The organism is Acinetobacter sp. 5862 (genome assembly GCF_024494585.1).
Lineage (GTDB): Bacteria > Pseudomonadota > Gammaproteobacteria > Pseudomonadales > Moraxellaceae > Acinetobacter.
Genome location: NZ_JANHGP010000022.1, coordinates 1 through 57,671, shown reverse-complemented (window position 1 = coordinate 57,671; position 57,671 = coordinate 1). Strand labels below are relative to the sequence as shown.

Sequence of the window (57,671 nt, the reverse complement as noted above, 5' to 3'; positions counted from 1 at the left end):
TAGAAAATATGTACACACATATGTACACAAACATACTGACTAGACTTGAAATCTATTGAATGGGGTTGAAAGATATATCAGATAAAGAATAGCAATATTTTTATATTTTTACAGTACTTACAATGATTTTATTATTATATTTGAAATAGGTTGAATGGGCTTGAATAGATATCAAATATTTGGGTGGGAAATGATCGCAAAGGTACGTCGTTGGGCAACCTGTGCCGCTAATTCGTCTTTAAAACTCATGAGAAAAATCTTCAATATGTACACAGTTACGTACACATGACTCGATATGTACCATAACTGAAAAGTGAGAATTCGAAATTGGCGCAATTGTAGCAGATTTAGTGAACTTGTTTATTGATTGTTGATAAGTACCAAGTTATCCACACAAAGCTTTATTTGTTAACAACCGAATTGAAATTGAACTATAAACAGACTTATGACACCAAGCAATGCCGTCAGGCCATTGCAGATCGGCAAGCACATGCGGTGATTCCAACTAGAAAAAATGCGAAACCATGGAAAGATATAAAGACCAGCTCGCTAAAGCGAAACGAATGACTTCGAACAGTTAAACATTTAGGCAGGACACTATGGAAAAAATGATCAAACTATCATCGCCGAAGTTTGCTAGAAACCAAGATGCACTGCATCAAACTATTGGGTGATAGGCTTAGTGCAAGGCATTTTCATAACCAAGTCAATGAGATTCATGCACGTGTGGCAGTATTAAATAAATTTACGGAGTTGGGGCGACCTCACACCCAAGTAGTCACTTAAATTTGGATAACTTGGGACAAGTTTAGTCTTTGAATGTTTGTGCAACAAAGCCCCTATCCGACAAATAGTTCAGTTATAAATTGAAATTATGATTAAGAATCATTATTATTCTCAAAATTTTTCTCATATCTGTGTGAACGATTATGTCTTTTATCAAATCACGTAAGAAATTAGTATCTTCCGCAATCGCATCTTCACTCTCAGTGATTGCAGTACCAGCCATCGCTCAAGATCAGCCAGTACAACTCCCAACAATTCATACCCAAGCAGAACAAGAACAAGGTCTTAAAGTAGACCAATCCTCAAATAGCAAATTTGTCGTTCCTCTTTTAGATACACCAAAATCTGTTTCTGTTATTTCAAAGCAGCTTATTGCAGATACTCAAGTTACAAGTCTTTCTGATGCTTTACGTACGATTCCTGGTATTACTTTAGGTGCTGGTGAAGGTGGTAATCCAAACGGCGACCGCCCTTTCATTCGTGGCTATAACTCAGAAAGCTCAATGTATGTAGATGGCATTCGTAACTCAACATCACAAAACCGTGAGATATTTGCAGTTGAACAAGTTGAAGTTACAAAGGGTTCTGCCTCTGCTTTAGGTGGTGCAGGTACTTCTGGCGGTAGCATTAACATGATTTCTAAAGTAGCTAAAAAAGGTGATGCTTTAGAAGGCTCGATCTCAGGAGGTACAGATAATTATGCACGTATTACCTTAGACGGAAACAAAGATTTTAATAATGGTGTCGCAGCTCGTGTGGTGGTCATGGGTCATCAAAACGAAAAAGCGGGACAACATGATGGTGCTGAATATAAACGTGCAGGTATTGCACCAAGTATTACCTTTGGTTTAGATACAGCAACTCGCGGTACCTTGAGTTATTACTACCTTAAAACCGATGATATTCCAGATTCTGGTATTCCATATAACAATCCATTTGCTACAACAAATGCAAATGCTAAATTTAATGGCAATGGTAAGCCTATCGATGTTCAACAAGGCAGTTACTATGGTTGGAAAGATCGTGATTTCCAAAAACAAGAAAATCAGTTTGGTACATTCAAATTAGAGCATGATTTAACCGACAACCTAACGCTGAGTAATACAGCTGTTTACACAAAATCTAAGAATGATTATCTGTGGACTAATCCAGATGATTCTAAGGGTAATTTCTATAACAAGACTACGGGTGCTTTAGATGGCTCAGTCTGGAGACGTACGAACTCTCGTGTTGCAGATACGGACGGCTTTACAGATCAACTTGCTCTAACAGGTAAGTTTGATACAGGTACATTTAAACACCGTTTTAATACAGGTGTTGAGTATAGCGATCAAAAAACTGATCGTACTCAATATATTTTAAACGGCTTAGATTCAACAGGAAGCGCAAATAATACGTGTAACGCTACTGCAATTGCTTCTGGTTGGTGCACGTCAGTGCAGAATCCAAGTAATGTTCCGTGGACAGGTCGTATAAGTACTGATGGTGCTGATCGTTACAATATTCGTAGCAAAAACCAATCTGTTTATTTCCTAGATAATATTGAGTTAAGCCCACAATGGCTTTTGGACTTGGGTGTTCGTTGGGATAAATTTGAAACCAAACAAACCATGACTTATGGTGCTCGCAATAATGCCGTGACAGGTCTAAATAATACAAAAATCACAGCTAAAGCTGGTGATCAAGTTACGGTTGAGAACAACAAAGATTTCTTTAACTACCAAGCTGGCTTAACCTTTAAACCAGTGGAAAACGGTTCTATCTATGTCAGCTATGCAACTTCAGCAAACCCTGTGGGTGTCGATGGTGGTGATGGTTCAGAAGGGATTACTGCTGCGATTCAAAATCTAAAACCTGAAGAAGTTAAAACATATGAATTAGGAACTAAGTGGGATGTTCTTAATGATAAATTAAACCTCACAGCAGCAATTTTCCGTACTGAAAAAACCAATACTCGTGCTACAGCTGAAGATGGCACCACTCAAAATATCGGCGAAACACGCGTTGATGGTATTGAGCTTGGCGTAAACGGAAATATTACTGAAAAATGGGCTGTTTCTGCGGGTTACACCTATTTAGACAGCGAACTTGTAGATGGTGGTTACACCAATGTAGGTAGTACTGCAGCCCCTGTTTACCAAGCAAATCCAAGTAATGGTAACCAAGTACAAAACGTTGCAAAAAATAGCGCTACGCTTTGGACGACATACCAAGTCTTACCGGATTTAACATTGGGTGCTGGTGCTGTCGCAATGGATAAAGTCTATGGTAATGCCACGAATACCAAGTGGGTTCCAGGTTATGTTCGCTATGATGCAATGGCACGTTATAACGTGAATAAAAATGTTGATTTACAGCTTAATGTAAACAACTTATCTGATAAGCGTTATTTCACTAAAGCATATTCATCACACTATGCAACTGAAGCGGAAGGTCGCAGTGCGGTATTGTCTGTGAACTTCAAATACTAAAACCTGAAAGTCCATTGTTAAACGATGGGCTTTTCATAAAAAACAGCCTCGTCACGAGGCTGTTTTTTATTGTCTTAAGGAAAAGCGATAAACACTATAGATTACGTTGATTGACGCGCTTTGACAGTTCTTCAGCGGACTCTTTCCGTTCAGAATAACGGTCTGTTAAATACTTGCTCTGCCCTCGCGTCAACAGTGTGAATTTATATAATTCTTCCATCACATCTACGATACGATCATAGTAAGACGATGCTTTCATACGACCATCTTCTTCGAACTCTAAAAATGCTTTTGGAATTGAAGACTGATTTGGGATGGTAATCATGCGCATCCAACGTCCTAAAATACGCATTTGATTGACACTATTAAAAGACTGCGAGCCACCACTAACTTGCATCAATGCCAAAGTCTTACCCTGGGTTGCACGAATCGCACCACCTGCCAGTGGAATCCAATCAATTTGCGATTTAAAGATGGAACTCATCGAACCATGGCGTTCAGGCGAACACCACACCATGCCCTCTGACCACGCCAACAATTCATGTAATTCTTTAGCTTTTGGGTGTTCCATATCCGCATCTTCAGGTAAGGGCAAACCTTTAGGATGAAAGATTTTTACTTCAGCACCAAACTGCTCCAAGATGCGCCCTGCTTCCATCACGGCTAAACGACTATAGGAACGTTCACGATTCGAACCGTACAACAATAAAATACGTGGTACATGATCCAAGGCATGCGCCTGCACTTTTTCTAAAGTGGGTTGATCAAGTAAATTCATATCTATATTTGGAAGAGTCATCACAATTACACCGATTTAAAATACTTTTTTCTGAGCCATAAAGACACACTAACCAAAGCAATCAGCACAGGCACTTCAACCAATGGACCAATCACTGTGGTAAATGCCACAGGTGAAGCTAAACCAAAGGTTGCAATAGCGACCGCTAATGCCAATTCAAAGTTATTCCCAGCAGCAGTAAAGGAAATTGCAGTGGTTTTCGGATAGTCATTGCCCATCCACTTGCTCATAAAAAAGCTCATGAAGAACATCACAACAAAGTAAATCGTCAGTGGAATCGCTATACGAATCACATCGAAAGGCAAGCTCACGACATCAGCACCTTTAAGGCTAAACATCGCCACAATGGTGAACAGCAACGCCAACAAACTTAAAGGACTGATCTTCGGCAAAAAGACATTTTGATACCACGCAAGACCTTTGGCTTTCACTAAAATCAATCGTGTCATGAAACCAAGAAAAAAAGGAATACCCAAGTAAACCAACACCGCATGGGTAATCGTCCAAAAATCTACATGAATGACTTGTCCTGCAATACCAAAATAAGGTGGCAAGAAAGTCAGGAATAACCAAGCATAGGTACTGAAGAATAGAATTTGGAAGATACTGTTAAATGCCACCAATGCTGCAACATATTGATTATCACCACAGGCTAAACCATTCCAGACCAAAACCATCGCAATACAACGTGCTAAGCCAATCAAAATTAAGCCCGTCATATATTCTGGATAGCTGTGTAGAAAAATAATCGCTAATCCGAACATCAGAACAGGCGCAATAATCCAGTTCTGAACCAAAGATAAAGTTAAGGTTTTTTTATCTTTAAATACTTCAGGCAATGCCGCGTAATCAACCTTTGCTAAGGGAGGATACATCATCAAAATCAGACCAATCGCAATTGGGATATTGACGGAATCCACACTCATTTTGTCTAAAGCGACAGAAGCCTGAGGTAAGAAAACACCGATCGCAATTCCCAACCCCATGGCAATAAAAATCCATAGGGTTAAGTTACGATCTAGAAATGACAATCTTTGCTGAGCCATGATGTTCTCATTCAATATCTGAGATGTGATTGATTGCAGCAATCAATTCACGACGGGACATATTTGCGCTATCTAATGCAAATAGAGCATCTAAACGGCGGTTGATATGATCTACAGTCACTTGGAATGCTTGTAATTTTTCTGATTTAGGCAAATCTAAATGTGAAGGATCAGCCAAGCCCCAATGTGCTTTAATTGCACCGCCTAAATACAGTGGGCAAGCTTCCTGAGCTGCAGAATCACAGACCGTAATCACCACATCCGCTTGATATTGTTCGCAGTCATCAATGGTTTTACTCCACAAACCATCAGTTGAAAGGCCTAAGTTTTCAAGCGTTTCAATCGTCAGTGGATGAACCTGTCCAGAAGGCTTACTGCCTGCGCTATATGCTTTCCAATTTTCAGGTGCACGACTGTTAAAAAGTACTTCGGACAAAATGCTGCGACAACTATTTCCAGTACATAGGAAAATAAATTTCATGCGGTATTACTCACAATAACTTTTAATTTGGAGAGACTGAGATTGGTTACTTGCGGAAGTTTGTTCACGTACCAAGAGATTGAGTAATTCATGACACCAAGCAGGCAACTCTGGATGAATGCTGTAATACACCCACTGACTTTGTCTTCGATCTTGTAGTAAGCCAGATGACCTTAATAAGGCTAAATGTCTCGAAATTTTTGGTTGGCTCAAGTTTAATTTTTCAGTCAAATCACAAACACATAGTTCTTTATTTTCCGCCACTAAAGTGACAATACTGAGACGTGTTTCATCAGACAAACACTTAAAGAAATTCACTCGATCCATTTCCAACCTCAAATACTAAATTATTATTTAATTAACACGCTGACCATTTTCATCAATCACCTGTTCACCATCCTCTTTGGAAAAAGCACCTTGTTGTGCAACTGGTAAAATATCCAGCACCAACTCCGATGGTCTGCATAAACGGGTACCCTGACTCGTCACAACAAAAGGACGATTAATTAAAATAGGATGTTCAAGCATAAATTCGATTAATTGATGATCTGTCCAAGTCTCACGATCCAAATCAAGTTCACGATAAGGGTCAACATTCGTACGGATCGCAGCCCTTACAGACAAACCAGCATCACTAATCAATTGAATAAGTTCAGATTTTGAAGGAGGGTTAAGTAAATATTCAATCACGATAGGTTCAATACCCGTATTGCGAATTAATCCGAGTGTATTTCGAGATGTCCCACATGCAGGGTTGTGATAAATCGTAATTTGTTGCTGAGTAGACATAATGAGTAAAAACATTTTGAATTAATGATAGTGACTTTATATATGAATATTCATATATGCGCAATACCATATATTAGGGTTGATAAGCTCACTTACGTATACGCCCCAACTGCCTAAATAAGTATTTTTGAGCAATTTACGACCATGCAATATTCTAAATTGATCATTTTCAAAAATAAGTTAAGCAGATGAGTCAGTGAGCAAATGCTTTTTTTCTTCTAATATGCGGCTACACAGTTGTAACCATAGAGTTCTTGGACGATGACTCAATTGCCTAAATTAAAAAATACCTTTGTTAACGCTAAAACAGCCCAATCCATCTTAAAAACGCGTGCGGGTAAGCAAGCTGCACAAGTATTTTCAAATGCGGCAGATCGTTTCTTGAGGGGACATCAACTGGCATTGTCAGGAAAGACACCTTTTGAAGTCGTTTATGAACGTGAAATTATTAGCTTACGGTTTTACAAGTCAGACGTAGAATCGGGTGAAAATAAACACCGTGTGCCACTGGTTATTATTCCCCCATTAGCAGCGAACACCTTAGTGTTCGATTTGTTTCCTGATCGTAGTCTCATTCGTTACTTTCAAAGTCAAGGTTTTGATGTGTATATGATTGATTGGGGCACACCAAGCCTTAAACAAGCTAAATATAATTTCGGTACATATATCAAAATCTTTATGCCCGACTTTATCAGCAAAATTCGTGAACATAGCGGACAACAACAACTATCACTGTATGGTTGGAGTCTCGGTGGAGCTATCTCCCTTTGCTATACCTCATTATTTAAAGATAAAAATATTAAGAATCTAATGATTTTGGCATCACCAATTAACACTCATCAATCAGGTTATATTGGCAAGCTTTATCAAAAGTTAAACACGCCAGCACAATGGGTACGGACCAATACTAATTTCCGAATCCGTCAAATTCCGAGCCGCTATTTCCATATTCATGGTTGGCAAAATACGCTCGGATTTAAGCTCACAGACCCAGTGGGTAATTTTAAAAATTATTGGCAATTACTGAAAAATTTGAACGATCGGCAGTTTGTCATTAATCACGCAACATCAAGTTCGTTTGTTGACAATATGCTTGCATATCCTGGTGGTGTAATGCGCGATATTATTTTACGCTTCTGGATTGATAATGAACTTTCGACAGGTCTCGTTAAATTCGGAGATCAAACGGCTGATTTTAAAGATATTGAATGTTCAGTACTTGCGATTGGTGGGGATACTGACATTATTGTGACTACAGAAGCTGTACGACCATTAATGGATTTGATCAGTAGCCAAGATAAAACCTTTGAAATTGTCTCTGGTGGTCATATGGGTTTGGTTTCAGGTAGCCAAGCACCACAAGCAGTTTGGCCTGTCGTTAGCGCATGGTTGCAACAGCGCTCAAATTAAGTGCTTATAATTGCTAAAATAGTCAAGGCTGTGAATCTGTTTTACTTGAAAAGATATGAGCAGCCTTTTTCGTGAATAGATGATATAGAAATCGTTAGGTCCAAATAAACTAAGCAAAGTTGTGATGATTCAACACTAAATTTTCAACATTTACAGGCATACCCAATAAATAACCTTGTAATTGATTACATCCTAAATTAGTTAAAATATCAGCTTGTTGCTGTGTTTCTACACCTTCAGCTGTGACGATTAAGCCTAACCTAGCGGCAAGGTGAATGATACTTTCTAGAATTGCCTCTTCTTTCGAGTTTGGTTGTAAATCTATGAGAAAACCGCGATCAATTTTAAGTTCATCAACAGGCAGATCTTTTAAATATAAAAAGCTTGAATAGCCAGTTCCAAAATCATCAATCGCAATCCGAATACCCAACTTACGCAAGCGTTCTAAAGTGCGAATACTTGAATCAATATGATGCATTGCTGTTGATTCAGTGATTTCTAAAATAAGATTGTGGGGCTGAATTTGATATTGTTCTAAGAGCTGTTCTAATACGTTAAAAAGTTTTTTATTTTCAAATTGTAATGCAGATAAGTTGACGGCAATTGGATAAAAAGGACTATTACTTCGTTCCCATTTTTGAATCTGCTGACAAGCTTGCTCCAATGCCCAATATCCCATCGGAATAATCAAACCTGTTTTTTCTGCTCCCTCAATAAACATTTGAGGAGTCAACAAACCTAAGCTTGGATGGTTCCAACGAATGAGCGCTTCAATACCACAAACTTTATAATTCGCAGTAAATTTAGGCTGATAAAATAAAACAAATTGCTGCTCATCTACAGCTTTATACAAATCATTAATTAATTTGGATTGGCTACGAACATCTTGCTGATCTGTTGTAGAGTGGAAAACAGTAAAGGTATTTCTACCCTGCTCTTTAGATGCCAACATTGCTACATCTGCATTAATTAATAAATCCTGAAGATTCGTACCGTGCTCAGGATACATCGCAATTCCCAAACTTGCAGAAATATTAATTTCTTTTGTCGCAATCAGATATGCCTCTTGAATAAAATGCAGAACTTCTTCTGCCAGCAACATCGCTTGATTAACATCAGTATTTTCAGAGATCAATACAAACTCGTCACCACCAATACGAAATAGCTTATGGCTTGAACTTAATTTTTCATGTAACCGATTGGCCATTTGAATTAAAAGTTGATCACCAATATGGTGTCCAAAAGCATCATTTACCGATTTAAAGCGATCTAAATCAATATATAAAAATGCAGCTTTTTGTTCTTTTAAACGATGATGACTAAAAATTACTTCAGCATAATCTGTTAAGGATAAGCGATTTGGCAGTTTAGTTAAGGAATCATGTGAAGATTGGTTGGCTAACTCGCGATTAATTTTTGTTAATTGTTGGTTGCGCTCCTCTAGTCTCGCTTCTAAAACTGCAACGGCGAAACCAGCAACAAATACCAAACTGGTAATAAAAATAATGCTAAACAATAAAACGGCTTGCTCGGTATGTGCTGAGCCAAGTGCTTCCGCAAATCCTGTATCAAAATAAGTGGCTGCCATACCCGTGTAATGCATACCTACAATACTAAAAGCCATCAATATTGCAACGACAGCCTTTAGTGCAGTTTTATATTTAACCGCGGTTTTATATTTAAAAACGAATAAACAGCTCAAACCAGAACCACATACAGCAATGAGTACTGAACAAATCACGAGTAATGGATCATATCTCAATTGATGGTGTTCAACTGAAAGCGCCAACATCCCCGTGTAATGCATTCCAGATATCCCTAGCCCTAAGAATAATGCACCTAAGATCAGACGTGGCATAGGTAAAGTAGGTCTAGTGGTTAGCCAAACAGCAAATACCGAAGCAGTTGCGCCTATCAAATATGAAAGCACAGTCAAACTAATATCAAAATGATAGCCTTCAGGCAAATGGCTCGCGAGCATTCCAATAAAATGCATTGCCCATATTGCCAAGCCTAAAGTCAACCCACTCGTTACTAAAATGCTTTTCTCCAACTTTTTATAAGCAGCTTTAAAAACGAGTTCTTCCATTGAAACTGCAGCATAACAAGTCGCTACTGCAACCAAAATGGAAGCGATGACCCATGTGCTATCGTAATCAACGTGAACCATAAAGGACTTCCATGATTATTCAGTACTTTTTTTTATTTATTGAGCGAATTGCTCAAAATCAGAACGATCATTAACACTCAAAAAAGATACAAATTGTGTATTCATAAACTTTCCTTAACAATAACATCATCTAGTATAAGGTCAAGTCTTTTTCATTTTATAAATCAATAGAATAAAAACACATATTCATTTCAAACCAATGAAAATTCTTGTTTTTTACTGCAATTTTAAAAGCAATCAACAATTATAAAAGATGCACTACCTTTAATAAATGCTCTAAACATGTATATAGTATGCCTTTTTATCATGCTGTTTGCTATAACTCTGTTATTAAAAAAGACTAAGAATATGAAGTTTTTTATATTGAAAGCAAATAAGTGACTACACTCCTTATCAGGTAATTTATTTTTTATACTCTCAATAACATCTTAAAAATTCTGCTTACATCCATACGAGCCGCGAGAATTAACTTAACAACCTAAACAGCAAGATTAGGCTATCATCACGAGGTACAGCACTTTAAGTGATGCAATAAAAAAGCCCTTGTATAAACAAGGGCTTTTAAAGATCAAACTAAAACTTAGTTCTTCTCTTTGTCTACGATTTTGTTAGCTTGAATCCTGAGTAGGGGTTATTAAAGCACTGCTTTCTCACTACACAAGGAGCAGAGATTAGCTATGACTCATCTGCTCGAGCGCAAAAGCTATACTTCACACATAGTTGATTACCTATAATGTTATTTAATAGTTATAGAAAATTTTATGTCCTTTCTACAATTAAAATCATAGGTTTATCTTCTAATTTTAATTTTTCATGTATCTTAAACTCTAACTCCTCATTAGCAGCAAGCTCTGCTTTTAAGATAAAAAGTGCATCATGAGCAGTATCATTAAGCTCTGCTTCTAACTCCTTAGATCCAACCAATCCTTTCATGGAGTCAAAGACACTACTTTTCTTTTGTGCTTTTTCAGATGAATCTCTCAAAAACTCAAGTTGTAGACTATATGGCAAATAACCATAATCAACTTTTTTGCCATCAATACCAACAGTCTTATTAAATTTTTCCTTATGACCTGTTTTGTCTTTTTCTTCAAATGATTTAACTTTTCCATTATTCAAAATAGAATCATAAAAAACATTTAACTCTTCTATAGTTCTTGATAAACAAGTCAACTGATGTAATAGATATCCAGGAAATCTTATATCTTTGTTCTTTTTCAAATGCTGGCAAACAGCATCTATATCATATTGTAAAGCATAAGAAATTCCGCGATCTAAGCCTGTACGGGTTTGATGACTATCTAAAAAATATTGAATAGAATTTGACAAAAATAAAATCTCATTTTGACCTTTAATAATATCTAAATCATTCGAGATTTTGTGTGAGATTCGGCTTACTGATAAATTTTCCTGATAACTCAAAGGTAAACTTAATCCATTATTAACTATATTTAAACTTTTATTGAGTTTAATATTACTCTGATGTAGTGTATCGGTACTTGTTGAACGAATTTTAATTGCTATTCCAGAAGCCGAGGCTTGTAATTTTGGTAGAGCCACTTCTATTAGAAAATTTTTTCCTTGTTGAATTACTTTTTGCCCTGCTTCAGTTTGACTAAATTCATAAAACATCATAAGTAATTTTGCTTGATTCATATCTTTCTCTTATTCCATCATTCTTAAATCAATTAATCATTTATTTTATATAAAAAAACCCTTGCCGAAACAAGGGTTTTTTAAGATCAAACTAAAGATTAGTTCTTCTCTTTATCAACGATTTTGTTTGCTTGAATCCAAGGCATCATCGCACGTAACTTGTTACCTGTTACTTCGATACCATGCGCAGCATTTTGACGACGACGAGCAGTCATAGATGGGTAGTTTAATGCACCTTCTTGAATGAACATTTTCGCATATTCACCAGATTGGATACGTTTCAATGCATTACGCATTGCTTCACGAGATTGTTCGTTGATTACTTCAGTACCAGTCACATATTCACCGTACTCAGCATTGTTAGAAACTGAGTAGTTCATGTCTGCGATACCGCCTTCGAACATCAAGTCAACGATTAACTTAAGTTCATGTAAGCATTCGAAGTAAGCCATTTCTGGAGCATAACCCGCTTCAACCAAAGTTTCGAAGCCCATTTTAACTAATTCAACAGCACCACCACAAAGAACTGCTTGCTCACCGAATAAGTCAGTTTCAGTTTCTTCACGGAAAGAAGTTTCGATGATACCTGTACGACCACCACCTACACCTGAAGCGTAAGAAAGCGCTACGTTACGTGCATTACCAGAAGCATCTTGGTGAATTGCGATTAAGTCAGGAACACCTGAACCACGTTGATATTCAGAACGTACAGTATGACCTGGTGCTTTTGGAGCAACCATGATTACGTCTAAATCTTTACGTGGAACAACTTGGTTATAAAGAATAGAGAAACCATGAGCAAATGCTAAAGTCGCGCCTTCTTTGATATTTGGCTCAATTACATCACGATAAAGTTGAGATTGGAACTCATCTGGAGTCAAAATCATCACTAAGTCAGCTTGAGCAACAGCTGCTGGAACTTCAGATACTTTAAGACCTGAATTTTCAGCTTTTTTCCAAGATGCTGAACCAGCACGTAAACCAACAGTTACGTCAACGCCAGAATCTTTCAAGTTAAGTGCATGAGCATGACCTTGTGAACCATAACCAATGATTGCAACTTTTTTGCCTTGGATGATTGATAAGTCACAGTCTTTATCGTAAAAAATTTGCATCTGTTTTCTCCGCTAAAATTTTTGTCATTTCCCTTGTCATACAAGGATAGATTCTTTGAAACTTCCCAATTCTTGCATTTCTATATGAAGAATTGGGGAAGCGATTAAATACTTAAAACTTTTTCACCACGTGCGATACCAGACACACCAGAACGTACAACTTCTAGAATGGTATTTTCAGCAAGTGCATCAATAAAACCATCAATCTTTTCAGTTGTACCTGCGATCTGAATCGTATAAGTGGTTGGTGTTACATCAACGATTTGGGCACGGAAAATATCAGCTGTACGCTTAATTTCCGCACGAGCAGCACCTAAAGCTTTCACTTTAATCAACATAAGCTCGCGCTCAATATGCGCACCTTCTGACAAATCAACCACCTTAACCACTTCAACTAATTTATTCAGTTGTTTTGTGATCTGCTCGATTTTGTGATCATCACCATAAGTTGTCAGCGTCAAACGAGATAAAGTTTCATCTTCAGTTGGCGCAACGTTTAAAGTCTCAATGTTGTAACCACGTTGAGAGAATAAACCGACCAAACGAGAAAGCGCGCCTGCTTCATTTTCTACAAGTACAGAGATAATGTGTCTCATGCCGTGCGCTCCCCTTTACCTAACCACATATCTTTCATCGACTGACCTGCAATCAACATTGGATAAACATGTTCTGTACGATCAACCATGACATTAATGAATACACATTTATCATTAATCGCCATTGCTTCAGCCAGTTTAGATTCCAATTCATCTGCATGATTGATTTGAATACCTACGTGACCATAAGCTTCCATCAATTTTGCAAAATCAGGTAAAGAATCTACATAAGAGCTTGAATGACGCCCTTCATAGTTCATGTCTTGCCACTGCTTCACCATGCCTAAAGCTTGGTTATTCAAGCAAAGAATTTTCACATTTAAGCCATATTGCTTACATGTTGATAATTCTTGGATACACATCTGAATCGATGCTTCACCTGTAATACACACGACTTGTTGATCTGGGAATGCAAGCTTCGCTGCCATTGCATACGGTAAACCAACACCCATCGTACCTAGACCACCAGAGTTAATCCATTGGCGTGGACGTTTGTATTTGTAGTACAAGGCACCAAACATTTGGTGCTGACCTACGTCAGACGTAATGATCGCTTCACCATTGGTCACACGATCAAGCGCTTCCACCACTTGTTGTGGTTTCATTTCACCATTTTGAGCCGCTTCATAGCGTAAGCCATGAACTTTACGCCACTCATTAATCTGAGACCACCATTCAGCAATTGCTTCAGAATTTGGCTTAGACACATTCATCTGTTTAAGCTGAGCTAACATTTCCTGAAGAACTGGCTCAACCGCACCCACAATTGGAATATGCGCCATGATCGTTTTAGAAATGGTCGCTGGGTCAATGTCAATATGAATGACTTTGGCATTTTGACAGAACTTGGCTGGATTGTTGGTGACACGGTCATCAAAACGTGCGCCAATCGCCAAAATCACATCGGCATTATGCATTGCCATATTGGCTTCATAAGTACCATGCATCCCTAACATACCCACAAATTGTGGATCATTACCTGGGAAAGCACCTAAGCCCATCAAGGTATTGGTCACTGGATAACCCAATAGATGTGCAAGTTCAGTCAATAGTGCAGAAGCATTACCTTGAACAACACCACCACCTGTATAAATCATTGGGCGTTTAGCAGTGATCAGCTCATCAATTGCTTTGCGAATTTGACCTGAATGTCCACGTGAAGGCGGTTGATATGAACGCATCTTCACTTTTTCAGGATATTCGTAGGCGAATTTTTCCGCAGGATTGGTTGCATCTTTCGGAATATCCACCACAACTGGACCTGGACGACCAGAAGAGGCAATATAAAATGCTTTCTTAATAATGGCAGGAATTTCGCTGGCGTGACGCACTTGGAAACTGTGCTTTACGATTGGACGAGAAATACCAACCATATCTGTTTCTTGGAATGCATCTTCACCAATTAAATGTGTCGCAACCTGTCCAGACAAAATCACCATTGGGATTGAGTCCATATAGGCAGTTGCAATAGGAGTCACAGTATTTGTTGCGCCTGGACCAGAAGTTACAAGAACAACACCTGTTTTACCAGTTACACGCGAGTATGCATCTGCCATATGACCAGCAGCTTGCTCATGACGTACAAGGTAATGATTAATTTTGTCTTGTTGAAAAAGCGCATCATAAATATGTAAAACTGCGCCGCCTGGATAACCAAAAACATGCTCTACGCCTTCGTCCGCAAGCGCACGAACGAGCATTTCACCACCAGATAAAAGTTCCAACGTGATTCACCCTAGTGTTAGTACAATTTATGGGAGACATAAATTATATTTTCATTCATTAACTTATGCACTTTTCTAAGTGTGCGTATTCTACTCGTTTTTGCTGCAATAGGAAAAATTTTCTGACTCATCAGCCGTATAAGCTGTTATTACATCTCGAATCAAAACATGTTGGGATAAACATATTTCAAAAAATCATTCTCTCGGCTAGAAAGAATGTCCATTGCAAACCATGACATTTATTCGAAGGGTGATCAAATAAGCGCATATAAAACTAAGCAAGCATTTTTGTTGCTTTCATACACAAAGTCAAGAATAAAGAAAAGGTTTTTTTAGAATAATTTTTAGCTGTTGTTTTTTTAATCTCTCAGCTCAAGGTAATTTATCGATTCAAATGCCCATTTATCAAAAAACTATTTTCTTTTTATACAAAAATAGGCATTGTGATTGGCTAATTCAAACATTTTGATCGAATATAGACGGAATTCTTTTGGGGAGATCAAATTATGAAACCATCATATTTTAAAACAAGCCTATACGCTGTCGCAACTACGACTCTGCTTCTTTGTTCTAGCCAAAATTATGCTCAGCAGTACTACAAATGGATGGATGCTAATGGTTCAACCCATTACACCACGACTCCTCCACCAAAAGGAGCAAAACGATTAGATAGAATTTCCACTTATGGGACTAGCACTCAAAATCCAAACCCGCCGAAAGCACAGCAACCTCAAAATGAAAGTCAACCGTCTTCTGAAACACAATCACCTCAAAGCTTTGGTCAACCTTCAACGAATGTAGCTTCTCAAACTCCAGCTACTACTGCACCTGTTCAAACTCAAACTACAGCACCAGTTAGAGTAAAACCAAATCTTTAGATTCTTTTAATATAATTGAATAAAATGGTGACTCTAATATCACCACTTTATTCAATTTTTTAAAATACGAATATTTATGACAAAAACTCTTTTCCAACAACATTCTGTAATCACATTAATATTATCTATTTATCCAGCTACAACCTATCTTCAAGATTTTTATAAATGGGTCGATGCGAATGGCTCAACTCATTACTCAGTCACACCGCCGCCCTCCAATGCGAAAAAACTAGGCTCAGTATCCACCTATCAAAACAAAACAGAACAGTCCTCAAAAACGTTAAATTCACCGCAACCTATAAAAAACCCATACCAGTATTCATTTCCAGTAACTCCAAAAGATAAATTCACAGCAAAAGAACGGGCTAAAATTGAAGCAAAAGTACGAAAAGGAATGCAAGATTACTCTAAGGAGAAACGCACCAATCCTTATATAGACATGTTCGGCTCACTGACGGAACAAGATCTTAGATCCTCTTTAGAATCAGAATATCTCCAGAAAAAAGAGAAGTTAGCAAATTCAAGAGTATCAAATCGATAAAAGTATCTAATTTATAACTACACTGATACTCAAAATCAGAAGATAAAATCTTGCTCTAAAAACTGACATCCCCCCCTATTTTGCGCTATGCTGTGCGGTAATCTTAACTTTAATTTTTGTTGTATCGCATATCCCTATGACGACTTCTCACATTGACTCCGAATATCAAGCAAGTGCCATTGAGCCTCAAGTTCAACAAGACTGGGACAATCGCAAAGTTTTTAAAGTTGCAGACACTGTAGAGGGCAAACATCGCTATATCCTGTCGATGTTCCCTTACCCAAGTGGCAAACTGCATATGGGGCATGTGCGTAACTACACCATTGGTGACGTGATCAGCCGTTTTTATCGTTTAAAAGGCGAAACGGTATTACAACCAATGGGTTGGGATGCGTTTGGTTTACCTGCTGAAAATGCAGCGATCGCTCATCAAGTTGCACCAGCAAAATGGACATTTGAAAATATCGCGTATATGCGTGACCAATTAAAGAAACTGGGCTTATCCGTCGATTGGGATCGTGAGTTTGCGACCTGTACACCAGAGTACTACCACTGGGAACAATGGTTATTCGTACAACTTTATAAGAAAGGCTTGATCTATCGTAAGCTTTCAACCGTGAACTGGGACCCAGTAGACCAAACAGTGTTAGCCAACGAGCAAGTTGAAAATGGTCGTGGCTGGCGCTCTGGTGCATTGGTTGAAAAACGTGATATTCCAATGTACTACTTCCGCATCACCGACTATGCACAAGAATTATTAGACGATTTAGACACCTTAAAAGATGGTTGGCCACAACAGGTTTTGACCATGCAACGTAACTGGATCGGCCGTTCGACAGGGATGGAAATCACTTTCCCTTCTGCAAATACTGAAGTCTATGCAGATGGCCTAACCGTTTATACAACGCGTGCGGATACCTTAATGGGTGTGACTTATGTTGCGGTTGCAGCAGAACACCCTCTTGCGCTTAAAGCAGCGGAAAACAATTCTGAATTAGCTGCATTTATCGAAGAATGTCGTATGGGATCAGTGGCTGAAGCTGATTTAGCGACTGCCGAAAAGAAAGGCATGGCAACAGGTTTATTCGTAAAACATCCTGTAACTGGTGATGAGCTTCCTGTCTGGATCGCAAACTACGTATTAATGTCATACGGTTCAGGTGCTGTGATGGCTGTGCCAGCACACGACGAACGTGATTTTGAATTTGCCAACAAGTTTAATTTGCCTATCAAACAAGTGATCGATGCCAAAGGTACTGATGATGCAGATTACTCTGCAACTGAATGGCAAGAATGGTATGGCTCTAAAGAAGGTAAACTCGTAAATTCAGGCGAATTCGACGGTTTAGATTTCCAAGCCGCGTTTGATGCCTTCCTTGCAAAATTAGAACCACAAGCTTTGGCAAATTCTAAGGTTCTATTCCGTTTACGTGACTGGGGTGTATCTCGTCAACGTTACTGGGGTTGTCCAATTCCAATGATTAACTGTAACACTTGTGGTCAAGTCCCAGTGCCAGAAGATCAATTGCCAGTGGTATTACCAACAGATGTAGTTCCAGATGGTTCAGGCAACCCATTGAACAAGATGCCTGAGTTTTATGAAACTAAGTGTCCTTGCTGTGGTGGCGATGCACGTCGTGAAACAGACACCTTGGACACCTTTGTAGAATCCTCTTGGTATTATGCTCGCTATGCATCTCCAGATTTTACTGGCGGTATGGTAAAACCTGAAGCGGCTCAAAGCTGGCTTCCTGTGAACCAGTATATCGGTGGTGTAGAGCACGCAATCCTGCACTTACTTTATGCACGTTTCTTCCATAAATTGATGCGTGATGAAGGCGTAGTACAAGGCAATGAACCATTTACTAACTTGCTCACCCAAGGCATGGTGTTGGCAGACACCTTCTACCGTGAAGCAGAGAGTGGCAAGAAAACTTGGTTTAACCCTGCTGACATCGAATTAGAGCGTGATGAGAAAGGTCGCATTCTATCTGCGAAATATTCGGGTGATGGTCAGGAAGTTGTGATCGGCGGACAAGAAAAAATGTCTAAGTCGAAAAACAATGGTATTGATCCACAGGCCATTATTGACCAGTACGGCGCAGATACCGCACGTGTCTTTATGATGTTCGCTGCACCACCTGATCAATCTTTAGAATGGTCAGATGCAGGTGTTGAAGGGGCTAACCGCTTCTTGAAACGTGTATGGCGTTTGGCTGCTGGTTTCTTGGAAAAAGACAATCAAGCGACTGCAATTGATACAGCAAACCTCTCGAAAGACGCGCAAGATTTACGTCGCAAAACCCATGAAACCATCCAGAAAGTGGGTGATGACATTGAACGCCGTCATGCGTTCAATACTTCTATTGCGGCATTAATGGAGTTATTGAATGCGACCAATAAGTTTGAAGCAAAAGATGACAATGATGTAGCTGTTGCACGTGAAGCAATTACAACTTTATTGACTTTACTTGCCCCATTTGCACCACATTTAAGTCAAACACTTTTAGCACAGTTTAGTATTGATATTAATACGACACTGTTCCCACAAGTGGATGAATCAGCGTTAACCCGTAATACGCAAACGATTGTTGTACAAGTGAATGGTAAACTTCGTGGTAAGTTAGACGTCGCAGTCGATATCTCTAAAGATGAGTTATTGGCTTTGGCAAAAGCACTGCCAGAAGTTCAGCAATTCTTAACTGGTCCAACCAAGAAAGAAATTGTAGTGCCAAATAAACTTGTTAATTTAGTTGTTTAATAATTCTTTCTAACCTCTCTTAAATATAAGAGAGGTTTTAATCCTCTACCAAAGAGGAATTAGAATAGATTTGATTAGAGGAATAAATATGCACTTAGCACAACGTTTAGCTGCTATCGTTTTAACTTTAGGTCTAAGTGCAGGCTTAGTTGGCTGTGGCTTTCATTTAAAGGGAAGCTATCCAACGGCAACACCATTGGTTTATAACAAACTAACTTTGGTTTTACCTGACAATACCGATGAACTCGAGAATCGTCTCAGCATCTATCTCAGTGCTACGGGCGTACAACTCAGTAATGCCAATGATGCCTATGTACTTCGTATGTTAGATTATACCCCTCGTCGCCAGTTATTGAATGGTAAATTGACTGAAGTACTATTGCGTTTAACCGTGACTTTCCAAATTGAAGATCGTCAAGGCAATAAAATCACAGAACCACGTACACTCACTGCATCTCGCACGTACCAATATGATGTGGCAACTGTAAATACAGATAACCAACAAGAAGCGTATCTGAACCGTATCATTATTGATGATATTGCCCAGCAAATTACGCGTCAAATTGCAGCGAATCGTTTACCCAAAGCTCAACCATAATTACTTTTTATGAAGTTAGATTATGTTCAAGCATTAAAACGCATTACAGAAGCCCGTGGTGCATGGATCATTCATGGGCAAGAACCTTTGCTTGAGCAAAACTTACTCGATGGATTTCGTAAAAGTTGGCAGCAGCATGAAGTTGAACGTCAGCGTTATGACATCAGTAGCGTCAATGATTGGAAAAATGTTTTTAATGCGCTGAATAGCTTATCGCTGTTTTCTCAGCAACTCGCCATTGAAGTACATGGCAATATCAAGCCTGATGCCAATGGCTTAAGACTGCTGAAAAACTATATTCAACAGAATGAACATAACTTATTGCTCATCGTTTTACCTAAACAAGACAGCAGCAGTTTAAAGTCTGCCTTTTTCCAAGTCGTGGAGGCCAATGGTGTTGTGGTTTCTTTGACCGCAACTTACCCACAAGACCGACAAAAAATCTTAAATTTAGAAGCAGAAAAACTAGGCATTCAACTAGATCATGATGCTTGGCAATGGCTGATGGAGCACCATGAACATAATCTATTGGCTGCGAAAAACAGCCTAATGCGTGTTGCAGATACCTTTCCCGATATCAAACAAATCCAGATTGATCAACTCTATGAGTGTTTACAAGATCAATCACGCTATACCACCTATGATTTAAGTGATGCATTATTAACAGGAAATTTAGCTCAATCCGTTAAAATCTATCAGTATCTTCTTGCTGCTGGCGAACCAGATAGTTTGATCTTATGGACACTCAGCAAAGAAATGCGTCTACTCATGCAACTTTTTGAGCAGCCACAGAATGCATTGCAATTAGGGATTTGGAAAACTAAAGTTTCGCTTTATCAGCAAGCATTACGCCGCTTAAACCCTCGTCAGTTTTTAAAATGGCCTGAACTTTTATTAGCAATTGATGCTGCAATTAAAGGAATGTCTAAAGAAAACTCAGAACATCTGATGCTTCAAGCAATCAGTGAACTGTGTGGTACAACTTTATTTCCAAGCTTTTCTTAAAGATAAATAAAAAAGGATGACTTTATGTCATTGGATTTAACCACAATCCAGAAAGAACAAATCAAAGATATACTTTCGCGTGCTGATGCTCTTATTATCAGCGCAGGTGCTGGCATGGGTGTTGACTCAGGTCTGCCCGACTTTCGAGGCAATCAAGGCATGTGGCGAGCTTATCCAGAACTCGGTAAACAACGTATCGACTTTACCGAAATAGCCAATCCAGCAGCATTTAAATTTCAGCCAAATTTAGCATGGGGTTTTTATGGACATCGTTTGGCACTATATCGTCAAACCTTGCCGCATCAAGGCTTTCATTTACTCAAACAACTCGCTGAAAAATTAGCACTCCCCTACTTTGTATTTACTTCGAATGTTGATGGGCAATTTCAAAAAGCAGGTTTTGATCCAAACCAAATTTATGAGTGTCATGGCTCGATCCACCATCTTCAATGCTCAGAACCTTGCCAACTCACAACATGGTCAGCAAATGAATTAACGCCTGAGATTGATCATCAAAATTGTCAATGGTTAGGACAACTCCCACTATGCCCACATTGTGGCAAGTTATCCCGTCCAAATATTTTGATGTTTAATGATTATGCTTGGGTCAGCCAAAGACACACGCAACAAGCGAGACGCTTAGAAAATTTTTTAGAAGCCCACAATCAATCTATTGTCATTGAAATAGGTGCAGGCACAACCATTCCAACCGTTCGTTATTTCAGTGAACGCTTCGCACCACAACTCATACGCATCAATCCTCGTGAAGCAATACTTCCATCCAAGGGTGGAGTTTCAATCGCAGAAAATGCAGTCATTGGTATTCAAAATATTTATCAGATTCTAGTCGAGTAATTTCAATAAAATTTGATAATAATTATCATTATAGATTAAAAATATCCACGTTTTATCCTTATTTCGCTTTTATACTGGTTTGAGTTTCCAAATCTCGATCTGTTGCCATGCCAAAAACAAGTTCTAAAAAAATACCATTCAGTAAAATAATAATGATCGCTATCGGTGTCGCGATTATTGCAGCCGTTGCATGGTTTTTCTTTAAACCTAAAGATCAAGCACCACAATATATTAGTGCTGAAGTTTCCAAAGGTGATATTGAGGATTCTGTACTCGCAACGGGTGTACTTGAAGCAACCAAGATGGTCAGTGTGGGTGCTCAGGTTTCAGGTCAAGTGAAAAAAATGTATGTTCAGTTAGGCGATCAAGTCAAACAAGGTCAACTGATTGCACAAATTGACTCGATTCGCCAAGAAAACGAATTAAAAACAGCCAAAGCGAATATTCAAAATCAACAGGCTCAATTGGCGGTACAACAAGCCAATTTAGCAAAAGTTGAAGCTGAATATAAACGCCAACAGGCTATGTTTAGCCAAGATGCAACTTCACGTGCAGAACTTGAAACAGCCTTAGCAAACTTTAAAACAGCACAAGCTCAAATTGCAGCAATCAATGCGCAAATTGAACAATCTCGTTTAACACTCGCAACTGCACAAGAGAATTTAGGTTATACCAGTATTGTTGCACCAATGGATGGGACAGTGGTTGCCATTGTGACCGAAGAAGGTCAAACGGTGAATGCTAACCAAACCGCGCCAACAATTGTGAAATTAGCGAAATTAGATACGATGACAGTTAAGGCTCAAATTTCTGAAGCCGATGTCATGAAAGTTGAAAAAGGTCAAACCGTTTACTTCACTACATTAGGCAATAGTGACAAAAAACATTACGCACAGCTACGTCAAGTTGAGCCAGCACCAAACTCTATCAATACCGAAACAACCAATACCAGTTCATCGTCATCAAGCACAGCCGTGTACTACAACGCTTTGTTTGATGTTCCAAATGAAGACGGTAAGTTACGTATTGATATGACTGCACAGGTCTATATTGTTTTAGCTGAAGCGAAAAATGTACTAACAATCCCTGCCGCTGCCATCCAAACTAAACGTTCAAACAAAAAAGAAAATGGCAATAATTCGGTTGCAACAGATAAAGCAAAAAATACAGATACTCAGAAAGCGCAGCATCCTAAACGCCTAGATTTGACTGAAGCTGAAAAAGCCTTAGTTGCTCAAGGTAAAGCATCCACAGGTATGGTTCGTGTGTTACAAGCGGATGGAACTGCTCAACCTCAACCTGTGTTAATCAGCCTTAATAATCGTGTCACTGCACAAGTGCTTAGAGGTTTAAAACAAGGTGATCAAGTGGTGATTGCAGATGCAACTGATAGTTCAAACGAATCAGCAAAACGTAGCAATCAACGTGCAATGAGAATGTAATATGACTCAAGATCAAACGCATTCTTCACAGCCATTACTTGAGGTTAGTGACCTCACCCGTGAGTTCCCTGCGGGTGAAGGTACAGTACAAATTCTCAAAGGCATTGATTTAAAAATTTATGCAGGTGAGTTGGTTGCCATTGTTGGACAATCAGGCTCAGGTAAATCGACCCTGATGAACATCTTGGGTTGTCTGGATAAGCCCAGCGCAGGAAGTTACAAGGTCAATGGTCGAGAAACACGCCAACTAGAACCAGATGAACTGGCACAACTGCGCCGTGAATATTTTGGTTTTATTTTCCAGCGTTATCACTTACTGGGTGATCTGAGTGCTTCTGGTAATGTTGAAGTCCCTGCCATTTACGCAGGCGTAGACAGCCAACTTCGCCAACAACGTTCGGCTGAGCTACTCTCAGAACTCGGACTTGAAGAACGCTTACATCATCGACCAAGCCAGTTATCTGGTGGTCAGCAACAACGTGTTTCGATTGCCCGTGCATTGATGAATGGCGGTGATGTGATTCTTGCCGATGAGCCAACAGGTGCATTGGATAAGAATAGTGGTGTTGAAGTGATGCGTATTTTGCGTGAGCTGAATGCCAAAGGTCATACCATTATTCTGGTCACCCACGATCTTAATGTTGCCAAGAATGCGACCCGTATTATCGAGATCAGTGACGGTAATATTATTTCAGACCGTGCCAACGTGCCTGAAAATGCAGATTCACATTTAGAACATCAAACCCTACAACGTACACCACAAAAGAAAACCTCGGCTTGGCGTTCTTTTTTTGACCGTCTCGGTGAAGCATTCCGCATGGCATTGCTTGCCATGAATGCCCACCGTATGCGGACTTTCTTGACCATGCTTGGGATTATTATCGGGATCGCATCCGTGGTCTCGGTGGTTGCACTTGGGAATGGCTCACAGAAGCAAATTCTAGAAAATATCAGTAGCCTCGGCACCAACACCATTACCGTGTATCAGGGGCGTGGTTTTGGTGATAACTCGCGTGCTTCACAAGTCAAAACACTGGTGCCTGCCGATGCCGATGCACTGGCGGAACAACCCTATGTGGATGGAGTCAGTCCCTCTGCCAACACCAGCGTCACCTTGCGTTATAAGGATACCGAAGCATCGGCAACTGTAAATGGTGTCAGTGCAGATTTCTTCTATGTCCGTGGTATGACCTTTAAATCAGGACAGCCTTTTGACAAAAACAGTGTTACTCAGCGTGCCCAAGATGTGGTGATTGATACCAATACGGAGAAAACCTTCTTTGCAGATGGCACCAATCCTGTCGGTCAAGTACTGCTATTAGGCAGTGTACCCAGTCGAATTATTGGCGTGATTGATGCTCAACAAGGTTTTATGGGCAACTCTGACAGTTTGAATGTTTACTTGCCTTATTCGACAGTCATGAGCCGTATGTTAGGTCAGTCTAATGTGCGTAGCATTATTGTTCGTATTAAAGATGAATATCCAAGTAGTGCCGCTGAAAATGCCATTTTGACTCTACTCGAACAACGTCACGGTGCACAAGACGTGTTTACCCAAAACTCCGACAGTATTCGTGAAACCATTCAGCAAACCACTGCAACCATGACTCTGTTAATTTCAGCGATTGCGGTGATTTCCCTTGTGGTCGGTGGTATTGGGGTGATGAACATTATGTTGGTTTCTGTGACCGAGCGGACTCAAGAAATCGGGGTACGTATGGCGGTTGGTGCTCGACAGAGTGACATTTTGCAGCAATTCCTGATTGAAGCAATTCTGGTCTGTTTATTGGGCGGTATACTCGGTGTACTACTCTCTTTAGGGATTGGACAAATCATCGGACACTTTGCCAAAGGCATCATTGAAATGAGTTATTCGACCACCTCGATTGTAGCGGCCTTTGTCTGCTCAAGCATGATTGGTATTGTATTTGGCTTCTTACCAGCAAGAAATGCGGCACAACTCGATCCAGTTGCTGCTTTAGCGAGAGAATAAGGAATTTGAGTATGTCTTTTCAATTCACAAAATTAGGACTCGCACTGGTACTCACTGGCTCCTTGGCTGGCTGTTCTGCTGTGGTGAAAACCCCCTATAACGCCCCAACAGTCCAAGTGCCGCAACAGTTCCAGTACGATGCACAAAAAAGTAAAAGCATCAATTTAACTGATCAATGGTGGACTTTATTTAATGATGCCCAACTGAATCAGTTGGTCGATCAGGTTCTCGCTAAAAATAGCGATTTAACTGTTGCCGGAATCACCCTTAAACAGGCTCGTTTACAGGCAAGTTTGGCTGAAAATAAACAAGGGATTCGCACCAGTTCCAGTATATCAACAGGTCATAACTATGACCTACGCTCAGGTGATGGTTCTGACCGTGGGTTATCGACCAGTGTCGGTGTTAGCTATGAACTCGATTTATTTGGCAAGCTCGCCAATCAAACTGAAGCAAGTCGTTGGGAAGCTCTAGCCACTGAACAAGATTTGCAAGCCACAGCACAAAGTCTGGTTGGAACCACAGCGAAACTGTACTGGCAATTGGGCTATTTAAACGAACGTTACCAAACCATTCAGCAAAATTTAGCCTCAACACAGAAAATTTATGAATTAGTGCAATCACAATACAAAGCAGGTGCGGTTTCAGGTTTAGATTTAACTCAAGCAGAACAATCGGTTCAAAGCCAAAAAGCCAGTTTGAGTCAGATTGAACAACAACGTGTAGAAACACGTACAGCCATTGCTGTATTGCTACATGAACCTGTTCAACAACTGAATATTCAAGAGCCTACACAACTACCTCGCAATGCTCTGCCGAATATCGCGGTCGGACTCCCTGCCGATATTTTATCGCGTCGTCCAGACTTACAAGCTTCTGAATTACGCCTACGCAAAACCTTAGCCAATAAAGATGCAACCAAAGCCAGCTATTATCCATCGATCAATCTCACAGGTAATCTAGGTTCTTCTAGCACCTCTTTAACACAACTGTTAAAGAACCCTGCTTTAACTTTAGGTGCAAGCCTGAGCCTACCTTTTCTTCAATATAATGATATGAAGAAAGATATTGCGATTAGTGACCTTGAGTATGAAAAAGCGATTATTCAATATCGACAAACCTTATACCAAGCTTTTGCTGATGTCGAAAATGCATTATCAAATCGCACTCAACTGAATCAGCAAGTACAACTGCAACAACGCAATGTCGAACTTGCGAATAAGACCGAGCGACTAACCGAAGTTCGTTATCGTAACGGTGCAATCGCATTAAAGAACTTACTAGATGCGCAAGCGACTACACGTAATGCACGACTCAGCTTAGTTGAAACCAAGCAAAGTCAATACAATGCCTATGTAACTTTAATGCAAGCGCTTGGCGGAAGTCCTGTGAAAGAATTATCTAAACAATAGCACTCTGAGTACTATTGTTTACTCACTTACAGTTTTTGGCTCATTTTTAATGAGCTGAGAACTCTTAATGTGATCTTGATCATCAAAAACAACCTCATAAGAAAGTTGTTCTCCATTAAAGTAAACCTCAGTCGGCGAACCAATGATTTCCCACAGACCAATCGTGGCAATATCCGCAGTCGTATGCCATAGCGTACGGCTGACTCTGGCTGCTTTTGAGTAACCTTGTTGGAAAGTATAAATCTCTTTACGTTCTCCATTTACGGTTTCTGATGTGACTGGTGCACCCAATTCAGAAATCAATAATTACGATGTTTTCCAATCTCTAAAACCGTCAAATTCTTTTTACTTGGTTGCTTACTTGCCATGACCGCGGCACAACCTTACAGTGAAAGTAAAATCACTAAGCCAAAAACAACCGCTATTTTCTTCACGCTTTAACCTATCCTGAAAGCTAAAAATAATATGTTTATCGACATTCTCTTTAGAATTTTCGATTCAACAAAAACCCGCATTAATTAGCATATAAAGGATGGGATGACAAATAGATAATTATACTTATTGATATATTTTCAATAGATCACTCATTGTTCGATTAAATATACGATCAAAGTTTATAAAGTGATGTTGTTCATAGCTTTTGTGTTGACGCAAATATTGCTGTTGCATATGCTGATCAAAACAAGATAGAAAATCCGATTAATTATATTTACAAAATAGAGTTCAAAAGATGAGTTACGAAGCTAAAGTATTCAATGTGATGATAGCCTCTCCTGGAGATGTTGCATCTGAAAGGACAATCATTCGTGACGTAATATATGAGTGGAATGCTGTGCACTCAAAATCACGGAATATTGTTTTATTGCCTGTTGGATGGGAATCTCACTCATCTCCTGAAATGGGTGCATCCCCTCAGGAAATCATAAATAATCAAGTTTTAGATAAATGTGACTTTCTTGTTGGTGTTTTTTGGACTCGCATTGGAACACCTACTACAGAATATGCTAGCGGTACAGTTGAGGAAATCGAAAAACATATAGCCACAGGTAAACCAGCTATGCTTTATTTTTCCAGTCAGCCTGTTGTAATGGATACTGTTGACCCAAATCAATATACTGAATTAAGTAAGTTTAAAAAAAATTGTCAAACTCGGGGGTTATATGAAGGTTATGATAGCCAGTCTGACTTCAAAGATAAATTTTATCGCCATCTCCAGCTTAAAATTAATGAACATTCTTTATTTCAATTCGAAGTAAGCGACTCATTACCACATCAAATTGAAGTGGTAAAATCTAAAACTTCACTTCCGACTTTATCAAATGAGGCCCGTATATTACTTAAAGAAGCAAGTCTCGATAGCAACGGTACTATTATTTCCCTAAGATATATAGGGGGTGAGGACATTCAAACTAATGGTAAAAATTTGATTTCATCACAAAATCCAAGAGAGGTTGCCCGTTGGAAATCAGCTATTCAGGAACTTAAATATGAAAGTTTAATTGAAGATCCCAGCCACAAAGGTGAAATATTTAGAATCACTAATCTCGGTTATCAAATCGCAGATATGATCGAATTGTAAATATAATCAGTATTAGCTGACTTGTAGTAATTTTAAACATCAAAGCAATCGATAAATGTCGGGAGAAATTGTTCAAAATTGATTAAAATAAGATTTTCATCCGACTAAAATTGCTAAATATATTCCCAAAATGATGTTGGACTTTGTTTTGTACTGTAGAAATTCTTTTTCGGAACAGAACTAATATTCAGAAATTTGGAGATAATAAAAACAAAGCCGCTATCAAAGCGGCTTTATTCAATAATCTAGAGCAATCTAATTATTCATCATCCATCATTGACTGGCTCATACCTACAGTATTGAAACCACCATCAACATAAAGGATTTCACCCGTAATACCTGAAGCCCACGGTGAACAAAGGAATAATGCTGCATTCCCCACTTCTTCAATGGTTACATTACGTTGTAATGGAGCAATTTTTTCATTGGCATCCAACATTTTACGGAATGATTTGATACCAGATGCAGCCAATGTACGGATTGGACCCGCAGAGATCGCATTCACACGAATCCCCTCTTTACCCAAGCTTAGCGCTAAATAACGAACACCCGCTTCTAAAGATGCTTTAGCCATCCCCATCACGTTATAGTTTGGCATCACACGCTCAGAACCTTGATAAGTCAAAGTCAATAAACAACCCTGACGTGCTTGTAATAAAGGTTTTGCAGCACGCGCCATCGCAACAAAGCTATACGCGCTAATGTCATGTGCGATTTTGAAACCATCACGATCTGTCACGTCTGTGAAGTCACCATCTAATGTATGTGCTGGTGCAAAACTGATTGAATGCACAACACCATCTAAACCGTCCCAATGTTTTGCTAACTCAGCAAATGCACCATCAATTTCTGCATCAACAGCTACATCACAAGGGAAAACTAAGCTCGAACCAAACTGTGCTGCAAAATCATCAACACGTTTTTTCAACTTTTCATTTGGATAAGTAAACGCAAGCTCCGCACCTTCACGATGTAATGCAGCAGCGATACCGTATGCAATTGATAATTTGCTTGCAATACCAGCGATTAAAAAACGTTTACCAGCTAAAAGTCCTTGTGACATCTTATTCTCACTCGAAAAATTTTCACCACATCATGCCAACATTCCTTATTTTTCGGAATTGCATAATCCATCTTTTTTACAAACTTGCATAAAAAAATCGCCCTCAGATGAAGGCGATTTTCTTTTTTAAGATAACAATTCGTTAGTCATCACCTTGGATCAGACTCAACAAACGCATAAATGAGTAATACATCCATACCAAAGTTGCTAACAGTGCAATTGCACATAACCATTCAAATGCTTTCGGAGCACGTTGTGCTGCTGCACTTTCAATTAAATCAAAATCTAAAATTAAGTTCAGTGAAGCAATTACCGCAACAAAAGCTGCAAAACCGATTCCTAACCAGTTACTTTCAAAGATATAAGGAATACTTGAGCTAAATGCCAAACTCATGATGATCTGAACGACAAATACCAAAGCAATCGCAATAGAAGCTGAAATTACAATTGCCTTAAATTTTTCAGTCGCACGAATAATTTGGAATTTATATAACGCAAATAAAACCAAGGTTGTAACAAAGGTCGCAAGCAAAGCTTGTAACGGAACACCTGGAAATTTCAGTTGGAAAATAAAAGAAATACCACCTAAAAATGCACCTTCAAATAACGCATAAGGAATTGCTAAAGCTGGTGCAGTATTTGATTTGAAAGTGGTAATCAAAGCTAAAATTAAGCTCCCAATAATTCCAACAATTGTTGCAGCATAGGCAATTGAAAGATTAGCAGTGATTGCACAATAGAAAAATAGCGCCATTCCCAATACAGCTGCAATCACTGTCAATAATACTGACTTCTGAATAGCACCTTGAATGGTCATTGGCTCAGTTATATCAGTATAGGTTTCCACCCGAGTTAAAATTGGATTATTACTTTGCATGTAAGCTCTCTTTTTATAGTAAGCAAATAAAAATTGAGTTTATGATATTTTTTATTCAATCCCAATATTTTTTACATTTAATAAAGCTTTAATTTTTTGCAATTTATTGATAGCTAATCCATTAAAAATATATGAAACAAAAGTATTTGATTGCAAAATTAAAGCACATTTTATGGCTATAACTTTCATTTCGTAGCGAGAACCATAAGCTTTTATTTACAGTCTACATCTCTTTATACCAACTGAATTAATTGTAATAAAATCTGTACTCATCTAAGTAACATAAGCAATAAAAAAAGGAGTCGCATTTTAGGACTCCTTTTTAAATCATTTTTTAGATTAGAGTGAAATATTACAGTTCTTTTAGCTAAAGTGCTGTGGTTGCTCATCAATAACTTCTGCTTGTAACTGATTCATCTGTTTTTCCAACAAACCAAATAAAGCGGCTTGGATCATATGCTGTGCAACGGTTGGTGTCTGATCACCCAAAATCTTTTTAACATCTTCACTAAATTGAATTTTAACCAAAGGCTCTGCTTCCGAACCTGCATTACGCAAGGCAAGCTCTCCGCCTTCAAGTTGAACTAACTCGAGAACGGCTTCTTGGCTACCAAATAACTCTTTTAACTGTTGCATTGACATACATTACTCCATGTTTCTACATGGTGGCAAAGCGCTACTGCACTTTGCAATCTCACGTCTTATTTATATAAGTGCTATTCACTCATATTTCAAGTCTATGTTGTACTCGAATTAAAACTCAACCATTTCATTGCGAAAACCATCAATCAAATGGCTTAACTCTCTAAGCCATTCTCGTAATATTTTCGCATCGGGTAACCATGCTTGAGGACTTTGAGTCACCTTAATAATCAAATTCGATGAGGTCTCATTTTCAGGCTCTGGTGCTGTTGGCTCGGGTGCGTACTGACATAAACGATACGCACGTTTGAGTTCTGCAATAAAACCATCTTTAGCAAGTTGCTGTAATACTGAAACTTCTGGTGAGACTTGTCCTTTAACTGCCATCTGTTCTTCAATCGACTTAAACGTCGGTTGCAAATCATTTAAACGATAATAGCGCACCAATTCTTGTAAAAACGCTAAAATTGCCCCGTGTAAATGAAATACTGCTGCCTCACGATATGCCTGCGCTTGTTGAATATGTTCAGTTTGCTCAGCTTGTTGACATGCAAGTCGGGCAAAATACAATTTTTGATTGGTACGATCAGCATGGTAGCGAGCAACACGAGACATAATAAATCCCTTTTTCAGTTCATTTAAATCAAGACTGATTGTAAAGCGAATTGATGCTGAAACAAATAGCACTCACAACATCAATTCAATACGATAAAGTTTTCGCTTGGCAATGACTTGAATCGGTGGATCAATCGGACGAATATTGCGATTGCCCCAAGCCAAATAGCCTTCAGCCCAATACGTTGCACAAGCTGCATCAACTTCATCAGATTGCCATGGATGCACTGATTCAATATCCACCAATGCAACGGCAAAACCAACGTCTTCATCCCCATCATTCAAAAGAAAGTGTTGATTCTCTACAATCATCAAATCTTTCAGTGGCAACATTCGAGGTTGCTATGAGCGAACCTCAAGCGTTTTAATTTTCTTGGCTATTCGTTCAGCATTTGGTGCAACCATTGATAAAGCAGTATATTGCTTTAACATTGATAATTAAGCTTTATCATCCGCAGCTTTGACACGAATGCCTTGGCTTTTTACTTTCAAGGTGTTTAAACCTTTAATTGCTTTAATCGCTTCACGTGGATTTGGCATTTCAACAAAACCGAAACCTTTCGATTTACCCGTTGCTTCGTCTTTGACCACGACACAAGACTCAACTTTTCCATATGCTTTAAATAAGTCGAGAATTTCCGCATCAGTCACATTACGGTCTAAATTACGAACTAAAATTTTCATGCTAAAACCTAAAAGATGATTCATTGTAGAATCAAAAGAATTTGAATCTGCCTAGTTTAATCGAAATCAATCCCAAAACCTAAATTGATTGTAGTCGTACGAGAATGATTGCTTTGGCCGTAGGCACGTGGAATATCCCGATGAATCTGAACATCGACTAAATGTTGAGGTAAATCATTGAGGAAGTAACTTTCTATTTTTCTTCCTAACTCATCATATTGATCTTGTGACCATAAATTTAAATTCTGTTTGGTCAAAATCAATTCATCTTCTGCACGTGTTAACGCAACATATAGCACACGACGCTCCTCCTCCACATCATCAAAATCGCCTTGCGCGCGCGCATGAGGATATTGATTCGGAGAAACATGTGGGACATAACAGACTTTTTGTTCAGCACCCTTAGCTGAATGGATGGTAATCAGTGTCACTAAGTCTTGGTCAGGTGTTTTATCAATTTCTGAAACAGAAATTGGATCAAGCACATATTCTTCTAAAAATTCACCAAGTGAATGATGCTTACGTGCTAATTGTTTCACCAAATCAAAATCTTTGACTCGGCGTGACCAATCTTTGGTTTTATAATTATTTTCCAGCTGTTCATTTAGCGCATCCAGTGCAAGGCCTATACAAGCTTCAACATGCTGCTGCAATACATCGAGCTGCATCAAAATTAAAATCGCTTGTTGCGGTACTTTGCCATGTCGCTCTAAACGTTGGCAACGGGCTTCGATATCAGGCAATTGAATTAAGGCCTGTGCCAACTTACTGGCACCCACATCGCCCACGCCATCCCAAAGCGTCAGGAAACGCATCCAGGCTAAATCATCTTGAGGATTAACACTAACCCGTAACAAACTTAAAACATCTTTGACATGAGCAGATTCAAGCAACTTGACACCACCGATAAATCGATAAGGAATATTCGCCGCAATCAAAGCCCCTTCCAAATACCGCCCGCTAAAACCTGAACGTAATAAAATCATATGTTCTGCCCAAGCCGCACCTTGCATATGACGACAATTCAAATCCTGAATAATCCAATTGGCTTCTTCAAACTCATTACTCAAGATATGCAGTTGTGGCTTTAAGCCTTTACCTCGATAGGCCTGTAGATGCTTGTCATATTCAATTTGGCTCTGCTCCAGCAGCCAATTGGATAAATCTAAAATGCCTTGGGTCGAACGATAATTCATTTCCAGATGAAGCACATGTGCATCAGGCACACGTTCTTTAAAATGATGAATATTTTCAAAATCTGCGCCACGAAAGCCATAAATGGATTGTGCATCATCCCCGACACAAAACAGTTTCACCTTGCCAACTAAAGGCTGAAGCAAAGCCCATTGCAGTGGATTAGTATCCTGCATTTCATCGACCAATAAGGCGGAACAAAAACCAGTGACCCATTGCACTAGCTCTGGTGAACTTTGCAGATGTACGGCAACAATAGATAGGATGTCATCATAATCCAGAAAATTACGTTCTTGCTTGCGTTGCTCATAGGCTTTCATCAATTCAGCAATTTGGGCTTTATACTCAAGCGCTTGGGGTAGCTGCTTAACTAAAGCATCCGATAGTTTGGTTTTGGTATTACGAGCATAGGAATAGAGATCACACAATTCGGCCGCTTTAGGTAAGACATTGCCCTTATCATTGCCTCGTAGTAAACGAAACATCAGCAACTGATCATCCCGATCAATAATACTAAACTGTGTGAGACCAAACGCATGTGGATTCCGACGTAGTAAATACATACAAAAAGTATGAAAGGTTGATGCGCGTAAGCCTTTCGCCTGTGCGCCCATATGCTGCTCAACCCGCGTCACAATTTCACTGGCAGCTCGGCGTGTAAAGGTCAAGATTTGAATTTGTGATGCAGGCAAACCTTGATCAATCAGGTAAGCAGCTCGTGCCACAATAGTTTTGGTTTTGCCACAGCCTGCCCCCGCAAGGACCAAACAGTTTTGCGCTGTCGTTGTGGCTGCTTGTTTTTGTTGTGGATTCAGTTCATCAATTAGCTTGGCAAGCGTCATACAATTGGTCAATTAAAAGCGAAATGCTATTTTAGCAGACTCAAGCCATTGAAATGTTTCTCGCTACAAAAACAAAAAGAGCATGTAAAGACATGCTCTCTCACTCTCAGCCTGACCCGTTAGACGGTAGTTGAACTATGTGGTAACTGTTTAATCGCCCCTGCAAAGGTTAGATAGTTAATTCCCTGAAATAAAATATCAATCGCAAGGAACATCCCCAACACCCAAAACGGTGAATCAGGTGATGACAAGATCAGAATCCCGGTTAATAGGGTTAATATGCCTGAAAACAGCACCCATCCCCAACCTGAAATTGGTCGTAAAATAAAAGCATTTACGCTACGAATAATCCCCGCAATAATTAATGCAATCGACAAGAAACTGGTGAGCATCACTGCAGTAATCACAGGTGTGGTAAATGCAAAGTAACCAGCAGCTAGATATAGCACACCAAACAAAGCCCACAACCAGCGTGTACTGCCCTTAAACACCGTAAATGCGGCAACAAAATGCAAAATACCACCCAACATCATCAACACACCAAACAACAAGACGGCAGATAATGTTGCAAATGGTAACGCTGCTAAAAGCATGAGGCCAAAAATAACCAATAACACACCCAATAACAGATACCATTTACGATCAGCGTGTAGCTGATTGCGAACCAGATCATTACCCACCGTTTTCATCATGATTTACTCTTTTATCATCAATGTGCTATGTATATATTGAGCGTGTTTTAGACCTAACTCTGTATAAGGCATGTTGACAATTCATGACAAAATGTTGAAAAACCAGTGTTTTATTCCATAATTTTTAATTTAGTCTGTTCTTTTTGGGGCTATGAATAAATCGGAACTTATCCACAATTTACTTGATCCAGCCAATTTCCTGTGCGGTCAGCACACTAATCACGGTTTGTTCCAAGTCATTTGGCATTTTACTTTTATGCTCTGAAAGTGGGATACGCCCTCCCATGATTTCCGCCTCAGTTTGTGGATACAAAGGTTGCTTATCCGCCTGTGCATAACCAATCGGGAAAATAGGTTCACCATTGTTCAAATTATATTTATCGGTCGCGCCAAAACCGTGCAATAACTCATGCACTAACACTACATTATTTTGCTGTGTCTGTTTAGCTGAGGCAAACAGATTGACTGAACCAATTCGTCCACGTTCCAGCGCAGTTGAGTGCTTGAGTTCCCGATTTTGCTTCGGATCATAGAAATTCAGATATAGAGTTAAACTTGGTGAACCATCAATCGATTGATACTGCTTCCATGCATAAAAGCGAAACTTTAGGCTCCATAGAATATTATCCAGAACACTTGGCTGCTCAGACATCTTCGGTGGTGCTTGTTGCAATTCCCTTCCGATTTGAACCATAAAGTAGCTGCTTTGCCCTCGATATTGCTGGCTATTTTTTTCTAGATACTGCTTCACCTCAGCAAAATCATCTTGCTGCAATGTTTGAATATACTGCTGTGTTGTAGGCAACCCATCGGCATTAATCGGATGCAACAATACATTAGTCGGCTGATTCCAATCCTGATTTTGATCACGATAAGCATTGACTGCAACAATCAACAACACCAGTAGTAAGCAAGCGACTCGAATATTTTTCCACATGCATTTCACCCCAATCAAAATTAATTTTTCTTTTTATTTGTTCAATAAAAAATGCCAGCAATCGCCAGCATTTTTTAAACTTTAATGTTTAAGCTTCTACCCATTTCCCATCTTGGAACACCAGACTCCACTTGGTCTGCTTGCCCTCAGCAGTTTCAGAACCCACATATTGTGCCTGATTCTTACGGCTGAATTTCACCACCGTTGGATTGCCTTCAGGATCAACATCTGGTGCTTCTAACAAGAACTGATACTTCGGATCAAGCTGCTCAGCCACACTACGTAATTCAGCCACTTTCGGTGCACGTGTTTCACGAATTTTCGGAAATTTGCTGGCTGCTAAGAACAAACCTGCCGCACCATCACGTAATACAAAGAAGTCATCGTGTTTGGCTGAACGCAGATGTTCCATTTTGATTGGATCAACACGCGGTGGCGCAGGCTGACCGTTCTTTAATACTTTACGGGTATTGTCACAGCTTGAGCAGGCAAAGTAAGGACCAAAACGACCTGTCTTTAACTGCATTTCACCATCACATTTATCACATGGAATGGTTGGACCGTCATAGCCCTTAATCTTGAATTCGCCTTCCTCGACTTCGTAACCATCACAATCTGGGTTATTACCACAGACATGCAATTTACGACCACCATCGACTACATAACTGTCCATTGCTGTACCGCATTTAGGACAACGGTGTTTCGACATCAAATCAGCAGTTTCAGCACCATCATCATCCGACAATGCCGCCAAAGACTCGACTGGTGTTAAGTTGAGTGTGCCTTTACAACGCTCTTTCGGTGGCAGGTTATAACCTGAACATCCTAAGAATACACCTGTTGTTCCAGTACGAACTTGCATTGGACGCGAACATTCAGGACAAGATACATCCGCCACTTCGACTGGCTGATTACGGCGCATGCCGCTTTCACCCTGCGCATTGGTTAAACGTTTCTTAAAATCACCGTAGAAGGTATCTAGTAGCTCTTTCCAGTTACGCTCACCCATTGCAACACGGTCTAATTGACCTTCTAAATCAGCGGTAAAAGCATAATTCATCAGATTATTAAAACTTTCATCCAAACGGTCTGTAACGATCTCCCCCATTTTCTCTGCAAAGAGACGACGGTTTTCCAGTTTTACATAACCACGTTCTTGAATCGTTGAAATAATTGCAGCGTAAGTCGATGGACGACCAATCCCTTTTTTCTCTAATTCTTTCACCAAAGATGCTTCAGTAAAGCGTGCAGGTGGCTTGGTAAAATGCTGACTCGGATCAAGTTTTTCTAACTTAAGGACTTCACCAACTTTTACCGCAGGCAATAAAATATCATCATCAGATTTATTGGCACCACGAACACGGGTAAAACCATCAAATACTAGTGTACGGCCTTTCGCCTTTAACTCAACATTTGATGCTTCAACAGTCAAGGTTGAAGATAAATATTCTGCTGGTGTCATTTGACAAGCAACAAACTGTCGCCAAATCAGGTCATACAGACGCTGGGCATCACGTTCCACACCTGCAAGTTTGTCACCCGTCAATCCGACATCTGATGGACGAATCGCTTCATGCGCTTCTTGCGCGCCTGCTTTATTGCCATAACGATTTGGCTTGGCAGGAACGTATTTTTCACCAAAATTTTGCTGAATATGATTACGCACCATATTCACCGCGTCATCGCTCAAGAAAGTTGAGTCGGTACGCATATAGGTAATAAAACCACCTTCATACAAACGCTGTGCCAGCATCATGGTTTTCTTCACAGAGAAACCTAAACGCGTACTCGCTGCTTGTTGTAAAGTTGAAGTGATATACGGGGCACTTGGATTAACTTTGGTGGGTTTGTCTTCACGCAACGCCACTTTATATTCAGCATCTTTTAATACACTGAGTAGGGCATCAGTTTCAGCTTTATTTTTGAGTTTAAGCGTCTTACCTGCCTGTTTCACCGCTTCCAGACGAATGTCATCTTTCTTCGACAAGGTATCTGCAAATACTTGCCAGTATTCTTCTGGAATAAATGCACGGATTTCACGTTCACGTTCAACCACCAGTTTCACAGCAACGGATTGCACACGTCCTGCCGATAAACCACGGGCAATCTTTTCCCATAGTAATGGCGACACCATAAAGCCCACCACACGGTCGAGGAAACGACGCGCCTGTTGAGCGTTCACACGGTTTAAATCAAGTCGTGTTGGCTGTTTAAATGCTTCTTGAATGGCATTCTTGGTAATTTCGTTAAAGACCACACGATGGTAGCGACTATCATCCCCACCAATCACTTCTCTTAAATGCCAAGCAATCGCTTCCCCTTCTCTATCCAAGTCCGTTGCGAGATAGATAGCATCTGCATCTTTGGCGAGTTTTTTTAGTTCGGCAACCACATGTTCTTTGCCTGGGAGCACTTCGTAATGTGCAATCCAGTCATGCTCGGGATCGACACCCATACGATTAATCAGTGCGGACTGGGCTTTTTCGGCTTTCTGTTCATCGGTCAGTTTAGTGCGAGTTGCGGGCTTCTTTTCGGTGGATTTCGCCCCGCCTCCTGTCGGTAAATCACGCACATGACCCACCGATGACTTCACCACATATTGTGAACCCAAATATTTATTAATTGTTTTCGCTTTTGCAGGCGACTCCACAATCACTAAGGCACGTTTCTTTGCAGCAGGTGTAGGAGCTGCTGTGCTTTCTGAAGCAGAGCGTGGAGTATTCGCCATAATAAATCGTTTTTCCTATAATTAATCAAATAATTAGCGCTGAGCTAATTCATGTAAATATGCTTTGATTGCTTCAAGCTGAGTGGCTCTTAAATCAGTTTCTTCATCCCAATATAGCCCGACACAGTTTGCCTGCATATCAATAGCATAAACTCCTTTTAATGCAATGGGTAAATCATTAAATTTCTGATCACCCTGCACCACCTGAAGTTTTCCATCAACCACGCGCGCGCGCATAAGTGCTAAGCGAGCATCCGGAATAAGCACACTATAATAAGCAACCATACTGGCGCGTTTTTCAGATGCCATTGGAATTTTCGTCCACTCAGGCGCAACGATGAGTCGTGGGTGTAATCCCATTTTGCGAGCTTGATCGCGCATCATACCTAACGCTTTTTCTCGAGGACTCACACGCAGACCAAAAATCGAGCCCAAGACAAATAGAACTATCGCAACTGTAATCCAAATTCCAACATTACTCATTAAAGGTGCCCAAAACTTCCTTTTATTAGCGTTACATAAGTTGAATGAAAAAGGCAAGTTCCAAATTTAAGGCATCAACAATCTTGGACTATATTCAATCTCTCTCTGATTCACTTTTAACCATTGGTTATGTTCTAAACGATTCAATAAGTCTTCAGCATTTTGTTCAGGAAAATTTTGTTTTAAGAGCAAAGTAAAGCCTGCCACATATTTAGGACGTAAGTGTGCAGCAACATTTAATCTTCTCGCTAAAGTTAAACGAATATTTTCCAAATCAAATGAAGCATGGTCTTTCTGAATGATTGGCAATAACATTTGGTTTTGCCCAACTTGCTCTTTTTTCTTTTCATTCTCAATCATTTCTGGCAGAACAAAGTTCGCCCATACCATTAGATTTTTTTCAAAATAAATGACTTTTAAATCATCCTTTTGAATAATTTTATAATTCATCAATAAACTAAAGATTAAATTTTCATCAATCTGTTCTCCTTGTACTTTTGTTCGAATTGTATTTTTTAAACTCTCAATTTTTGTTGGTTTATTGGTTGGAATTTTTGCTAAATATTCACAGAATTTTTTAAAAACAACCAAATGTGGACGTTGAGAAAATTGTTCGACATCAGGAATGACTGTTGTAGGTTCTTCAAGTGAAACTGGTTTTAATATTTCTCTTGACTGTTCAATCACTGTTTTTAATTGTGTTGCCTGAAAACCCATAACTTTCAGTAAATCAACAATATATTCTAAAGCCCCATCATTAGACATAACATCAAAACAAATATTTTTCTTATCCATTTGAATTGAAAGTTGCCCTGCTAAAAATGCTAATCCAAAATCGGCAGCATCTTTACCAACTTTAGGCATTTTAATAATAACTAATTTCTTTTCTACAACAAAAGGGGAAAACTTAATCAGTGCATCTAAACTTAAAGTCACAGGTGATTTTGCGTAAACTAAATATACACAAGCATAAGTTTTCAATAAGTGTAATAGCTCTTTTTCAGTTTTATGAATATTCTCAATATCCAAAAGCAAAATTTTTTTCACTTGTATCCTTAAAATATAAATTCCCCCAATTTCATCACTCTAGCCTGTCATGTCTATCTTTTCAATAATGCGGTGGTTTGTTACTCATTGGATCAAACGGTGCAATTCCTTCTGACAAGTCTGAAGACTCAACGCGTTGGTATAAAAGCTGCATTTGTTTCTTCAAAACTGCAATTTCTTGTGTCTGAATTGCGAGCTGTTGATTTAATTGTTCAACTAAATCGTCTAAAAATGCAATTCGGACTTGCAAATCTTCAATGGGTGCGGACAATGACGCGTGATCATCAAATTTTTGTGGTTTAGTCATTTCAGACCTCATCTGAACTCTTAGGAAACATTATGGCCTACATTACTTTAAGGGATGTCCATCTCGCATTTGGCGGACCTGCCCTACTCGACGGCGCGAACTTTAACCTAGAACGTGGCGAACGAGTCTGTTTAATTGGTCGTAATGGCGAAGGCAAGTCTACTTTATTAAAACTGATTGAGGGAAGTTTATTACCTGATACAGGTGAAGTTTCGATTCAAAATGGTTTAACTGTTTCAATGTTAGCCCAAGACGTGCCGATGGATTCAGGCAAAGTGGCAGATATTGTTGCTGATGGCGCAGGAGAAGCTGCAACCGTACTCAAAGCCTATCATGAAGCAAGTGATGCCTGTGTATTAGGTGATATGGAAGCTTGTGATCGTATGGGCATGTTGCAGCATAAACTTGATCAGCTCGATGGTTGGGCACTTGAAAACAAAGTAAATACCATTTTAGGTAAAATGGGGCTAGATCCAAATGCAGATTTAGCAGACCTATCAGGTGGACGTAAACGTCGTGTGCTCTTGGCACGTGCCCTACTTACCCAACCGGATGTGTTATTACTGGACGAACCAACAAACCATCTGGATGTTGAAAGTATTGAATGGTTAGAAAAGTTCTTACTTGATCAAAATAATCTAACTCTTTTATTTATTTCACATGACCGTTCTTTCGTAGATAGCATTGCAACACGTATTGTTGAACTCGATCGTGGTGTTTTACGTGCTTATGAAGGCAATTATTCACGTTACCTCGACCTCAAAGCTCAGCAAATGGAAGCTGAAGAAAAACAAAATGCTTTATTTGATAAAAAATTAGCAGAAGAAGAAGCTTGGATTCGTCAAGGCATCAAGGCACGCCGTACCCGTAACGAAGGACGTGTCCGTGCCCTAAAGGCCTTGCGTGAAGAATCAAAGGCACGCCGTTCACAACAGGGCAAAGTCAGCATGGCGACTCAGGAAGCCAATCGCTCAGGCAAGCTGGTGTTTGAGATTGAGAACCTAAGCGTGAGCTATGGTGAACAACCATTAATCAAAGACTTCTCAGCAATCGTATTACGTGGTGATCGCATTGGTTTAGTCGGTGACAATGGTGTGGGTAAAACCACATTAATCAAGGCCATTTTAGGTGAACTCGAACACGGCGGTTCAGTCAAGACTGGAACACAACTCGAAATTGCCTATTTTGACCAGTTACGCAATGCGCTCGACCTTGAAAAAACCGTGATGGCCAACGTGTCTGAAGGTTCTGATTTTGTCGATGTGAATGGCAATCGCCGTCATATCTATAGCTATTTACAAGATTTTTTATTCTCACCAGAACGCGCTCGTACGCCAGTCAAAGCACTGTCTGGCGGTGAGAGAAACCGTATCCTATTAGCAAAACTATTACTCAAACCATCGAACTTGATCGTGATGGATGAGCCAACCAATGACTTGGATATGGTGACACTTGAGTTGCTTGAAGAAATGCTGTCTGACTACAAAGGTACTTTGTTACTGATCTCGCATGACCGTGCTTTCATGGACAATGTTGTGACTTCGACTTGGGTATTCGATGGTAAGGGCAATATTGATGAGTACATTGGTGGCTATCAAGATTACTTGGAACAACGCCCTGACCAAAAAGTGGTTGATCAGAAAAGTGATGTGAAAAAAGCGCAAGCTAAAGCCGAAGCAGCGGCTGCCGCAGCATCAGCACCAAAGAAGGTCAAGCTGAGTTACAAAGATCAGCGTGAGTTAGAACAACTCCCTGCTGAGATGGAAAAGCTAGAAAAAGAACAAGCCGAACTTTCAGCAAAACTTGCGGATGGTTCGTGGTTTGTCTCTGACGCTAATGCTGCAACTTTAGCGAGTCAACGTTTAGCAGAAATTGAAGAATCTTTGCTTGAGAAATTGGAACGTTGGGACATCTTAGAAAATATGTCGAAAGGCAATTAATCAGATGATGAGCATCTATCCATAAAATGATAGATGCTCTATTAAAATCCAATGAATGCTTAGATTTCAAAATCATCTTTTAATGACTGATAAATATTAAAATTTTCATCATCAAAACAAACAAAAACTACTTCTTGGACTGACTGACTTTGTTTTAACTCGTCATTAATCACTTTAAACGCGATTTGGGTAATATCTCCCTTAAGTATGCTTATCTGTTTCAACATGGTCTCCTGATCAAAATATTTATTTATCTATACACAAAAAGGCTGTGCTTTATCTTTTAGATTTAAAGTCGTAAAACTGACTTCATGTTACACTGCTTCAAAATTCAATATCATTCATATTTCTAGTTTATGAGCCAACAATCGTCTTATATTCCTGGTGAGTTTCAATGGGAATTTTTACTCCCTAAGTATTGGAAAATCTGGATCGCCATCACTTTTCTCATGCTCTTAGCAATCTTACCTTGGGCAATTCAATGGCGCTTGGCACGTGGTTTAGCCTCATTATGCTGGCACTTGCTCAAATCACGTCGAAAAACCACAATCAGAAATCTGGAAGTTTGCTTCCCTGAATGGTCTCCTGTTGAAGTTGAAGCACAAGCAAAACAAGTGTTTGTCGACATGATGTTGGGTGTATTTGAAACATTGAATGCTTGGTATTGTCCAAATTGGTTTAAAGGACGCCATAGTATTGAAGGTCTAGAGCACATCAACTCAGCCAAAGCTCAAGGCAAAGGTATCTTATTGCTAGGTACACACAGTACTTTATTGGATGCAGGTGGTTATATTTGTGCTCAATATTTTGAGCCTGATGTGGTCTATCGTCCTCAGAATAATCCGATGTTGGATATGCTGATTTATCGTTGTCGCGCAACCATTTATCAACAGCAAATTGATCATGATGATATGCGAGGCTTAGTACGTCGTTTAAAAGATGGCGGTGCGATTTGGTATAGTCCAGATCAAGATTTTGGCTTAAAACAAGGTGTCATGGCGCCTTTTTTTGGTGTTCCTGCTGCCACTGTTACTGCACATCGTCGTCTATTAAAAATCTCCAAATCTGTTGCAATCCCGCTTTATTTTTATCGTTATGGTGATGTTCGTAATCCACAATACAAAGTTTTGATTGAGCCTATTGTTGAAAATATGCCGAGTGAAAATGAACTCGATGATGCAATTCGGGTGAATAGAATCATTGAGGCTCAATTGCGCATTGCACCAACTCAATGGATGTGGTTTCACCGTAGATTCAAAACCCGAGCAGAAGGTTACGAAAAAATTTATTAATAATTTATTAATATTTAGAGAAAATTAAAACCCGAGTTTCGCATCCTGCAAAACTCGGGCAAATGAGGTTGTGCTCTCAGATCTTTGTTATTATCTTGCTTCCATAGCATGCATCATATCCATAATGCATTTTCCATCTCAGCGTCGCTATCCTTAAACGGAAATCCATTCCTGCGTCCATGTGCTGATGTATTTAGAATAAATCTTTTGATCAAACTCGACTATTCGCCGTAGACTTAAATCAATGTACGATATTGCTTACATCACGATATTTGCCATTTCATTCTATTGAATCACTTATAAGGCTGAGCCAATTCATCAACAACTTGCTTGTGCTCTTGTTCTGCTTTTTCTATACCATCCCGAATCGCTTCTTGAGCCTCTCGTTCATCTTCAGCGCTTTGTTCTAGTTCTTCCTGCTGTTGCTCAAAAATACGACCCGTCTGTAAAACGACATAAATTGGAAAATGATCAGAACCTATATGAGATAAACGTTTCATTTCCACTAAGCCAAAGTCAGTACTATGAAAGATATGGTCTAAAGACCAACGTAAAAGTCGATAATCTGCGTGAAAAGTATTCATGAAATAGCGACCTACCCGTGGATCTAGCAAACCACTGATTCGTTGAAATAATCGCGTGGTGCGTGACCATGCCACATCATTAAGATCCCCCATGACAATACAACTTTCATCCAAATCTTTTATTCGATCGCCAATAATTAAAAGCTCGGCATCTCTTAAAGTTGAATCTTTAGCTTCAGTTGGGCTTGGTGGTTTAGGGTGTAAACAATATAACTGTACTTGGATACCTGAACGTAATGTTACCGAAGCGTGTATAGATGGAATTTCATCACTTAAGATAAATTTCACTTCTGTATCGTGCAATGGCAAGCGGCTATATAGATGCATACCATATAAGTTATCTAAAGGTACGGGCACGCGATAAGGATAATCTTGTTCAATGTGAACTAACGCATTTTGCCAACTTGAATCTGACTCTAATGTCAGCACAACATCAGGTTTTAGTGTGTCTATATGCTCAAGCAATAGATGATATTTATCATTTGGCGTCAACACATTGGCAACCAGCAATGAGATTTGCTGGTTTTCATTGATTTGCTCAGGCTTAACTTTTTGAACTTGTTTTTTCCAAATCGGGGTATATGGAAGAACCATTTTCAACTGATAAGCGATTGCTGCGACCAATCCAACAAACAGCAACTCGGTAGTCAAGGTCCATTTGGGAATGGCAAATAACATTGCAAAAAAGGCGAAGAGACCGAGTGCCAGAATCTGTAAGCGCGGAAAGTCTGCACCTCTAAACCACCACTCATCTCTGGGGATTAATGACCAAAACGAAAGCCATATAACCAATACTGCACAAATCTGAATCCATATCATGTTCATTTTTCTCGAGGGGATGTCTTAGATTCTCAATAAAGTTATGGCTTTATCAATTTTCTATCTAATACAAACAAGTTATTTCACTCAATTAAATTATCGTTTTATTTACGTAAAGCTTGCAGTTGTGGTCGCTTTTGATACACTCAAACCCCTTAAAAGTTTTTTGAAATACCGAGGCACAATGACATGAAAGTAGGTCTGGTCGGTTGGCGTGGGATGGTGGGTTCTGTCCTTATGCAACGTATGGTTGAAGAGAATGATTTTGCTCATATTGAGCCATTCTATTTTTCTACCAGTAATGCAGGTGGCGAAGCGCCTTCATTTGGTGGTAAGACTGCACCAGCACTTATGGATGCGTCAGACATTAACAGTCTGAAGCAAATGGATGTCATTTTAACCTGTCAAGGTGGTGATTATACATCTGAAATTTTCCCTAAGCTAAAAGCTGAAGGTTGGGATGGTTATTGGATTGATGCTGCGTCTACCCTTCGTATGGCGGATGATGCAATCATCGTACTTGATCCAGTAAACTTAAATGTGATTAAAGATGGTTTAGTCAACGGAACTAAAACTTTCGTTGGTGGTAACTGTACAGTTTCACTTATGTTGATGGGTTTAGGTTCACTTTTCCAAAATAATTTGGTTGAGTGGGCTACTTCAATGACTTACCAAGCAGCTTCTGGTGCTGGTGCGCAAAACATGCGTGAACTCATCACGGGTATGGGCTATTTGTACAACAATACTAAAGAATTACTAGATGATCCAAAATCTGCGATTCTTGATATTGATCGTCAAATTGCCGAGTTGCAACGTGGCGAAGGTTTTCCAAAGTCTAACTTTGGTGTGCCATTAGCAGGTTCATTGATCCCATATATCGATAAACAGCTTGAAAGTGGTCAATCAAAAGAGGAATGGAAAGGTCAAGTTGAAACCAACAAGATCTTAGGCAATCAACAGATTGTTCCTATTGATGGTCATTGTGTTCGTATTGGTGCAATGCGTTGTCACTCTCAAGCCATTACTTTGAAGTTGAAAAAAGATGTTGCGCTTGATGAAATCGAAGATATGATTCGTCAATCAAGCCAATGGGCGAAAGTAGTTCCAAATACCCGTGAAGCCTCTATGACTGACCTTACTCCTGTTGCTGTGACGGGTACTTTAACAGTTCCAGTTGGTCGTTTACGTAAGCTCAATATGGGTAAAGAATATTTAGGTGCATTTACAGTAGGCGATCAGCTACTTTGGGGTGCTGCTGAACCTTTACGTCGTATGCTTCGTATTTTGGTTGAATACAAGAACGCTTAAGCAAAAACATTTAAAAAACAAAAGCCGATCACATTTGATCGGCTTTTGTTTTTTATCAAACATGAATATTTTACAATTCATTTACATCACGGTAATGTATACTTTTGAATTGACTAAAACATCACTTTTTCATGGATCGAGATGACTGTTTATAACAAATTAAAAGTTGCCATTTTAGCCATCATTTCTTCGCAACACCTTTATGCGATTACACTCGATCCATTGCAAATCCAATCTGCACCTGGTGAATTACTCTATGCAGAAATGAGTTTTCATCAAGCTGATCCTACCGCAAAATTAGATGTAGGCTTAGCAACACCTGAAGATCTTTTAATGATGGGTGCTGCTCATCAGCCTCCGAGTGGCCTAAATTTTTATACACGTCGCAATTCACAAGGTGAAGGGGTGATTGTGATCACTTCTATACGTCCAATGACAGACAGTGAACTTAATATTATTCTTAAAATACAAGAAAGTGGTGCATCACATTTAAAGCATATTAAGCAACCTATAGGACAAAGTTCGAGAGCGCTATCCGCTAAAGCAGCTACGAATGAAAAAACACTTTCACCTAAATATATTGTCAGTGAAAAAGATATTGCGCTCAATTTACCCGAAAGCACTCGCTTCAGTTCACCGATTGCAACAAATGTAAAAGAGCTTAATTTAAAGCAAGAAAATTTATTAAATGTCTCATCAGCTTTACCACCCATATTAAATAGCTCACAATCAAAGCAAAGCTCTCCAGTAGCAATATCCGTTGTTACAACGCCGATACCAAGCCAAAATAAGGACACTGCAACTGCAAAAATTAGCCCTAAAATCGAAACAAATAATATAAATACGACTGCAAAAGTAAAAATTGAATCAAATCCAACGCCTACCATGACTAAACAGCCTATTGTTCAAGTCGCAGCTCAGCCAGTTCAAACTGCGAGTCAACCACAAACACCAATCGAAAAAAAATCAAAACCTCTCGATACAAAGCCAGCCGAACCACAAGAGAAATTTAAAAAACAACAACCTACACAAACTGCACAACAAGCTAAAAAGAAAGCACCTGCCACAAATAGCAATTCCATGACTGCATCTAATAACTCAGCTCAACAGCATGTCGTGCAGCGTAATGAATCTTTGTGGAGTATTGCGCAACAAATCGCATCACAAACACAACAGCCTGTTGCTAAAGTTATGAATCAGATCAAAGCACAGAATGAGCATGCTTTTATTGGTGGCAATGCAAATCGTTTAAGACAAGGGTCTCGTTTAAATTTCAATCTAAATACAACACCATCTCGTCAGAATACAGCAATAAATCAAATAGCAGCACAGACAACACACCCTCGATCAGGTCAAGCCAAATATCGCCTGCAGCAAGCGGAAATGTCACTGGTCGCTGAAAGTAACCAAGATTCAAGCAATGGAAGTGCGAAAAAAGACACATTACAGCAAAAAACCAGTGCAGATTTATCATTAAAAGTTATGACAGCACGAGAAAAAACCGTTACATTACAAAGAAACGTAACACAGTTAGAATTGGCATTACGTAACAAGGAACAACGTATTCAGCTATTAAATGCTCGGCTTGCAGAGTTACAAGATCAGTTGAAAGTGCAGCAGGAAACTAAAAAGCCAACACGCTAGGTTACGAGAAGATTCTCATAAATTTGCACCAAAGCGGCTCTATCTTTAAGGGGTATAGATCATGTCAACTATAATAATTGTACTGCTAATCGTCGTATTAGTTGTTGCAATCGTTTTAAAAAAACGCAGTGACAACCAAACTACTGCAACATCTAAAAAAGGTGCTACAGCAAAATCAGCGAAGAAAGCAGCTACAACTAAAACTTCACGTACGACATTAGCACGTGAAGAACAAGAATCTGTTCCAGCCGCCGCAACCGCGATTCCAGAGTCTTTACGCCAGAAAATTGAACAGCAAATTCAAAGTGGCAATTATCAAAGCGCAGAAGCACAAATCAATCAGATTTTAAAACAAGATAACTCCCAACATGAGTTATATTTATTTCTCCTTGATATTCACTTAGCTCAAAAAGATGATTTTGCAATTGATCAATTGATCAAACATATTCATGCTTTGAAACTTGATGATATTGCTCAAACTGCTGAAGCAAAACAACGTGAATATGAAAAAAATAAACAACCTGATGCAATTGAGTTCAGTTCAAGCTCAAGCCATTTTCAGCAAACCAGCACATCAGATAGTTTAGCAAAAGAGCAAAACAATGCAGATTTTGACGCATTAGCGGCATCAAAAACGTCACAATCATTTGATGACTTACAATCTGGATATGTTGCACCAGCAGAAGAAGCTAAACCAGTTGAACCAGTCCCAGAAGTTCAGCCATTAGATTTTAATTTTTCCTTTGAGAAAAAGGAAACAACTGAAGCTGCGCCAACAATCGAGCAACAAGAGAATAAAGAGCCTGCTCCTTTAGAATTCTCATTCAATTTAGACGCTGCACCTGCAACTTCTCCTGTAGTTGAAGAAGCAAAGCCTGAATTAGATTTCAATTTTTCAAACTTAGAAGTTACAGAACAAAAAACTGAAGCAGCGCCAACGTTAGATTTTAGTTTTGAACCGACAGAAAACAAGCAAGTTGAAGTTACAGAATCAGTTGTTGAACTTGAACCTGTTCAAACCTCGCCTCAAACTACATCTGTTGCAATCAATGACCCTCTTGTACAATCATTTCCTGATTTACAACAGCTTGATGAAGCACAGCTCAATCTAGAACTTGCTGAGCAATATATTGAATTGGGCGCTTATGATTCTGCACGTGAATTATTAAAAAATAGCCCACCATTTAATGCAGAGCAACAACAACATTCACAAAGTTTACTGAATAAAATAGCTTCCTGAATTTGATCGGTCTAATATAAGCAGTCTCTCAGACTGCTTTTTTTATGATGAAAAAAATCGCTTTAATTTATATGGGTGGGACGTTTGGTTGCGTTGGCGAACCATTGATGCCGATGCCAGAACAGGATTTTCTACCTTTACTAGCTAAGATCATTCCACCTCATTTACAGGTCGAATGCTTCGCTGCGCCTAGTATCAAAGACAGTAGTGCCTGCACCGCAACGGATTGGCTAAAGTTGGTACAACAAATCCAGCAATTGCAACTCAATAGTTTTCAACATTTTGTCATTATTCATGGGACAGATACTTTAAGTTACGCTGCAGCAACACTTGCTCGTTTTTTGGGACATTCTTGTCATGCCATCATTACAGGTAGCCAATACCCATTATTGAATGTTGAAGGCAATGATACCCGTGAATTTACAGATGCCACAGGCAACCTATATTTAGCATTAGAGCAAGTCCTCACTTTGCCAACTGGTGTTTATCTTGCATTCCATGAACAAGTTTTTCACGCACAAACGACCTTAAAAGCACATACCACTGAGTTGGATGCTTTCGTCGGTGTTAAAGCAGATCAAAGATGTCAAACCACAGCAGATTTTCTTGTTGTTCAAAATGAATATATTCAGCAAGCAACTGAACTAAGCATCCTAAATTTGATGTTGCAGCCAATTGCAAAAGAACAACTCATTCTACAGTTAAAAAATATTCTGCTTAACCCACCAAATTTCTTGATTCTACAAGGATTTGGCACAGGCAATATTGCAGTAAATGACGAAATTCTAATGCTGTTTGAGCAACTGTATCAAAAAAAATGTCTGCCTATTATCAGCACCCAAGTGACCTTTGGGCAACTAGATCAACGCTATGCCGTCAGTTCATGGATTCAATCTGCCAAAGTTTTAATCAATGATTGCCATAGCCATGCTGATTTATATGCAAAAGTCTTGCAAATCTATTTAAAATATCCGAGCCACGAACAATGGTTCGCGAATTGGCATCAGCATTAATATTTGAGGTTAAAACATGCAACGTTATGCAATCGGTATTGAATTTTGTGGCACGCAATACCGTGGTTGGCAAACCCAGCAGCCTGGCGTTGCAACTGTTCAAGAGACCATCGAGAAAGTACTGAGCCGTATTGCCAATGAGCCCATTATTCTGCATGGTGCTGGACGAACTGATGCAGGTGTACATGCAACCAATATGGTGGCTCATTTCGACACCGAAGCTATTCGCCCAGAACAAGGTTGGATTCGTGGCACCAACAGTCAACTTCCAAAAGATATTTCAATTCAATGGATTAAATGCATGGATGAGAACTTCCATGCACGGTTCAAAGCCACTGCACGACGTTATCGTTATGTCGTCTATAACGCACCCACCCGTCCTGCACTATTGTATAAACAAGTCACTCATCTTTATCAAAAATTAGATGTACCGAAGATGATGGTCGCTGCAGCAAAATTTGAGGGAACGCATAACTTCGAGACCTTCCGAGCTGCTGCCTGTCAATCCAATCAACCCATACGTCATGTAAAACACTGCCGTCTATTTGAACATGGACGCTATTTAGTATTAGATATTCAAGCCGATGGATTTTTACATCATATGGTACGCAATATCATGGGATGCTTACTAGAAATCGGACAAGGTATGTATGAGATTGATCATATCGATACCATGTTTGCCGCAGAAGACCGTACAGCGGCAGGCATCACCGCCCCACCTGATGGTTTATATTTTATTCAGTCCTATTATCCTGATGAGTTTGATTTACCACAGCTGCCTTTAGGTCCCCAATGGTTAAATCTGCCTGAATAAAAAAAGCCTTATCGAGAGATAAGGCTTTTTTCTTAGAAAAATTAACGCTGTTTACGCTTACGATATTCAACAGGGGTTTCATTCGTCCAACGCTTAAATGCACGATAGAACGTACTTGGTTCAGAAAAACCTGTTAAATACACGATTCTTTCTACACTTTCATTGGTATTCGCCAATAATTTCTTCGCTAGGCGGCAACGATAATCTGAAAGGATTTGCTGGAAGCTTGTATTCGCCTCGCTAAGCTGTGTTCTTAAGCGTCGTGGCGTGATGCTTAATTGAGCTGCAACTGTTTCTAACGTAGTTTCACCACTTTCTAAAGTTGAACCAATGGCACGGCGTACCTCGCCCACCAAATCATATCGGGCGAGTTCCTGCAACTTCTCAATCGCTAGTTGTTCATGTAATTGTAGTAGTTCTGGTTCAGCTTGCCACAATGGGTAATCAAGCACAGCATGATCAAAATAAAGGCGGGTTTCTTTTTGACCCAGACTGACAGGACAGCCATACACTCGAAAATATTCATCATCATCCGCACCCTCATTGAAGTTAAAGTCAATGTAGATCGGCTGAAACTGCCCTTCGGTGATGAATTTAAAGAAGCGAAGAATACCTGACATCGCACATTCAGAAAAATGGCGATTGACCAGATTGTCAGACCAGTACTGTTCGCCATTGCTTAAATAACAGCGTCCATCCTGAATCACCAGTTTGGCATCAAAGGCATCACTGATCAAACGCTGATAAGCTAAAGCTCGTTTTAGACCCTCACCAAATGTTTCACTACTAATAAATAGATGCTCAATCACCTGACCACGATAGAGTGGTAAATGCTCACCTAAATGCAATCCAATATCAGGATCATTGCTAACTTCCTGTGCAGCAATCCAAAATGCATTTTGCGCACTTAATGGCGTTCTGGCATTGGTATCAATTTGATTTAGCGCTACCCCTGCTTTTGTTAGAATCTCTTCAGTTGGCAATCCCGCTTTACGAATTGCCTGATAACCAAAGCGCAATACAACTGATGCATCTGTTAACTGACCCACTCAGTGCCCTTCCCTGTAGATACGTTCTTGTAACAATAACAACAATTTTAGATTAACGTTGATTGACCAAACTGACAACAATATTCTGCTTCTTTTGTTAAAAAAGATTGTCAATTGTCCGACAGTTTTTATGAATAAAGATCTAAAAGGTTTACATACGCTTCACCTTGTAAAATTCAAATAAATTGACTATAATTTGCCCCTTTCCAATTTGATCATCAGGTAGGCTATGGCCAATAAAGAGGAACTCATTGAGTTCGAAGGCGTTGTCACCGAAACGCTTCCTAATACGATGTTCCGTGTACGTTTAGAAAACGGTCACGAAGTTATTGCTCACATTTCTGGTAAAATGCGCAAACACTATATCCGTATTTTGACGGGTGACAGTGTAAAAGTAGAAATGACACCTTATGACTTAACAAAGGGTCGTATCACTTATCGTGCGCGCTAAGAGATTCGTGAATGCAAAAAAGCCACATTTTGTTTGTGGCTTTTTTTATGCTTGATTCTTATTACTCACTCAAACGTGTTGTTTTACACCCTACCGTTTGACACTCACGTAATCTTTCCTCTAACCAATGATTACGCTCTTGTGTCGTCGTAAGTCTACATTGCACGCTTACGCTATTTTTTTGATCATCAGTACATTCTGCATCTCGATGATGAATCCATGCGAGCTGGGACTTTTTAAGAATCTTTTGTTGTGTCTTATTGAGTTGGTGACGCAATTGCTGGTAATTTTTATTTAAATCAACATCAGCACTCGCATAAATTTTATTCGTGCAATAAATATCATCATACGTATTGCGTGCCTTATCACAATTATCTGCATGACTGAATGTTGCTAAAGCGCCACACATCAGTCCAAATATAAATTTGTGCATCAAGTTTTCTCAATCGCTTAATATCCTATCTAAGCATATTCGAACTCAATTGAATATTGCCTAAAAATAGACTAGTTTGTATATTTTTATCAATTCACACAAATGAACTCGACACCAACATCATTTAAGGATTGAATAAACATAGATGAGAGGATAAGGATTAATCAAAATAAAAATTTAAGTGTTTGTTATTTCTAATCATATTATCTTTACAAGCATGTACCACTGCATACCAAAATCGAACCAGCCTACCTGATTATTTACAACTTTTTATCGGGCAATCTGCAACCATAATCCAACAGTCGTTCGATTTAAACCTCTAGGTTTTCAGACTATCGCCCAACCAATCAAACAAAGCAATCAGCTGATTTACACTGTCATTCGCCCAATTCGTATTCCTATCGCTCAATCGGCTGAACTTGGTGCTCAAAATATACCAATTCAAAGTGCTGGCAATACAGATAGTACTTATGATCTCAATTTAAAATGTCACATCATTTTTGAGCTAGACCAACAGCAAATTGCTCGCTCTATTCGCCATGAAGGCAAGGCTCGTTAGTTCGCCCATATACATTAAGTTATAAAAAAACGCAGCCCAAGCTGCGTTTTTTATTGGCTATAATTCTTAGTTTAGTGCTGAAACTACAGCTTCACCCATAGCATCTGTACCAACTTTTGTCATGCCTTCAGACATAATATCTGCTGTACGCAAACCTTGATCTAATACTTGACCCACAGCATCTTCAATTGCTTTTGCTGCAGCTTCTTCACGGAAGGTATAACGTAACATCATCGCAACTGAAAGAATAGTTGCCAATGGATTAGCAACATTTTGACCAGCAATATCTGGTGCAGAACCATGACATGGCTCATACATGCCTTTGCCATTTTCATCTAAAGATGCAGAAGGCAACATGCCGATCGAACCTGTCAACATTGCTGCTTCGTCAGATAAGATATCACCAAATAAATTACCTGTAACGATCACATCAAACTGCTTTGGTGCACGCACTAACTGCATCGCAGCATTGTCAACATACATATGTGAGAGTTGAATATTTGAATATTGTGCTTGCTGTAAATCAGTAACCGTTTGCTTCCACAATTCAGTCACTTCCAATACATTGGCTTTATCAACCGAGCATACTTTGCCACTGCGCAAGCCTGCTAGCTCGAATGCAACTTTGGCGATACGCTTGATTTCACTTTCTGAATAAACATCAGTGTTATAGCCTTGTTTTTCGCCATTTTCTAATTCGCGAATACCACGTGGTTGACCAAAGTAGATCCCCCCCGTTAATTCACGAACAATGAGGATATCCAAACCTGCAACGATTTCTGGCTTCAAACTTGAAGCATCAGCCAATTGTGGATAAAGAATCGCAGGACGCAGGTTGGCAAACAGGTTCAATTCGCTGCGGATTTTTAACAGGCCACGCTCTGGTCGGATTGAACGCTCAATTGTATCCCATTTAGGTCCACCAACCGCACCCAACAAGATTGCATCGGCTTTTTTCGCCTGTTCACTAGTGACAGCTGGGTAAGGTTCACCATGTGCATCAATCGCAGAACCACCCAACAAACCATGTTCCCATGTCAAACCTAAATTAAATTTTTGATTCACCTTAGTTAGTACTTGCTCAGCTGCACCAACAATCTCAGGACCGATACCATCGCCTGCTAAAATTAAAATATGTTTAGACATTTATTCTTCCAGTTTCATATATGCAGCGTTCATACTGCAAGCCGATTAAATCTTTTTCTCAACAAATTCACCCAAACCTGTGCTCACATCATATGGGCGACAGAATCGACGAATAGTATGCTGTTCTTGTTGCAAATCCACACATAAAGGTTCAGGTATAGAAACATTTAATAAACTACCCGAACGATATGCACGGTCTCGGTACATTTTAAAGGTATAGCTTTGATGCGGCTTGAACGCATGAATCACATGGAAGGTTTCAGCTCGGTCTGGTGAAATAGGATAAAAGCGAATGACTACTTCATATTGTTTGGCTGGTACATTTAAGTAGACTTGTTGTTTTCTACTAAAAACCGAACCATGCAATCGTACAATCCCTTGCTCCATCGCCTGTTGGCTAATACGGTGCGATTTGGCATCGATCACGGCAATATCATTGATTCGTTCAAACTCACAATTTTCGACGCCCGAACAATACAAAGTTGCATTTTCTGCTTTATTGCCTACTGTATTTTGGGCAATACGAACCTGATCAACCATATTCGTAGAATTCTGACATGCGGTTAATGTCATACCAACACCTAAACACAGCAAAATACTGCGAGGGAGTCTTCTTTTCATTATTCAAGCCCAGTCCTATATCATGCAAACATGCAAGCGAATATATCTACTCGCATGTTAGCAAGAGTTCCATGTCCGCGCTATGGCTATATTTAAAATGTACTAAAACATTAAGCTATGTTTATATTGATGAGATATAAATAAAACTTAAGCTTCTATCTCTTGAAACACCCAAGGACGCGCCTGTTTGGCTTTTTCTTCATAGGCACGAATATCATCTGCCACTTGCAAAGTTAGGCCAATATCATCCAAACCATTTAATAAGCAGTGCTTACGGAATGGATCAATTTCAAATTTAAATGCCTGACCTGTTGGCGTGCGTACTTCCTGTGCCTCTAAATCGATGGTCAATTGATAACCTTCTGTTTCAGCACATTCCTTGAATAACTGATCAACAATCTCTTCAGATAAAATCACAGGCAACATGCCATTTTTAAAGCAGTTATTAAAGAAAATATCGGCAAAGCTTGGCGCGATCACGGTACGGAAACCATACTCATTCAAAGCCCAAGGTGCATGCTCACGACTAGAGCCACAGCCAAAATTCGTGCGTGCCAATAAAATCGTTGAACCTTGATAACGCGGTTTATTCAATACAAATTCAGGGTTAATTGGACGTTTGCTAATATCTTGCCCTAAATAACCTTCATCTAAATAACGCAATTCATCAAATAAGTTATCGCCAAAACCTGTGCGTTTAATTGACTTCAAAAACTGTTTTGGAATGATTAAATCAGTATCAACATTTGCACGATCTAAAGGTGCAACAACACCTTGTTCTACAGTGTATTTTTTCATGATTTTGCTCCTTTAGAATGAACGTACATCAACAAAATGACCTGCAATTGCAGCCGCTGCAGCCATTGCTGGGCTCACCAAATGTGTACGACCACCGTTCCCCTGACGACCTTCAAAATTTCGATTAGAAGTAGATGCACAATGTTCACCTGGTTGTAATTTATCAGCGTTCATTGCTAAGCACATCGAACAACCCGGCTCACGCCATTCAAAACCAGCGTCTAAGAAAATTTGATCCAAGCCTTCTTGTTCTGCTTGTTGCTTCACCAAACCTGAACCCGGAACGATCATCGCCTGTTTAATACTAGATGCAACTTTACGCCCTTTCACGACATCTGCCGCAGCACGAATATCTTCAATACGAGAATTGGTACATGAACCAATAAAGACACGATCTAATTGAATATCAGACAACGCTTGACCAGCAGTTAAACCCATATATTGATAAGCACGAGTCCAGTCATTACGCTGAACATCATCTTTTGCTTGTTCTAAAGTCGGTACTGCTTGCGAAACAGGGATCACCATTTCTGGAGATGTTCCCCAAGACACTTGTGGCTCAATCTCAGCGCCATTCAATACGACGACTGCATCAAATACAGCATCTTCGTCTGAGTGTAAGGTATTCCAATATTCTACGGCTTGATCCCACTGCTCACCTTTAGGTGCATAGTTACGATCTTTCACATAAGCGATGGTTTTGTCATCAACAGCAACCATACCTACGCGCGCACCCGCTTCGATTGCCATGTTACATACGGTCATACGCCCTTCGATCGACATATCACGGAACACTTGACCACCAAATTCAATGGCATAGCCTGTACCACCAGCCGTTCCAATTTTGCCGATAATCGCTAAAACAACATCTTTCGACGTCACGCCTTTGCCTAATACACCATCAACACGAACAAGCATGTTTTTCGATTTTTTCTGTACTAAACATTGAGTTGCTAACACATGCTCAACTTCTGACGTGCCAATACCGTGTGCTAAACAACCAAATGCGCCATGTGTAGCTGTGTGTGAATCACCACAGACCACGGTCATACCCGGCAAAGTTAAACCTTGCTCTGGTCCTACCACGTGGGCGATACCTTGACGAATATCATTAATACCAAATTCAACGATATTAAAGGTCTTACAGTTATCATCTAAGGTTTGGACTTGGATACGAGAGGTATCATCTTCGATACCAGCAATACCTTGCTCACGCTCTTTTTTAGAGGTCGGAACGTTATGATCAGGTGTTGCGACATTGGCACTTAAACGCCATGGCTGACGATCAGCAAGTTGTAAGCCTTCAAATGCTTGAGGACTAGTCACTTCATGTAATAAATGACGATCAATATAAATCAAGCTTGAACCATCATCACGTTGCTTAACTAAATGGTCATCCCATAATTTGTCATATAATGTCTTGCCTGCCATGTCGTCGCTCTCCAACGTGCTTGTCATAGGACTGGGTAACTAAATCTTAAATTTATTATAGCAATGCTTTCACATAAATCTAATTTATCATTTTTATTAGTTATTAAACTTTCTGGAATATATAATTCATTTGTGCATCAATTTTTTCAATAAAAGAGATAAATCCTTAGCTATCTAAAAGTTCGATCATCAAGAGTAGAAATTTCTTTTTTACTTTTTAAATGATAATCATTATAGGACTTACGCACTATTATTTATAGATTCTCTGTGGTAGGAGATGATTTTTATCGAGAATAAAGTCATCAATGAAG

49 protein-coding genes and 6 pseudogenes are annotated in these 57,671 nt (G+C 39.5%); 22 read left to right on the top strand and 33 right to left on the bottom strand.

Annotated features, from left to right (window positions below; genetic code table 11):
* Positions 1–177: 177 nt before the first annotated feature.
* Positions 178–249, bottom strand: a pseudogene (locus NO346_RS14885) (hypothetical protein); the annotation flags it as partial.
* Between the two features lie 195 nt (positions 250–444).
* Here NO346_RS14885 and NO346_RS04080 point away from each other — a divergent pair.
* Both NO346_RS04080 and NO346_RS04075 read left to right on the top strand, forming a co-directional pair.
* Positions 445–786 (top strand): annotated as a pseudogene (locus tag NO346_RS04080) (transposase); the annotation flags it as partial.
* Positions 787–929: 143 nt separating this feature from the next.
* Entirely contained in the window at positions 930–3,257 is a 2,328-nt protein-coding gene (locus tag NO346_RS04075; RefSeq protein ID WP_256414353.1) for a TonB-dependent siderophore receptor, read from the top strand.
* 94 nt (positions 3,258–3,351) lie between these two features.
* Here the strand turns inward: NO346_RS04075 and arsH are convergent, their stop codons facing one another.
* From arsH to arsC, 5 genes are read right to left on the bottom strand one after another with little or no spacing between them, the layout of a single operon-like run.
* Complete coding sequence (arsH, locus tag NO346_RS04070; protein WP_256414352.1) at positions 3,352–4,056, bottom strand: arsenical resistance protein ArsH; 705 nt, start codon at positions 4,054–4,056, stop codon at positions 3,352–3,354.
* Positions 4,057–4,061: 5 nt separating this feature from the next.
* The gene (arsB, locus tag NO346_RS04065; protein ID WP_256414351.1) at positions 4,062–5,102 is read right to left on the bottom strand and encodes an ACR3 family arsenite efflux transporter; all 1,041 of its coding nucleotides are present in this window, start codon (positions 5,100–5,102) and stop codon (positions 4,062–4,064) included.
* Positions 5,103–5,109: 7 nt separating this feature from the next.
* Positions 5,110–5,583 carry an arsenate reductase ArsC gene (locus tag NO346_RS04060; protein WP_256414350.1) on the bottom strand — a complete coding sequence of 158 codons (474 nt, stop codon included), beginning with the start codon at positions 5,581–5,583 and terminating at the stop codon, positions 5,110–5,112.
* A gap of 6 nt (positions 5,584–5,589) precedes the next feature.
* On the bottom strand, positions 5,590–5,910 hold the full coding sequence (locus NO346_RS04055) for a metalloregulator ArsR/SmtB family transcription factor (protein WP_005162593.1): 321 nt from the start codon (positions 5,908–5,910) through the stop codon (positions 5,590–5,592).
* A 27-nt stretch (positions 5,911–5,937) separates the two neighbouring features.
* Entirely contained in the window at positions 5,938–6,372 is a 435-nt protein-coding gene (arsC, locus tag NO346_RS04050) for an arsenate reductase (glutaredoxin) (protein ID WP_034602872.1), read from the bottom strand.
* 261 nt (positions 6,373–6,633) lie between these two features.
* On the opposite strand from arsC, the gene NO346_RS04045 reads away from it, so the two are divergent.
* Positions 6,634–7,782, top strand: a complete 1,149-nt coding sequence (locus NO346_RS04045; RefSeq protein ID WP_256414349.1) for an alpha/beta fold hydrolase — start codon at positions 6,634–6,636, stop codon at positions 7,780–7,782.
* A 109-nt stretch (positions 7,783–7,891) separates the two neighbouring features.
* Here NO346_RS04045 and NO346_RS04040 read toward each other — a convergent pair whose 3' ends face one another.
* The 5 genes from NO346_RS04040 to NO346_RS04020 all read right to left on the bottom strand — a co-directional run bounded on the left by NO346_RS04040 (position 7,892) and on the right by NO346_RS04020 (position 15,043).
* Entirely contained in the window at positions 7,892–9,952 is a 2,061-nt protein-coding gene (locus NO346_RS04040; RefSeq protein WP_256414348.1) for a bifunctional diguanylate cyclase/phosphodiesterase, read from the bottom strand.
* Between the two features lie 759 nt (positions 9,953–10,711).
* Entirely contained in the window at positions 10,712–11,608 is an 897-nt protein-coding gene (locus NO346_RS04035; protein WP_256414347.1) for a hypothetical protein, read from the bottom strand.
* A gap of 98 nt (positions 11,609–11,706) precedes the next feature.
* On the bottom strand, positions 11,707–12,723 hold the full coding sequence (gene ilvC / locus NO346_RS04030; RefSeq protein WP_004659026.1) for a ketol-acid reductoisomerase: 1,017 nt from the start codon (positions 12,721–12,723) through the stop codon (positions 11,707–11,709).
* A 104-nt stretch (positions 12,724–12,827) separates the two neighbouring features.
* Positions 12,828–13,319, bottom strand: coding sequence for an acetolactate synthase small subunit (gene ilvN / locus NO346_RS04025; protein ID WP_005162601.1), 492 nt, complete (start codon positions 13,317–13,319; stop codon positions 12,828–12,830).
* Positions 13,316–15,043 carry an acetolactate synthase 3 large subunit gene (locus NO346_RS04020; RefSeq protein ID WP_256414346.1) on the bottom strand — a complete coding sequence of 576 codons (1,728 nt, stop codon included), beginning with the start codon at positions 15,041–15,043 and terminating at the stop codon, positions 13,316–13,318. Before NO346_RS04020 ends, ilvN begins: the two co-directional genes overlap by 4 nt.
* 506 nt (positions 15,044–15,549) lie before the next feature.
* Here NO346_RS04020 and NO346_RS04015 point away from each other — a divergent pair.
* The 9 genes from NO346_RS04015 (at position 15,550) to NO346_RS03975 (ending at position 26,528) form a co-directional block, all read left to right on the top strand.
* On the top strand, positions 15,550–15,921 hold the full coding sequence (locus NO346_RS04015; RefSeq protein WP_249570116.1) for a DUF4124 domain-containing protein: 372 nt from the start codon (positions 15,550–15,552) through the stop codon (positions 15,919–15,921).
* Positions 15,922–15,997: 76 nt separating this feature from the next.
* Entirely contained in the window at positions 15,998–16,462 is a 465-nt protein-coding gene (locus NO346_RS04010) for a DUF4124 domain-containing protein (RefSeq protein WP_256414345.1), read from the top strand.
* A gap of 136 nt (positions 16,463–16,598) precedes the next feature.
* On the top strand, positions 16,599–19,223 hold the full coding sequence (leuS, locus tag NO346_RS04005; protein WP_256414344.1) for a leucine--tRNA ligase: 2,625 nt from the start codon (positions 16,599–16,601) through the stop codon (positions 19,221–19,223).
* Between the two features lie 88 nt (positions 19,224–19,311).
* A complete protein-coding gene (lptE, locus tag NO346_RS04000; RefSeq protein WP_087547979.1) occupies positions 19,312–19,821 on the top strand; it encodes an LPS assembly lipoprotein LptE in 510 nt (169 codons plus the stop codon).
* 9 nt (positions 19,822–19,830) lie between these two features.
* On the top strand, positions 19,831–20,826 hold the full coding sequence (gene holA / locus NO346_RS03995; protein WP_005162611.1) for a DNA polymerase III subunit delta: 996 nt from the start codon (positions 19,831–19,833) through the stop codon (positions 20,824–20,826).
* A gap of 24 nt (positions 20,827–20,850) precedes the next feature.
* The gene (locus tag NO346_RS03990) at positions 20,851–21,681 is read left to right on the top strand and encodes a Sir2 family NAD-dependent protein deacetylase (RefSeq protein WP_256414342.1); all 831 of its coding nucleotides are present in this window, start codon (positions 20,851–20,853) and stop codon (positions 21,679–21,681) included.
* Between the two features lie 107 nt (positions 21,682–21,788).
* Complete coding sequence (locus tag NO346_RS03985) at positions 21,789–23,123, top strand: efflux RND transporter periplasmic adaptor subunit (protein ID WP_256414340.1); 1,335 nt, start codon at positions 21,789–21,791, stop codon at positions 23,121–23,123.
* 1 nt (position 23,124) lies between these two features.
* A complete protein-coding gene (locus NO346_RS03980; RefSeq protein ID WP_256414339.1) occupies positions 23,125–25,116 on the top strand; it encodes a MacB family efflux pump subunit in 1,992 nt (663 codons plus the stop codon).
* Positions 25,117–25,127: 11 nt separating this feature from the next.
* Positions 25,128–26,528 carry an efflux transporter outer membrane subunit gene (locus tag NO346_RS03975; RefSeq protein ID WP_256414338.1) on the top strand — a complete coding sequence of 467 codons (1,401 nt, stop codon included), beginning with the start codon at positions 25,128–25,130 and terminating at the stop codon, positions 26,526–26,528.
* A gap of 18 nt (positions 26,529–26,546) precedes the next feature.
* On the opposite strand, the pseudogene NO346_RS03970 reads toward NO346_RS03975, so the two are convergent.
* Positions 26,547–26,962 (bottom strand): annotated as a pseudogene (locus NO346_RS03970) (hypothetical protein).
* A gap of 296 nt (positions 26,963–27,258) precedes the next feature.
* Between NO346_RS03970 and NO346_RS03965 the strand changes: the two are divergent.
* Positions 27,259–28,107 (top strand): DUF4062 domain-containing protein, encoded by an 849-nt coding sequence (locus NO346_RS03965; protein ID WP_256414334.1) that lies wholly within the window; start codon positions 27,259–27,261, stop codon positions 28,105–28,107.
* 259 nt (positions 28,108–28,366) lie between these two features.
* On the opposite strand, the gene NO346_RS03960 is transcribed toward NO346_RS03965, so the two are convergent.
* From NO346_RS03960 to NO346_RS03900, 13 genes and pseudogenes are all read right to left on the bottom strand, one after another.
* Positions 28,367–29,170: an enoyl-ACP reductase gene (locus NO346_RS03960; protein WP_151711624.1), complete on the bottom strand. Its 804-nt coding sequence runs from the start codon at positions 29,168–29,170 to the stop codon at positions 28,367–28,369.
* A 142-nt stretch (positions 29,171–29,312) separates the two neighbouring features.
* The gene (locus tag NO346_RS03955; protein ID WP_256414333.1) at positions 29,313–30,047 is read right to left on the bottom strand and encodes a Bax inhibitor-1/YccA family protein; all 735 of its coding nucleotides are present in this window, start codon (positions 30,045–30,047) and stop codon (positions 29,313–29,315) included.
* Between the two features lie 363 nt (positions 30,048–30,410).
* Positions 30,411–30,689 (bottom strand): hypothetical protein, encoded by a 279-nt coding sequence (locus NO346_RS03950; protein WP_005162636.1) that lies wholly within the window; start codon positions 30,687–30,689, stop codon positions 30,411–30,413.
* A 111-nt stretch (positions 30,690–30,800) separates the two neighbouring features.
* Positions 30,801–31,304 (bottom strand): DUF6586 family protein, encoded by a 504-nt coding sequence (locus NO346_RS03945; RefSeq protein ID WP_256414331.1) that lies wholly within the window; start codon positions 31,302–31,304, stop codon positions 30,801–30,803.
* A 72-nt stretch (positions 31,305–31,376) separates the two neighbouring features.
* Positions 31,377–31,736: pseudogene (locus NO346_RS03940) on the bottom strand (ASCH domain-containing protein).
* A gap of 6 nt (positions 31,737–31,742) precedes the next feature.
* Positions 31,743–31,988: an RNA-binding protein gene (locus NO346_RS03935; protein WP_004802550.1), complete on the bottom strand. Its 246-nt coding sequence runs from the start codon at positions 31,986–31,988 to the stop codon at positions 31,743–31,745.
* 56 nt (positions 31,989–32,044) lie between these two features.
* Entirely contained in the window at positions 32,045–34,024 is a 1,980-nt protein-coding gene (locus NO346_RS03930) for an ATP-dependent helicase (RefSeq protein WP_256414330.1), read from the bottom strand.
* A gap of 119 nt (positions 34,025–34,143) precedes the next feature.
* Positions 34,144–34,716 (bottom strand): HdeD family acid-resistance protein, encoded by a 573-nt coding sequence (locus tag NO346_RS03925; protein ID WP_256414329.1) that lies wholly within the window; start codon positions 34,714–34,716, stop codon positions 34,144–34,146.
* 178 nt (positions 34,717–34,894) lie between these two features.
* Positions 34,895–35,653, bottom strand: a complete 759-nt coding sequence (locus NO346_RS03920; protein WP_256414328.1) for a hypothetical protein — start codon at positions 35,651–35,653, stop codon at positions 34,895–34,897.
* Between the two features lie 88 nt (positions 35,654–35,741).
* Positions 35,742–38,381 carry a type I DNA topoisomerase gene (gene topA, locus NO346_RS03915; protein ID WP_256414327.1) on the bottom strand — a complete coding sequence of 880 codons (2,640 nt, stop codon included), beginning with the start codon at positions 38,379–38,381 and terminating at the stop codon, positions 35,742–35,744.
* A gap of 33 nt (positions 38,382–38,414) precedes the next feature.
* The gene (locus NO346_RS03910; protein WP_256414326.1) at positions 38,415–38,864 is read right to left on the bottom strand and encodes an ammonium transporter; all 450 of its coding nucleotides are present in this window, start codon (positions 38,862–38,864) and stop codon (positions 38,415–38,417) included.
* Positions 38,865–38,930: 66 nt separating this feature from the next.
* Entirely contained in the window at positions 38,931–39,911 is a 981-nt protein-coding gene (locus tag NO346_RS03905) for a PIN domain-containing protein (RefSeq protein ID WP_256414325.1), read from the bottom strand.
* A 61-nt stretch (positions 39,912–39,972) separates the two neighbouring features.
* A complete protein-coding gene (locus tag NO346_RS03900; RefSeq protein ID WP_087536336.1) occupies positions 39,973–40,218 on the bottom strand; it encodes a SlyX family protein in 246 nt (81 codons plus the stop codon).
* 32 nt (positions 40,219–40,250) lie between these two features.
* Here NO346_RS03900 and NO346_RS03895 point away from each other — a divergent pair, with 32 nt between their 5' ends.
* The gene (locus NO346_RS03895) at positions 40,251–42,158 is read left to right on the top strand and encodes an ATP-binding cassette domain-containing protein (RefSeq protein ID WP_256414324.1); all 1,908 of its coding nucleotides are present in this window, start codon (positions 40,251–40,253) and stop codon (positions 42,156–42,158) included.
* 59 nt (positions 42,159–42,217) lie between these two features.
* Here the strand turns inward: NO346_RS03895 and NO346_RS03890 are convergent.
* Positions 42,218–42,346: pseudogene (locus NO346_RS03890) on the bottom strand (RNase III inhibitor); the annotation flags it as partial.
* A gap of 168 nt (positions 42,347–42,514) precedes the next feature.
* Between NO346_RS03890 and NO346_RS03885 the strand changes: the two are divergent.
* Entirely contained in the window at positions 42,515–43,450 is a 936-nt protein-coding gene (locus NO346_RS03885) for a lauroyl acyltransferase (RefSeq protein WP_256414323.1), read from the top strand.
* Between the two features lie 293 nt (positions 43,451–43,743).
* On the opposite strand, the gene NO346_RS03880 is transcribed toward NO346_RS03885, so the two are convergent.
* Entirely contained in the window at positions 43,744–44,853 is a 1,110-nt protein-coding gene (locus NO346_RS03880; RefSeq protein ID WP_249570214.1) for an endonuclease/exonuclease/phosphatase family protein, read from the bottom strand.
* Positions 44,854–45,042: 189 nt separating this feature from the next.
* On the opposite strand from NO346_RS03880, the gene asd reads away from it, so the two are divergent.
* From asd to truA, 5 genes are all read left to right on the top strand, one after another.
* On the top strand, positions 45,043–46,161 hold the full coding sequence (asd, locus tag NO346_RS03875) for an aspartate-semialdehyde dehydrogenase (RefSeq protein ID WP_256414322.1): 1,119 nt from the start codon (positions 45,043–45,045) through the stop codon (positions 46,159–46,161).
* A 141-nt stretch (positions 46,162–46,302) separates the two neighbouring features.
* On the top strand, positions 46,303–47,805 hold the full coding sequence (locus NO346_RS03870) for a FimV family protein (protein ID WP_005162662.1): 1,503 nt from the start codon (positions 46,303–46,305) through the stop codon (positions 47,803–47,805).
* 61 nt (positions 47,806–47,866) lie between these two features.
* Positions 47,867–49,045: a FimV domain-containing protein gene (locus NO346_RS03865; RefSeq protein ID WP_256414320.1), complete on the top strand. Its 1,179-nt coding sequence runs from the start codon at positions 47,867–47,869 to the stop codon at positions 49,043–49,045.
* A gap of 44 nt (positions 49,046–49,089) precedes the next feature.
* Positions 49,090–50,058 (top strand): asparaginase domain-containing protein, encoded by a 969-nt coding sequence (locus NO346_RS03860; protein ID WP_005162669.1) that lies wholly within the window; start codon positions 49,090–49,092, stop codon positions 50,056–50,058.
* Positions 50,059–50,074: 16 nt separating this feature from the next.
* Positions 50,075–50,872 (top strand): tRNA pseudouridine(38-40) synthase TruA, encoded by a 798-nt coding sequence (truA, locus tag NO346_RS03855; RefSeq protein ID WP_005162672.1) that lies wholly within the window; start codon positions 50,075–50,077, stop codon positions 50,870–50,872.
* A gap of 41 nt (positions 50,873–50,913) precedes the next feature.
* Here the strand turns inward: truA and NO346_RS03850 are convergent, their stop codons facing one another.
* Positions 50,914–51,921 (bottom strand): AraC family transcriptional regulator, encoded by a 1,008-nt coding sequence (locus NO346_RS03850; RefSeq protein ID WP_005162677.1) that lies wholly within the window; start codon positions 51,919–51,921, stop codon positions 50,914–50,916.
* A 229-nt stretch (positions 51,922–52,150) separates the two neighbouring features.
* Here NO346_RS03850 and infA point away from each other — a divergent pair, with 229 nt between their 5' ends.
* Positions 52,151–52,372: a translation initiation factor IF-1 gene (gene infA / locus NO346_RS03845; protein WP_001284370.1), complete on the top strand. Its 222-nt coding sequence runs from the start codon at positions 52,151–52,153 to the stop codon at positions 52,370–52,372.
* A gap of 61 nt (positions 52,373–52,433) precedes the next feature.
* On the opposite strand, the gene NO346_RS03840 is transcribed toward infA, so the two are convergent.
* A complete protein-coding gene (locus NO346_RS03840; protein WP_005162680.1) occupies positions 52,434–52,805 on the bottom strand; it encodes a lysozyme inhibitor LprI family protein in 372 nt (123 codons plus the stop codon).
* A gap of 185 nt (positions 52,806–52,990) precedes the next feature.
* Between NO346_RS03840 and NO346_RS14880 the strand changes: the two are divergent.
* Positions 52,991–53,364 (top strand): annotated as a pseudogene (locus tag NO346_RS14880) (hypothetical protein).
* Between the two features lie 66 nt (positions 53,365–53,430).
* Here the strand turns inward: NO346_RS14880 and leuB are convergent.
* From leuB to leuC, 4 genes are all read right to left on the bottom strand, one after another.
* On the bottom strand, positions 53,431–54,510 hold the full coding sequence (leuB, locus tag NO346_RS03835) for a 3-isopropylmalate dehydrogenase (protein WP_256414319.1): 1,080 nt from the start codon (positions 54,508–54,510) through the stop codon (positions 53,431–53,433).
* A gap of 45 nt (positions 54,511–54,555) precedes the next feature.
* Positions 54,556–55,131 carry a hypothetical protein gene (locus tag NO346_RS03830; RefSeq protein WP_087542947.1) on the bottom strand — a complete coding sequence of 192 codons (576 nt, stop codon included), beginning with the start codon at positions 55,129–55,131 and terminating at the stop codon, positions 54,556–54,558.
* Between the two features lie 147 nt (positions 55,132–55,278).
* Complete coding sequence (leuD, locus tag NO346_RS03825; RefSeq protein ID WP_256414318.1) at positions 55,279–55,929, bottom strand: 3-isopropylmalate dehydratase small subunit; 651 nt, start codon at positions 55,927–55,929, stop codon at positions 55,279–55,281.
* Positions 55,930–55,941: 12 nt separating this feature from the next.
* Positions 55,942–57,360, bottom strand: a complete 1,419-nt coding sequence (leuC, locus tag NO346_RS03820; RefSeq protein WP_004659116.1) for a 3-isopropylmalate dehydratase large subunit — start codon at positions 57,358–57,360, stop codon at positions 55,942–55,944.
* Between the last annotated feature and the right edge of the window lie 311 nt (positions 57,361–57,671).

Bases quoted from the DNA above. Each gene is read 5' to 3' on its own strand.
- NO346_RS03945 (WP_256414331.1), bottom strand. From the start codon at position 31,304: ATGTCTCGTGTTGCTCGCTACCATGCTGATCGTACCAATCAAAAATTG.
- NO346_RS03870 (WP_005162662.1), top strand. From the start codon at position 46,303: ATGACTGTTTATAACAAATTAAAAGTTGCCATTTTAGCCATCATTTCT.
- NO346_RS03830 (WP_087542947.1), bottom strand. From the start codon at position 55,131: ATGAAAAGAAGACTCCCTCGCAGTATTTTGCTGTGTTTAGGTGTTGGT.
- holA (WP_005162611.1), top strand. From the start codon at position 19,831: ATGAAGTTAGATTATGTTCAAGCATTAAAACGCATTACAGAAGCCCGT.
- NO346_RS04035 (WP_256414347.1), bottom strand. From the start codon at position 11,608: ATGAATCAAGCAAAATTACTTATGATGTTTTATGAATTTAGTCAAACT.
- NO346_RS04055 (WP_005162593.1), bottom strand. From the start codon at position 5,910: ATGGATCGAGTGAATTTCTTTAAGTGTTTGTCTGATGAAACACGTCTC.
- NO346_RS04045 (WP_256414349.1), top strand. From the start codon at position 6,634: ATGACTCAATTGCCTAAATTAAAAAATACCTTTGTTAACGCTAAAACA.
- NO346_RS03950 (WP_005162636.1), bottom strand. From the start codon at position 30,689: ATGTCAATGCAACAGTTAAAAGAGTTATTTGGTAGCCAAGAAGCCGTT.
- NO346_RS03880 (WP_249570214.1), bottom strand. From the start codon at position 44,853: ATGATATGGATTCAGATTTGTGCAGTATTGGTTATATGGCTTTCGTTT.
- NO346_RS04075 (WP_256414353.1), top strand. From the start codon at position 930: ATGTCTTTTATCAAATCACGTAAGAAATTAGTATCTTCCGCAATCGCA.
- NO346_RS03925 (WP_256414329.1), bottom strand. From the start codon at position 34,716: ATGATGAAAACGGTGGGTAATGATCTGGTTCGCAATCAGCTACACGCT.
- NO346_RS03975 (WP_256414338.1), top strand. From the start codon at position 25,128: ATGTCTTTTCAATTCACAAAATTAGGACTCGCACTGGTACTCACTGGC.
- NO346_RS03900 (WP_087536336.1), bottom strand. From the start codon at position 40,218: ATGACTAAACCACAAAAATTTGATGATCACGCGTCATTGTCCGCACCC.
- NO346_RS03865 (WP_256414320.1), top strand. From the start codon at position 47,867: ATGTCAACTATAATAATTGTACTGCTAATCGTCGTATTAGTTGTTGCA.
- NO346_RS03990 (WP_256414342.1), top strand. From the start codon at position 20,851: ATGTCATTGGATTTAACCACAATCCAGAAAGAACAAATCAAAGATATA.
- NO346_RS03955 (WP_256414333.1), bottom strand. From the start codon at position 30,047: ATGCAAAGTAATAATCCAATTTTAACTCGGGTGGAAACCTATACTGAT.
- NO346_RS03935 (WP_004802550.1), bottom strand. From the start codon at position 31,988: ATGAAAATTTTAGTTCGTAATTTAGACCGTAATGTGACTGATGCGGAA.
- NO346_RS03840 (WP_005162680.1), bottom strand. From the start codon at position 52,805: ATGCACAAATTTATATTTGGACTGATGTGTGGCGCTTTAGCAACATTC.
- NO346_RS04060 (WP_256414350.1), bottom strand. From the start codon at position 5,583: ATGAAATTTATTTTCCTATGTACTGGAAATAGTTGTCGCAGCATTTTG.
- arsC (WP_034602872.1), bottom strand. From the start codon at position 6,372: ATGTCTACTCAGCAACAAATTACGATTTATCACAACCCTGCATGTGGG.
- infA (WP_001284370.1), top strand. From the start codon at position 52,151: ATGGCCAATAAAGAGGAACTCATTGAGTTCGAAGGCGTTGTCACCGAA.
- lptE (WP_087547979.1), top strand. From the start codon at position 19,312: ATGCACTTAGCACAACGTTTAGCTGCTATCGTTTTAACTTTAGGTCTA.
- NO346_RS03980 (WP_256414339.1), top strand. From the start codon at position 23,125: ATGACTCAAGATCAAACGCATTCTTCACAGCCATTACTTGAGGTTAGT.
- leuC (WP_004659116.1), bottom strand. From the start codon at position 57,360: ATGGCAGGCAAGACATTATATGACAAATTATGGGATGACCATTTAGTT.
- NO346_RS03910 (WP_256414326.1), bottom strand. From the start codon at position 38,864: ATGAGTAATGTTGGAATTTGGATTACAGTTGCGATAGTTCTATTTGTC.
- arsB (WP_256414351.1), bottom strand. From the start codon at position 5,102: ATGGCTCAGCAAAGATTGTCATTTCTAGATCGTAACTTAACCCTATGG.
- arsH (WP_256414352.1), bottom strand. From the start codon at position 4,056: ATGACTCTTCCAAATATAGATATGAATTTACTTGATCAACCCACTTTA.
- leuD (WP_256414318.1), bottom strand. From the start codon at position 55,929: ATGAAAAAATACACTGTAGAACAAGGTGTTGTTGCACCTTTAGATCGT.
- NO346_RS03895 (WP_256414324.1), top strand. From the start codon at position 40,251: ATGGCCTACATTACTTTAAGGGATGTCCATCTCGCATTTGGCGGACCT.
- asd (WP_256414322.1), top strand. From the start codon at position 45,043: ATGAAAGTAGGTCTGGTCGGTTGGCGTGGGATGGTGGGTTCTGTCCTT.
- NO346_RS03985 (WP_256414340.1), top strand. From the start codon at position 21,789: ATGCCAAAAACAAGTTCTAAAAAAATACCATTCAGTAAAATAATAATG.
- topA (WP_256414327.1), bottom strand. From the start codon at position 38,381: ATGGCGAATACTCCACGCTCTGCTTCAGAAAGCACAGCAGCTCCTACA.
- NO346_RS03860 (WP_005162669.1), top strand. From the start codon at position 49,090: ATGATGAAAAAAATCGCTTTAATTTATATGGGTGGGACGTTTGGTTGC.
- leuB (WP_256414319.1), bottom strand. From the start codon at position 54,510: ATGTCTAAACATATTTTAATTTTAGCAGGCGATGGTATCGGTCCTGAG.
- leuS (WP_256414344.1), top strand. From the start codon at position 16,599: ATGACGACTTCTCACATTGACTCCGAATATCAAGCAAGTGCCATTGAG.
- NO346_RS03965 (WP_256414334.1), top strand. From the start codon at position 27,259: ATGAGTTACGAAGCTAAAGTATTCAATGTGATGATAGCCTCTCCTGGA.
- NO346_RS04010 (WP_256414345.1), top strand. From the start codon at position 15,998: ATGACAAAAACTCTTTTCCAACAACATTCTGTAATCACATTAATATTA.
- NO346_RS04015 (WP_249570116.1), top strand. From the start codon at position 15,550: ATGAAACCATCATATTTTAAAACAAGCCTATACGCTGTCGCAACTACG.
- NO346_RS03885 (WP_256414323.1), top strand. From the start codon at position 42,515: ATGAGCCAACAATCGTCTTATATTCCTGGTGAGTTTCAATGGGAATTT.
- ilvN (WP_005162601.1), bottom strand. From the start codon at position 13,319: ATGAGACACATTATCTCTGTACTTGTAGAAAATGAAGCAGGCGCGCTT.
- truA (WP_005162672.1), top strand. From the start codon at position 50,075: ATGCAACGTTATGCAATCGGTATTGAATTTTGTGGCACGCAATACCGT.
- NO346_RS03930 (WP_256414330.1), bottom strand. From the start codon at position 34,024: ATGACGCTTGCCAAGCTAATTGATGAACTGAATCCACAACAAAAACAA.
- NO346_RS03960 (WP_151711624.1), bottom strand. From the start codon at position 29,170: ATGTCACAAGGACTTTTAGCTGGTAAACGTTTTTTAATCGCTGGTATT.
- NO346_RS04040 (WP_256414348.1), bottom strand. From the start codon at position 9,952: ATGGTTCACGTTGATTACGATAGCACATGGGTCATCGCTTCCATTTTG.
- NO346_RS03920 (WP_256414328.1), bottom strand. From the start codon at position 35,653: ATGTGGAAAAATATTCGAGTCGCTTGCTTACTACTGGTGTTGTTGATT.
- ilvC (WP_004659026.1), bottom strand. From the start codon at position 12,723: ATGCAAATTTTTTACGATAAAGACTGTGACTTATCAATCATCCAAGGC.